Genomic DNA, 55,513 nt, shown 5'->3' with positions numbered 1-55,513 from the left:
GCGCAGCCCCTCGGCGGCGCTGACGGTCACGCAGTCAATCACCTGCGGCAGGGTCATGCCGATAGCGAGGAATTTCGACATCACCAGCGCCAGCGAACGTACCGGGCCGTCGATGCGGTTGCGGCAGTAAATATCCGAGCTGATGGTGTGCGGCAGAATGCCCAGCGCAATCGCCCGGCGCGCCACTTCAAAGCTGAAGCTGGCGGTACCGTGGCCGACGTCAAGGCGCACGCCGCGGTGCAGGGCGCGGGTAATCGAACTGCGCAGTTCGCCGGCAGGATTCAGAATGCGGTTCGGCTTGCCGTTATAGCAGTGGGTAATGATGTCGCCGCGACTCAACAGCTCGGCAATTTCATCGAGGTTCGGCGGATTATTGCCGATGTGTACCATCAGCGGCAGATCGCCGTTTTCCTGCTGCATAGTCTTGGCGCGCGCCAGCGGCGTAATGCCGTTTTCGCCCACCACGCTGCTGCTCATCCGCGCCTTCAGGCCGACGATAAAGTCGGGATGGCGCTGCACCGCCTGCTTCACCGCCTCGGCGTCGATATTGGCCAAATTGGCCAGTTCGTTCTGGGCAATCAGCCCGACGCGGGAGATATTGAGCAGGGCATAGACTTCCGTCACCGCTTTGCGGGTTAACTGGTAGAAGTCGTCCACATCGTCGGCGCCGGTGCTGCCAGCATCAATCACGGTGGTGACGCCGGTGGCGATGCCAACGCTGTCCGGCTCATCGTGATATATCGGCGAATTTGGGTAGCAGTGAACGTGGGAGTCAATCCAGCCGGCGCTGACGTAGCTGTTGCCCTGCAGATCGATGGTTTTACGGGAGGGCGCGCTAATCTCGCCCAGCGCCGCGATTTTCCCGTCCTGAATGGCGATATCAGTCAGGGTATCGTCGACGAGGCGCGCGCGGCGCAGGAGTAAATCAAACATAGCTATCTCCTGATGAAAGAGTGAATCTGTTGCCGGATGGCGGCGTACCGCCTTATCCGGCCTACACATCGCGCTGACCTGTAGGCCCGATAAGCGCAGCGCCATCGGGCGATTAGCTAATCGCCACCGGGAAGATCGAGCCAAGGATCATCGCGCCGAGGATGGCGCCACCGGTGATCGGTTTCTGCCAGATGTAGAACAGCAGTGCGCCAACCAGCGAGCCGATCCCGATAGGAATCGAGGCGGTCATTGCGCTGAGGATAATCAACGGCCCCAGGAAGCGGCCGGAGGCGTTACCTGCGCCCATCATCACGTCGGCGCCGTAGGTGGAGTCGCTCTGGTTGATGGTGAACTTACGCGCCAGAATGATGATGTAGCCCACCGCCAGGCCGAGGATCAGGCCGGTTGCCAGCGAGGCGGCGAAGTTCGCCACCGGGAAGACAAAGCCCGCGCCGAGCAGCAGCGCCGGGACGCCAAGACCGATCCCGGTCTGAATAGCGCCGCCGATATCGAGGATCCCCACCAGCGACCCTTCGATGATGCGGGCGAACAGGAAGCTGGCGCCAAACGCCGCCACCGCGCCGTAAACGCCGGTATCAATCCCCGACTTCAGCATCGCCACGAAGGCGACTTCGTTAAAGGCGCCGATGCCGTACAGGTAGTACATGTGGGTCCCGGCGAAGACGCCGGAGGAGAGCAGGCCAACGAAGATCGGGAACGACCAGTCGGCATACCAAAAACCTTTATTCTGTTCCATTATCAGGCTCCCGTTATTTGCCGCTGAGTGAGTTGTGGATCATGTCCAGCCAGTTCGGCACGGTCAGATGGAAGGATTCGATCATCTTCATGTCGAAGCCGCGGAAGAAGCCGCTGAGGACGAACAGGGCGACAATGGCCACCATCATCACTTTGGTGACCCGGTTCCAGCCGCTCTCTTCAACGCCTTTGCCGATCAGAATACCCAGCACCAGCCCCGGTACGGCGTTGCCCATAATCAGCTGCGCCGCGCCGCCGAAGATGGTCGCCCAGAAGCCTGATTTTTTACCGGCGTCGATCGCCGCCAGCCAGAAGATCACCGGCATCACGGTGTTCACCAGCAGGTTTGCCGCCGGCACCAGTACCTTAACCGCGGTCACCTGCAGCGCTTCCGGTACGGACGAGGCGGTAAGGTTGAGGAAGGCGACGACAATCATGCCGATGATGCCGCAGGAGATGGCCATTTTTTTCGGATCGTGCAGCGTTTCGCCGACGTTACGATTTTTCAGCATCAGCGCCGCCGCGCCCCAGTTGGGGATAATGCGGTGGTCAACATCCTGGGTGAAGGAGCCTGCTGCAACGGAAGAGGCCCAGGCGTTAAAGAAGAAACCGAGGCCAAAGGAGAAGTGGGAAGCCGGATCGCCCTCACAGGAGTTTAGCTCGCCCAGGGTTCGAAACGCCCCCATCCCCTGGGTGGTAGGGGCATGAAACATGCGTGCCGCTCCGGCGCCCACGCCGACGCCGACCAGGCCGCCGATGATAAGCGATTTTATTAAAATTATCAGGAACATAGTCAGACCCTTTGCTAACAATCAGGTTTGCGTGACGAAATCCACTTTATCGAGATCGATGGCGGTCACGTTGACGGTGACGTCCAGCTCCACGCTGTAGGTCCGTCGTTCACGGCGCAAAAAGAAAAACAGGAAGGCCTCTTTTCGTACCGCTTCGCGCGCATGAACAACCGTCACGTCCTGTGGCTCAATACGCAGCAGAATGTGCGATGAGGTTTTCATCACCGCAGCCTGCACATGGTTCAGGGCATCGGCGAAGGCCCGTGATTTGCTTTCGCCTTTGCCGGCAACCCTCACCGTGGTGGTGAATTGCTCTTTCATACTTATGCGCCGTATTTCTTTTTCCAGGCTTCTACCAGGCGCTCACCCAGCTCTTCTTTATCCATAAAGCCGAAGCCCAGCACGTTGCAGCCTTCGTTGATGGCGGTGACGCCCTCTTCAACAGAACGCATGCCGTATTTCGCTTTGTAGCCGTATTTGGTCTGGGCGGTGATGGCGCCGGCGCCGCCGCTGCCGCAGAAAGAGATGCCGAAGGTGGCGTTTTCCGCTTTCATCATGTCGCCAAGCTTCATGTCGGCAGCAACGCCAGGGACGACCACTGCGCGTGCGCCGGCTTTCTCTGCGCCTGCGGCGACCTTTTGGCCTTTACCCAGACGGTCGCCAATAACTACGGTGATTTGTTCCATGTTTTGCTCCTTACAGGTTTTCTTTTGCGACTTCGAAGTGGACGGAGAGCAGCCAGGCCTCTTCATCAGGCAGGTTGCCGAACTGCGCGACCACTTCGCGGGCCAACGTCATTGAATCTGGTGAAATCTCTTCGAACAGGCTGGCATCCACTTCCGGCAGCGGTTCGCCGCTGATTGACCGGTGGGCCATCGCCCGCACGTGGGAAGTCAGCATTTGCTCCTGAACGTCGTTAGGGACGATGCCGTGACGGCTTAACAGGGCAAAAACCTGCTGCAGCATCTTGTCAGCCAGGCGTTCGGTCTGCGCTGCCTGCTCCCCTACGTCGTGTATTACCGCTCCGTTATTCACTTCTGATACCCCGCTGATGTCTCTGGGAATCAAAGTAGCGCCGGGGGGTGGGAGTTTGTAGCGAGTTGTTTTCCACTTCGAAGTGGAAAGGGAGACGGCAGGCGTGATCGACACCACATATTCACTGGAAAAATGAAAAAACAGCAATTATGGCGTGAGACGTATCACAACAATGCGCGCGAATGAGCCGCCCGCGGCTGCGGAAAGGGCGGAAAAAGAAAAGGGAAAAATGTGATACAGGTAGGTTTTCAGGCGGGAGACATCGGCTGATGCCTCCCGAAAAGAACAGTTAGCGGTACTTCTTATGGTAGGTGTTGCGGGTGGTTTTAAACTCCTCCGCGGCGGCCTGCGCCTCTTTCACCTTGCCTTCATTCGCCAGCTTCAGCGCGCCGTCGATCTGGCCGATCAGAATATCCAGACCGTGACGGTAATCTTTCATCTCAGCGCTGTCGGCCGCTTTGCCTTCCAGCTTCGGCGGGGTCTCTTTCTGGGCATCAACCGCGGCGGTACGCATCTTATTCAGCGCCGCTTTCAGCTCGCCGGCGTCAGAGGTTTTCTGTACCACTTGCAGGTTTTCTGCCAGAGTGTCCATGTCTTCGCCCAGGTCGGCGAAGGCCGACGCTGAACCGAGCGCAAAAGCAGAGACAGCCAGCATCGCTAACAGTTTTTTACGCATTGCTCACTTCCTTTTTATTATTTAAGCAAACAGGTGTTATTGTCCGGCGATTTTCATCTCCGGCAGCAGCACAGAACCACACTGAATGTTGCTGCGCGTTTCAATATCATCGCCAATGGTCACGATATTACGCCACATTTCTTTCAGATTTCCTGCAATGGTGATCTCACTGACAGGATATTGAATTTCGCCATTTTCTACCCAGAAGCCGGATGCGCCGCGTGAGTAGTCGCCGGTGACGCCACTAACACCCTGCCCCATCAGTTCGGTAACCACAAGACCGGTGCCCATCTCTTTAAGCATCTTTGCAAAACTCAGGCCGCGGCCGTTAATGCGCCAGTTATGGATGCCCCCGGCGTGGCCGGTGCTTTTCATCCCCAGCTTGCGGGCGGAGTAGTTGGTCAGCAGCCACTGGGTCAGTACGCCATCTTTGACGATATCGCGACGCTCGGTGCGCACGCCTTCGCTGTCGAACGGCGTGGAGGCCAGCCCTTTCAGCAGGTGCGGATGCTCTTCAATGGTCAGCCACTCCGGCAAAATTTGTTTGCCCAGCGAATCGAGCAGGAAGGTGGATTTGCGGTATACCGAACCACCGGCAATCGCTCCGACCAGGTGGCCAAACAGCCCGGTCGCCACTTCGTTGGCGAAAATCACCGGCGCCTTCATGGTCGACAGCTTACGCGGCGCCAGGCGCGACAGGGTGCGGCGGGCGCACTCTTCCCCGACCCATTCCGGGGATTGCAGATCCTCGATTGCCCGGCCAATGGTGTAGGCGTAGTCGCGTTCCATATCGCCGTCATCTTCCGCAATGACGCAGCTGGAGAGCGAATGGCGAGTCGAGCAGTAGCTTTGCAGCATGCCATGGCTGTTGCCGAACACTTTGATGCCATAGTGGCTGTTAAAGCTGCCGCCTTCGGTGTTGGTGATGCGTTTATCGGCCTTCAGCGCCGCTTGCTCCGCGCGGGCGGCCAGTTCAATGGCGTCGTCCGGGGAGACCTCCGCCGGGTGGAACAGGTCCAGATCCGGAGCGTCAAAGGCCAGCAGCTCTTTATCGGCCACACCGGCAAACGGGTCCGGGGAGGTATAGCGTGCGATATCCAACGCCGCCTGCACGGTACGGGCGATGGCGTCCGGGCTGAGATCGGTGGAAGAGGCGCTGCCCTTGCGGTTCTGGTGGTAAACCGTGATGCCTAACGCCCCATCGCTATTGAATTCTACATTCTCCACTTCGCCATAGCGGGTGCTGACGCCGATGCCTGTCGTTTTGCTGACGGAGACTTCTGCGCCATCGGATTTACCTGCCGCCAGTTCCAGCGCCGTGGTCACGGCCTCTTCCAGCGTCTTACGTTGCTGGGCAACTTGAGAGATCACTTTCATTGCTAATGCCATAATGTAAGAAGGAGTTAACTGAAGTCTAACAGAGAACCGTTTTTCAGTGCGCGCCTTAACTGGTAACATTAGCCTCTTTTTTTAAGGAGCCTGAGATGACAAAGCAGCCCGAAGACTGGCTCGACGACGTTCCCGGTGATGATATCGAGGATGAAGACGATGAAATTATCTGGGTCAGTAAGAGTGAAATTAAGCGCGACGCTGAAGAACTGAAGCGTCTTGGCGCTGAACTCGTTGACCTGGGGAAAAACGCGCTGGATAAAATTCCGCTGGATACTGACCTGCGCGACGCCATCGAACTCGCCCAGCGAATCAAAAAAGAGGGTCGCCGCCGCCAGCTGCAGCTTATCGGTAAGATGCTGCGCAATCGCGATGTCGATCCGATTCGTCAGGCGCTGGATAAGCTAAAAAACCGCCACAACCAGCAGGTTGCGCTGTTCCACAAGCTGGAGCAGATTCGTGACCGACTGATTGACGACGGGGATGACGCCGTAGCTGAAGTGCTGAACCTGTGGCCAGATGCTGACCGTCAGCAGCTGCGTTCCCTGATCCGCAATGCGAAGAAAGAGAAAGAAGGCAACAAACCGCCGAAATCCGCGCGCCTGATCTTCCAGTATCTGCGCGAACTGGCGGAAAACGAAGGCTAATCCCCGCCGCTTTTGCCGCACAAGTCACCCGGATGGCGGCGCGCTGCGCCTTATCCGGGCTACTCCGCTGTTTCCGGCGTTGTGCCGGATGGCGGCTACGCCTTATCCGGCCTACGAAAGGCTGCTTAACCTGATTTATCAAACGCTTGCTCAACACCGTAGGCCCGCGCAAGCGCAGCGCCGCCGGGCAAACTGTATCCGGCGCCGTTTCCGGCGTTGTACCGGATGGCGGCTACGCCTTATCCGGCCTACCTTCCCCAGCTACAACGCCAACATCGCGCCAGCAGGGGGTTCCCGCTGCATCTCCTGAGTCCCCCTAATCCGCACAACGATACTTTTGTTTATTGCCTCACCACCGCTGAATCGTTAAAGCTAAAAGCAATGCAGATCACATCTTGTGGTGATAATTAATCATGCCTTAGCACAATAATACGACACTTATCGCATTTAACATCTTCAAAACGGCCACTTTCTCACCAGGTGAGGCGCTTCACATTTTAATCACCCCCATGCCGGTAGATTTCACACGTCAATGACACAATCGATTCAGCAAAAGGGAATAAAAATGAAAAAGACATTGGTTCTGACGGCTATCGCTCTGCTGGTTTCTGGCTCCGCCGCGGCAAAAACATGGGTGCTGACGAGTGCTGAAGAGGGCATGGATAAAGGAAACTGGCAGATCAGCAGCGATCAGCTGAAGGTGAAAGACCATACGTTCAGCATTGAGCAAAAAGTCCTGCACGGCGGCAAGCAGGAAGGCAGCAAAATCCTCACCATTCGCAGTAAAGACGGCCTGACCATCACCCTCAGCCCGACGCGGGGCATGAACTTGCTGCGAGTGGAAGGCTTCGGCAGCCGGATGGGCTGGGATTCGCCGGTCAAAGAGGTTGTTAACCCGGCGTTTATCAACCTGGAGAGCCGCAACGGACTCGGCTGGCTGGAAGGGTTCAACGAGATGATGGTCCGCTGCGGCTATGAGTGGACCGGCCATCCGGTCACCGCGGACGGGCAAATTTATACCCTGCACGGCAAGGCCGGCAACACGCCGGCCTCCCTGGTGGAGGTTGAGGTGGCCGACAGCGCGCCGTATGAAATTCGCGTCCGCGGGCTGGTGAAAGAGAGCACCTTCAAAAAAGCCGATCTGCAGACCATGACCGAGCTGCGCTATATCCCGGGCAGCAACAGCTTCAGCCTGCACGATGTCTTAACCAATCACGCCGACTATCCGCATGATTATCAGATCATCTACCACAGCAACTTCGGTACCCCGATCCTCGAAGAAGGCGCACGTTTCCTCGCCCCGATGTCCAGCATCAGCCCGTTCAATGATTACGCCAAGAGCGGGTTAAAAACCTGGCAAACCTATCAGGGACCGACCAAAGACTTTGACGAGATGGTATTTAATATTCAGCCGCTGGCCGATGAAAATCACCAGACGCTGGCCGCCGTGGTCAACAAGGCTGGCGATAAAGGCGCCTCTATTCAGTTCGACACCCGCCAGCTGCCGGTCCTGACGCTGTGGAAAAACACCGACACCGTCAAACAGGGTTACGTCACCGGTATCGAGCCAGGGACCAGCTACGCCTATCCGGTGACCATTGAACGCGAGCAAAAACGCGTGAAGCAGCTGCAGCCGGGCGCCAGCGCGCAGTTTGATCTGACCTACACCTTGCTGCACGACAGCGCCCAGGTGGCCGCCGTCGAGCAGAAGATCGCGCAGATTCAGGGCGACAATAAAGTGGTGGAGAACGAAACGCCGATCGCCAAAGAGTAAAAATACCCCCAGCCGAACGCCCGGAGCGGTACGCCGCGCCGGGCTACTCCCGCCCCATCACCTCGTGCCCGAGATCCCGGGCAAACTGCTGGTACTGTCGCTCATCGATCGGCTGCGGATAGCTCAGCACCAGCAGCTCATGATCCGCGATGCCCTGATGATAGGTGGGATGACGATGCGCCCAGGGGTTAGCGTGAAATCCCATCGACTGATAAAAGCGCAGTCGTTTATGGGCGATCTCGCTGGTGAGCGGATCGATTTCCAGAATAGTCAGCGGGGCGCGCGTCAGGATCTGCGCCAGCAGCTGTTTACCATAGCCACGGGAGCGCAGCGTATCGTCGATCGCCAGATGTTCGACATAACCGTAGCCGGCAAACAGCCAGCAGCCGCTGAGGCCGATAAATACGTTCTCATCGAACCACGCCTCCAGCGCGTAGTGCGGGTGGCTCAGCGCCTGAAGTTTGGCCTCGCTTTCGCGCTGCTCGTGCCACGGAAAGGCGCGTGCGTAGAGCGCGTCCAGCATGGCGAAATGGGGCGAGTCGGTAGTTAGTACGCTTTCGCAGGTCAGCATCACACCCTCCCTGTTGGTAAAAACAAAACTGCCCTCACGCGGAGGGCAGTGACCGGAGGCGCTCGGGCTTACTCTGCCGCGGCCGCTTTTTGCGCCAGCTTATCCAGCAGCTTTTGATGAATGCCGCCGAAGCCGCCGTTGCTCATCACCAGGATATGGTCGCCAGGATGGGCGGTTTTGACCACCATCTCCGCCAGGGTATCGACGTCGGCGCTCCAGTGGGCCGGCTGGACGCAGGCTTCCGCCACTTCCGCTACCTGCCATGGAATATGCTGCGGCTGCAGGAGGAACACTTCATCGGCGCGGCCAAGGGACGGCGCCAGATCGTCCTTGCAGACGCCCATTTTCATGGTATTAGAGCGCGGCTCCAGCACGGCGAGAATGCGCGCGGTGCCGCCCACTTTGCCGCGCAGCGCCTGCAGCGTGGCGAGGATCGCCGTCGGATGATGAGCGAAATCGTCATACACGGTGACGCCGTTGGCTTCGCCGCGCAGCTCCAGACGACGGCGGGCGTTGATAAAGCTGCCCAGCGCGTTCGCGGCATCCGCCGGCAGTACCCCGACGTGACGCGCCGCGGCAATGGCCATCAGGCCGTTATGCATATTATGTTCGCCGACCAGCGCCCACTTCACCTCGCCGACCTTTTCGCCGTCAAACAGCACTTCCCACTGCGAGGCGTCGGCGTTCAGCTTCTTCGCCTGCCAGTGGCCCTGCTCGCCCACCAGCTCCTGCTCGCTCCAGCAGCCCATCGCCATCACCTGCTTCAGGTTGATGTCGTTCTCCGGCAGGATAATTTTGCCTTTGCCTGGCACGATGCGCACCAGATGGTGGAACTGCTTCTGAATCGCCTTCAGGTCGTCAAAGATATCCGCGTGGTCGAACTCAAGGTTGTTGAGGATCAGCGTCCGCGGGCAGTAGTGAACAAATTTGGAGCGCTTGTCGAAGAAGGCGCAGTCGTATTCATCCGCTTCAATGACGAAGAACGGGCTGTCGCCCAGGCGCGCAGAGACGTCGAAATTGCCCGGAACGCCGCCAATAACGAAGCCCGGCTGGTAACCGCAGGCTTCAAGGATCCAGGTCGCCATGCCGGCGGTGGTGGTTTTGCCATGGGTCCCGGCGACGGCCAGCACCCAGCGATCGCGCAGCACGAAGTCGTGCAGCCACTGCGGGCCGGACATATAGGGAATATTGTTTTCCAGCACCGCTTCAACGCACGGGTTGCCGCGAGTCATGGCGTTACCGATGATCACCAGATCCGGCCGGGGCTCCAGCTGGCTGGGGTCATAGCCCTGAATTAAATCAATCCCCTGGTTTTCCAGCAGGGTGCTCATCGGCGGATAGACGTTAGCATCCGACCCCGTTACCTCATGACCGAGGGAGCGCGCCAGCATGGCCAGGCCCCCCATAAACGTGCCACAGATTCCTAAAATATGAATGCGCATTCGTCATTTCCTTCTCTTATCCGGGGCACATTTTACCCATATCCCGGGCCCTGGCGAAATGCATTTCAGGCGAATCTGTATTTTGCTGGCGCGATTCACCAGTGCGCACTTTTTTGATTCTTTGTTAAGATTGTTGCGTTCGTTTTACTCAACATAAAAATGCAGGGAACGAGTTATGAAAACGTTAGGTGAGTTTATTGTTGAAAAGCAGCACGAGTTCTCCCACGCCACCGGTGAGCTGACTGCTTTGTTGTCAGCAATAAAGCTGGGCGCCAAGATCATCCACCGCGATATCAACAAGGCCGGTCTGGTCGATATCCTGGGTGCCAGCGGTGCTGAAAACGTTCAGGGCGAGGTTCAGCAAAAACTCGATCTGTTCGCTAATGAAAAATTAAAAGCCGCACTGCGAGCACGCGATATTGTTGCCGGGATCGCCTCTGAAGAAGAAGATGAGATTGTCGTCTTCGAAGGGTGTGAACACGCCAAATACGTGGTGCTGATGGACCCTCTGGATGGCTCCTCTAACATCGACGTTAACGTCTCTGTCGGTACGATCTTCTCTATCTATCGCCGTGTGACGCCTGTTGGCACGCCGGTGACAGAAGAAGATTTCCTGCAGCCGGGAAACAAGCAGGTGGCAGCGGGCTATGTGGTCTATGGCTCTTCGACAATGCTGGTGTATACCACCGGCTGCGGCGTCCACGCCTTCACCTATGACCCGTCCCTCGGCGTCTTCTGTCTGTGCCAGGAGCGCATGCGCTTCCCGGAGAAGGGCAATACCTACTCCATTAACGAAGGCAACTACATCAAATTCCCGCAGGGCGTGAAGAAGTACATTAAGTACTGCCAGGAAGAGGACAAAGCGACTCAGCGTCCTTATACCTCACGCTATATCGGCTCTCTGGTGGCGGACTTCCACCGCAACCTGCTGAAAGGCGGCATCTACCTCTATCCAAGCACCGCCAGCCACCCGGATGGTAAGCTGCGCCTGCTGTATGAATGCAACCCGATGGCCTTCCTTGCCGAACAGGCGGGCGGTAAGGCCAGCGATGGTAAAGAGCGTATTCTGGATATTGTTCCGGAAAGCCTGCACCAGCGCCGCTCCTTCTTCGTCGGCAACAACCACATGGTGGAAGACGTCGAGAACTTTATTAAGTCGTTCCCGGACGCCTAAACGCCCTGCCCGCTCCTCCCGCGCCTGCGGGAGGAGCCTCTCGCTTAGCGACTCCCCGCCCCGCTCACCCGCGTCACCGCCGCATTCTGCCGGTTTTCCCACAGCACGGTCAGCCCACGCTGCAGCGCGATAAAGATAAACAGCAAAATGCCGATGGCGATTTTCGTCCACCATGAGCTGAGGGTGCCGTCGAAGTTGATGTAGGTCTGAATCAGCCCCTGGATCGCCACCCCGAACAGGGTTCCCAGCACGGTGCCAACGCCGCCGCTGAGCAGCGTGCCGCCGATCACCACCGAGGCAATGGCGTCCAGCTCCACGCCGACGCCCGCCAGCGCATAGCCCGCCTGGGTATAAATGGAAAAGACGATCCCGGCCAGCGTCGCCAGCCCGGTGGAGAGCATATAGATACGGATTGTGGCGCTGCGGGTGGAAATCCCCATCAGATTCGCCGACGTCGCGTTGCCGCCGATGGCATACACCTGATTGCCGAAGCGGGTGCGGTGGGCGACAAAAATACCGGCCACCACCACCAGCAGCATCAGCAGCCCCATGGCGCTGAGGCGTCCGCCGCCGGGAATGGTCCATGCCAGCCCGGACAGGGTGTCATACACCGGGTGGTTAATCGGAATCGACTCCTCTGACACCAGATAGCTCACGCCGCGCAGGAAGAACATGCCGGCGAGGGTGATGATAAAGGCCGGGATCTTCAGGGCGTCAATCAGCAGCCCCATAAACGCGCCGAAGGCGCAGCCCATCACCAGCACCAGCGGAAACGCCACCAGCGGTGATATTCCCCAAAAGCCAATCGCTTTGGCGAGAAAGACGCCGGTAAAGGCGATCACCGACCCGACAGACAGATCGATCCCGCCGGAGAGGATCACGAAGGTCATGCCCACGGCGATGATCCCGAGGAAGGCGTTATCCGTCAGGATATTGCAGATCACCCGCGTCGAGGCAAAGCCGGGGAATTGCGTCAGGCAGTAGAGATAGCCCAGCACAAACACCGCGAGGGTGATCATCAACGGTAAATTACGTTTTATCATGGCCGCGTACCCCTTTCAGTAAACCGATAAAGCGCGGCGACTGGACAATCAGTACGCACAGCACCACCACCGCTTTCACCACCTGGTTGAGCTCCGGCGGGAAGCCGGAGAGCAAAATCCCGGTGTTCATGCCCTGGATAATCAGCGCCCCCACCACCGACAGCAGCAGGTTGAATCGCCCGCCCATCAGCGAAGCGCCGCCGATGACCACCGCCAGAATGGCGTCCAGCTCCAGCCATAGCCCGGCGTTATTGGCATCCGCGCCGCGAATGTCCGCCGCCACGATGATCCCGGCGATCGCCGCGCAGACGCCGCTCAGGACATAGGCCAGCATCACCACGATGCGGGTATTAACGCCGGCGTTTTTCGCCGCGCGGATATTGATCCCCACCGCTTCGATAAACATGCCCAGCGCCGTTTTACGGGTAAACAGCCAGAACAGCAGCAGCGTAGCAGCGGCGACGATCACTGGCGTCGGAAACAGCAGAAACGATCCGCTGCCAAGCCACGCCAGCGCAGGGGAATCAAAGGTGACGATCTGCCCGGCGGTGATCAACTGCGCTACCCCGCGTCCGGCCACCATCAGGATCAACGTCGCCACAAAGGGCTGGATCTTAAGGACCGCCACGAGGATGCCGTTCCACAGCCCGGCCAGCGCGCCCGCCGCCAGCGAGGCCAGCAGCACCACCGCCAGGCTGTGTCCGGCGACGGTCATCGAGGCGGCCGTCGCGCCGGCAATCGCCATCACCGCCCCCACCGACAGGTCGATTCCGCCGGTGGCGATCACCAGCGTCATGCCGATGGCCAGCAGCGCCACCGGAGCGGCGCGGTTGAGAATATCGATTGGGCTGCCAAACAGGCGGCCATCCTGGAGCACCACCTGATAAAAATGGGGCGCCACCAGGCTGTCGACCAGCAGAACCAGCAGCAGAGCAATGATCTGCGGGGTGCCCTTCGGCCAGGTGAAGCGTCGCTTCTCCGGGCCGGTTTGCGAAAGAGATCGAGGCATCATGAGTTACTCCTTATGCCGCAATAGCGTTCATGATCGCCGGTACAGAGAGCTCGGCGAGCGGGATCTCGGCCACCTGCCGGCGATCGCGCATGATAATGACCCGATCGGCGTAACCCACCAGCTCCTCCAGTTCAGAGGAGATGACCAGCAGCGCCAGACCATCGGCGCAGAGGGTTTCAATCAGGCGAATAATTTCCGCGTGGGCGCCGACGTCAATGCCGCGGGTCGGTTCATCGAGGATCAGGAACTGCGGTTTGGTCAGCAGCCAGCGAGAAAGTAATACCTTCTGCTGGTTGCCGCCGGAGAGAAACTCGATCGGCTGCTCCGCGCTGGGGGTACGGATCCCCAGCTGGCGAATAAAGCGCTCGGCGATCTCGTTCTGTTCACGCCGGGGTATCGGCCGCAGCCAGCCGCGCTGCGCCTGCAGGGCGAGGACGATATTTTCCCGCACCGAAGCGGCGGCGATAATGCCGTCGGTTTTGCGATCCTCCGGACAGAAGCCGATCCCGAGGCAGGAGGCCTGATGCGGAGAGCGCAGGGTTTGCGGTTTGCCTTTGATCCATGCCTTCCCGCTGTCCGCCGTTTTAATGCCGAAGATCACCTCGGCGGTTTCAGTGCGTCCGGAACCCAACAGGCCGGCGAGGCCGACAATTTCGCCCGGACGGACCTGCAGGTCGAACGGGGCGATGGTGCCTTTCTTGCCGTAGCCTTCGAACGCCGCCACCGGCTTATCGCTCAGCAGGGTTCGGCCCGCCCGCTGCAGGGCGTTGTGGTCCAGTTCGCGGCCCAGCATCATTTTCACCAGCTCAATCTGCGGCAGCTCGCGGGTTTCGCGGCAGCCGACGAAGCTGCCGTTGCGCAGCACGGTAATGCGGTCGCTGACCGCATAGACCTGGTCGAGAAAATGGGTGACGAAGATCAGGCTGACGCCGTTATCCCTGAGCTGGCGCATCAGGGTAAACAGCATCTCCACCTCCTGGGTATCGAGGCTGGCGGTGGGCTCGTCGAGGATCAATACCTTGGCCGACAGGTCGATAGCCCGACAGATAGCGACGATCTGCTGCATCGCCACTGAAAAGCGGTTCAGCGGCTCGCGCACATCGAGGGAAAAGCCGTAGGAGGCCATCAGCGCCGTCGCCCTGGCCTCCATCTCTTTACGTCGCAGCAGGCCAAACCGCCGCGGCTCACGGCCGATAAACAGGTTGTCCGCCACCGACATATTCGGCAGCAGGTTCACTTCCTGATAAACGGTGCCGATCCCCAGCTGCTGGGCATGGGCGGTATTTTTCGGGGAAATGGCCTGGCCTTCCAGCCAGATGGTGCCGCGATCGGCATGGTAAACGCCGGTAAGCGCTTTGATCAGCGTCGATTTTCCGGCGCCGTTTTCGCCCAACAGGGCCATGATTTCGCCGCGCCGCAGGCTAAAGTTGACGTTATCCAGCGCCTTAACGCCGGGGAAGAATTTACTGAGTCCTTCGGTGCGAAGGATCTCCTGGTGTGCCTCGGCGCTCATAATCGATATCACCTTCAAATGATGTCAGGTTGCCCCGGTTCGCGCTCTGCTTGCCGGGGTTACTGGAACGCTGCCTGTTACCCTCTCCGCTTGCGGAGAGGGCCGGGATGAGGGGCTAGCCACTCAGTAGCCCATATTTTTCTTCTTCTCTAACTCTTCTTTCGCCGTATCCGGCAGATACAGCGTCGATTTGGTAATGGTCAGCTTCTCCGGCAGGGTGCCGTCTTTTTTGTATTTCTCCAGCGCATCAAACGCCGGGCCGGCCATATTCGGCGTCAGCTCGACGCTGGCGTTGGCTTCGCCGGCGATCATCGCTTTATAGATATCCGGCACGCCGTCGATGGAGCCGGTGAGAATATCTTTGCCCGGCTTCAGACCGGCTTCTTTAATGGCCTGGATGGCGCCGATGGCCATATCGTCGTTATGAGCGAATACCATGCAGATGTTTTTGCCGTTATTCTCCGCCTTGATAAAGCTCTCCATGACCTCTTTCCCTTTGCTGCGGGTGAAGTCGCCGGACTGAGAGCGGATAATTTTGATATTCGACGCTTTGGCGATAGCGTCGGCGAAGCCTTTCTTACGGTCGATGGCCACGCTGGCCCCGACGGTGCCCTGCAGTTCAACGACGTTACACGGCTTACCGTCGACGGTTTTCACCAGCCAGTCGCCAATCAGCTGGCCTTCCAGCACGTTGTTGGCGGTCACGGTGGTCATGTAGAGATCTTTATCTTTCACATCAATGGAACGGTCGAGGAGGAAGACCGGTATCTTGGCCTCTTTCGCCTCTTTCAGCACCGGCTCCCAGCCGGTGGCCACCACCGGCGCAATGAAGATCGCGTCAACCCCCTGGGCGATAAAGGAGCGCACCGCTTTGATCTGGTTTTCCTGTTTTTGCTGACCATCAGCGATCTTCAGCGTAATACCGCGCTTGGCGGCTTCCTCTTTCGCGACGCTGGTTTCCGCCGCACGCCAGCCGGATTCAGAACCGACCTGCGAAAAACCTACGGTTAGCGGGGCAGCTATCGCCATAGACGACATAGCTGCGGAAACTGCTGTGACAAGAAGTAAGCGCTTCCACATAAGGGTATCCTCGTAGGGTTATTGTTGGTTAAAGTCTCACCTGCGGACAAACTATAGACAATCGGTGATGTAACTGAATGCGTTACATCACACTTCAAAAAAGTAAATGAGATGTTAATGACAGCCCAATAGCCCAGCGGAGAGCGGATAAGGCTTCGCGGGGAGCGCGGCAGCGGCGGTTTGTGACGTTTTTTTAAGCAGTTTGATAAATCAATCACATGCAATGAAAACGGTTACATAAATTTATTCATGATGTGGCTATGTTTATGGATTTTCATGTCATTATGGCGTGCAAAATTCAGAGCACTCCGCGGCGAGATCGGGAAAAAGAAGCGAAGACATTCGATGTGAGTTGGCTATAATACCGAGCACTTGTTTGCCATACATTTTAAAGGAAACAGACATGAGCTTACTCAACGTACCTGCGGGCAAAGATCTGCCGGAAGACATCTACGTCGTGATCGAGATCCCGGCGAACGCAGATCCTATCAAATACGAAGTCGACAAAGAGAGCGGTGCACTGTTCGTTGACCGTTTCATGTCCACAGCGATGTTCTATCCGTGCAACTACGGCTACATCAACCACACCCTGTCCCTGGACGGCGACCCGGTTGACGTGCTGGTCCCGACCCCGTACCCGCTGCAGCCGGGCTCTGTGATCCGCTGCCGTCCGGTTGGCGTTCTGAAGATGACCGACGAATCCGGTGAAGACGCGAAACTGGTTGCCGTACCGCACACCAAGCTGAGCAAAGAATACGATCACATCAATGATGTGAACGACCTGCCGGAACTGCTGAAAGCACAGATCACTCACTTTTTTGAGCACTACAAAGATCTGGAAAAAGGCAAGTGGGTTAAAGTCGACGGTTGGGACAACGCGGAAGCGGCGAAAGCCGAAATCGTTGCCTCTTTCGAGCGCGCTAAGCAGAAGTAATTCTGTCTCAGGCAGGGTCATCCCCTGCCTGATTGCGGCACGGATTGCCGCGATAACACCATGGAGGGTGTCCCGTGAAAAGCGTTCGCTATTTCACTCTTAACTTTTCTGGCTTCACGACCGCCGCCTCTGAAAAACAGGGGTATCTGCGCCTTATCGCCGGCGAGCATGTCTTTTATACCGATAAACGCTATTTTAACGACCCCTCGCTTTTTGACCGTCTGAAGATCAATCAGCCCCTGCATCTTGGCGCCCGCCGCCTGGACAACGGCAGTTACTGGATCCACTGGCTCAGCGATGGCGAAACGCTCCTTGAGCCCAGTCAATACGTAAAGCGCTGGGCCCGGCCACTGCTGTTTATCAGCCTGCTGACGCTCATCATCACCCTTATCCCGCTCATGGTGAGCGCCTCAGAATGGGGAAAGTTCGGCTGCGGCATTATCGCGATACTGGCCTTCATCGCGCTGTTAACCGGGCTCTACGAGCTTCTGTTCCACCCGGCGCTAAAACGGCACCCCGCCATGCGCGATCTGCTGGCGAAGATGGCGCTGGCCCGCCGACGCGACGTCTCCTTTTGCCAGTCGCTACCCGCCACGACGCAAGCCCTCCGCCAGTCGGCAATGCCTTTTACGCAAGCCCTGCCGGAACGCTATGCCGCTCAGGCAGACATCATCATCGACGCCCACTTTAAGAAGTGGTATGCAGGCAATCCAACCCGCGAATATCACGGCCTCGGGATACAATGCGGTTCCCTGCCGCTGGCCTTCTGGTGGCAGGCAGGCTGCGCTAATTTCGCGCTGCATCCGGTGTTTTACCGTTGTCAGCCGCCGTTTCTTGCCACCGGCGATCGCATCCTCGCCGTATACGAGCGCGACAGCCGGGCGATCCATGCGCTATACAATGCCAGCGACGGCGCGGCTTATATAAAAAACCATCCGCTCTATCCTGGACGCCGACAGCTGTCGCTGCTCTATTACCTGTTTTACGGCCTCGCGCTGGTGATGTATCTGTTATTTCTCGGAGTAGAACTCGTCAGCGCCCTTCAGTCAGGCCGGCGCGTCTGGTGGCAGGTTCAGGATTCGCTGGACATGCTGTCCTTATTGTTACTCTGTTTTGGTGGGGTACTGGCGGTGCTGGAGCTGATAGGCCCAACGGCCTGGTTATTGTCACGCCGGGTGGCTGACTGGCTGAAGCTGCGATCGGCGATGCGGCGTTACCTGCGGGGGGCTGCCCCTCCTACCACGCTCGAGGAGGTCATGTAATGTTTAGCACCCCAACACGACGATTATTATTCCTCGCGCTGACGACGCTGGCTTCCACAGCGTGGCTGGCGAAGGATTATCTTCCGCTCTGGTAAGAGGTAGGCGCAGAAAAAAACAACGCCACCCGAAGGTGGCGCTGTCATGGTTAATACTGGTCGCGATCCAACCAGTTGCCGTTCGCTATCAACGTACAACCCTCAACGGAACGTTGATAGACATACATCCATGCGCTGCCGTAAGGCGTCTGAATCAGGTGGCGCGCATACTCGCCCCCCTTGGTGCGCAGCGCATCCAGTTCGGCCAGCGTCGATGCATCAATACGATAAACTTCACCATGTACTGTGCCTTCGCCGGGCACCGCGCCTGGATAGTGGCCCAGGCTGTACAGCTGATAATCGTCGACACTATGAGCGCCCAGCCACTGGGCGTTGGTCATCCAGTGGCTGTTGCCTTGTTTGCGTCGTAAACTGCCGTAAACAAATATTCGCATTGCTAAAACTCAAACTGATAGAGCAAATCGAGCGCCTGGTCGATGCCAGACACCGCTTCCACATATAGCTTAGGCATCAGGCGATAACGTAAAGTCAGCGTCGCCAGGGAATCGAAGATACCGACCCCGTATTTTACCTGCAGACCCGGCAGTACATAGCCGCTGACCACCACCTGGGAAGAGTCGCCTACCCCTTCGGTGTCCAACGCCAAATTGCTTACGCCAAACGTCTCGCCGATTTTACCCACAACCTGACCACTTTGTGCAACCCCCATACCAATAAGCATTGAGGTCATCGCGGCGCTATCGCTCTGTCCGCTGCTCAAACCCTGGCCGCGCAGCAGATAAGACAGCGCTTCCTGCTGGGACATAACCGGGTCAGAGAAGATCTCCGCTTTCGGCTGATCGGCGGAGCCGGTGACGCGAACGCCGGCGATCACGTCGTCTTCGGTGGCATCCGGGTTACGAATTGCTTCGATATTCAGCAATGGCTGATCCGGCGGACCGGAGAACAGCAGTTCCCCTTTGCGCACAATCAAATCCTGGCCATAGGCGTGGAAGCGGCCGTCCGGAATATTGATCTGCCCGTTGAGTCCCAGCCCCTGCTTGTCCTGCGCCACTTTCAGATCGCCGGTCAGACGCGCTTTCAGACCGAAGGCTTCCAGACGAACGTTGTTGCCGACGTGGATCGTCAGGTTGCTGTTGATCGGGATCCCGGCGCTCTGCTGATTAATCGGCTTGAGGTTTTTGTCGAGCATCACTTCATCAGAAGACACGCCAACCGCGCTCTCCGGCACCTCGTTGACCACGATCCGCGCCCAGGGCACATCCACCTTGCCATCGAGGTTGAACAGGCTTGGCGTGGCGGTAAACACCACGTCCGGCGATACATCGAGACGGACCATCGGCGGCACCGTGATCCGCACCCGGCTGCCTTTCGCCGCAATTTGCGCCCGCCAGTTATCGATCTGCGTCCAGTCGGCGTTGCCGCTGAGGGCGATTTGCCCCTGACGGGTGTTCACCGTCCCCTGCAGGGTCGAGCGCGTGCCGTTGAAGTTCATCGCCAGCTGGCTCGGCTGCATATCAAACGGCATAAAGTTGCCGTCGATATCCACCCCGCTTAACTGCATCTGGCCGAACAGCTGCGGACTCTTCACGTTGCCGCCCAGGCGCAGACGGGCGTTGAGCCTTCCCTCCGCCTTTTCACCGCGGGCGAAAATCGGGTTGATCATCGCCAGCGAGAAGTTGCTGATATTGACGTTGCCGCCGAGGTTACGCCGCCCCTGCGGGTCGGTGACCTGCACCTGCCCATCCAGCTGGCCATTGTTGGTCAGGCGGATAAGCCAGCCCAGCTCCGCGCGATTGTTATGCAGGTCGGCGCTGAGGTTCAGCGTATCGAATGCCACCGGCAGCGGGGCGTCATTGACCACCTGGGTCACTTTGACGTTGCGCCCGCTGAGGGTCACTTTACCCTGCGGCAGCCCCTCTTTGGTGGTGTCCCAGCTGACATCGGCATTACCGGTAAAGACGCCGCTGGCCTGGGTCGCCTCCGGCATAAACGGCTTGAGCATCGCCAGGTCGAAGCGGTTGAGATTCACCCGCGCCCTCCCGCTGGCGCCTGCGTCAATGGTCTCAGGCACGCAGAGCTCGGCGTTCGGGTTGGTCCAGCAGTGTGGCCCGATGCTGATTTTCTGCTCCTGGTTGCGATAGTCCAGCGCGATACTGCGCGTCAGCGCCACCGGCCCCACCGGCGTCTGGAAGCGGGTATCGCTTAGCGCGCCTCTCCAGCGCTCGGCCTGACGATCGAAGCTGCCCGCCAGCGCCAGCTGGCCGGAAACCGGATCGCCTTGCACCCGCAGCCGCAGCTCATGCTGCTTCTCAGTGCCTTTGGCATTGAGCTGCACCAGGCTGATATTCACCCCCGACTGGCTGATGCGATCCACCCGTACGTCCAGGTTGCCGCCAATCTGATCGGTGGATTTCACATCCCCTTTGACGTTGACCTGGGCGATGGTCAGCTCCTGCCAGCGCAGCGCCCGGGCGGTGATGTCCGCCAGCAGCTGCGGCGCATCGACAGTGCCGCGCACTTTCACCAGCCCCTTCGCCGTCCCGCCGAGCCCCGGCAGCGCATTATCCAGGTGCGGCGCATCGATGGTGGCGTCGAGATTCAGATCCTTCACCCCCAGCTCGCCTTTGATATCGGCGCTGTTCGGGCCTAACGCCAGATGCAGCCCCGGGATTTTCCACTGCAGATAGCTGTTGCCCTGCAGCGAGCCCGAAACATCCACCTTGTTCTGTTTCACGTTGCCGGTAATTTTCAGCTCCGGCACCGACATCTGCCAGCTGCCGCCGTACAGGCTGCCCTGGGTCTTGATCCTGCCATTGAGCTTCGATGGCCAGTCCGGCACCTCTTTGGCGGTGTTGATGCCGTCGAGGGTCAGCTCGCCGCGCCAGCTGATCGCCTGCTGCCAGTCGAGGAGCGCTTTCAGCTCGGTTTTCCCTTCCTGGGCATTGACCGTCAGCTTGTCGAGATTGATCTGCCGCTCATTGCCTTTGGCGTTGAGGGCGATTTTCGCCGGCGGCAGCGACTGGCCTTTCACCGCGGTGGAGAAGGCCAGCGCGTAGTCGGTCATTTTGCCGCTGAACTTCAGCTGGACGTCGTCGGCCTGGAACTGCTTCTCGCCGCTGAACGGCCAGGCGAGCTGCTTACTCTTCAGCTCCATATTGAGCGGCAGCCCGGCCTCCGCCAGCTGCGCGTCCGCCCGCAGCGTGGCCGCGACCGGCCCGCTTAAGTCCACTCCGACCTTAAGCGTTTTACGTATCTCGCCGCCCACCTTCAGCTGCACCTTCTCCCCTTTCATCGGGTCGACGTTCAGCGTTCCGGCGAGGGTGATGTCTACCGGCCAGTTATCCTGTAGCTGGGCGCTGCCCGAAGCGCTGACCTTGCCCTGATCGGAGTCGATGTCGAGGGCGTCGAGCTTCATCTGCCCGTCGATACTGCTGACTTTCAGCAGCAGGTTGTACACGGTGATATCGGTATCGCCGGTCAGGCGCAGCTGCTCGCCGCGGAACGCCTGAATATTGAGGTTAAGCGGCAGATGGACATCGGTCATCGCCGGCAGCACCGGCTGCGAGAAGAGGTCGGTCATCGTCTCGCCGAGCGGTTTCTCCTGCGGCCGCGGGTTGTCGATTTTCGGCTCGACCACCTGCTCCTGCGCCACTTTCGCCACCTTCGGCAGAGCGATCAGCAGCCCCTGCAGCGAGGTCGGCGTCAGGGTCAGGTTTTTCTCCTGCCAGTTCAGGCCGGTGGAAAAATCGCGCACGGAGACCGCGGTATCGTCGATTTTGACGTTGATGTTATGCAGCGCGACGCGGCTGAGGGCGATCGGATAAGGGGTGGAGAGATTCAGCGGCCCGCTCTCCTCTTCCTCGACCGGCGCAGAGGGCGGCATCTTCTTCGTATCGACGGCGACGTAAATATCGCGCAGCGAGATGTCGTTTACGCACAGACTGCTGTCCCACAGACAGCGCAGCCTGACGCTGAGATGAAACTGGCCGGCGGTCACCGCCACGCCGGGCTGCTCATAGCGGACATTATCGAGGGTTAAATCACGCCAGCCGCCGGTCACTTTGCCGATTTCCAGCCCCGGCACCCAGCGATCCGCCGCTTTGAACACCAGATGCAAGCCGGTGGTGGTGCCCACCAGGAACCCGACGGTGCCCAGCAGGAGAACCAACACGATTAAGACGCCGAGGCTTATCTTCTTCCATAAACTCATAATTCAGGCCCCAGACCGATGTAAAACTGTAAACCATGCTCTTCTTTGTCGCCGATTGGCCGGGCGATATCCAGCTTGATCGGCCCCACCGGCGACTGCCAGCGCACGCCTACCCCGGCGCCGGTTTTGAAATCACTCTCGCGAATATCGCTGACCGCTTCGCCGCTATCGACAAACACGGCGCCCCACCACTTGCCACTGACGTTGTACTGATATTCCAGCGAGCCGGTGGCCAGCTTCGAGGCCCCGATCAGCTTGCCGTTATCGTCCTTCGGCGAGATGGATTTGTATTTATAGCCGCGAATACTGCGATCGCCCCCGGCGAAAAAACGCAGGTCCGGCGGCACCTTGTCAAAGTTGTCCGCTTCGATCCAACCCAGGTTGCCGCGCACCACAAAGCGGTGGCGGTCATAGAGGGTACGGATCCAGACGTCCTGAGCCTGCATCACGATAAAGTTGATGTCCGAGCCCCACATGGTGTTGGAGTAGTCCACCGAGTAGCGCTGCGAATCGCCCCAGGTAGGCATCAGGCCGCCGCGGGAGCGAGTGCGGTTCACCGAGACCCCCGGGTAAATCAGCATGGTGGTGTTGGTGACGTTCGCCTGGGTAAAGTGGTCCAGGCTCCAGCGCAGGTTAATCGCCCGCTGCCAGCCGCTCGACATCTCCCAGAAACGCGACAACCCCAAGGTGGTGGAGTCGGCCTGGGTGTCATTGAGATCGGTACGCTTAAAGCCGCCCTGCATCAGATAGTACTGCTCGAGCGGGCTCTTGAGCAGCGGGACTTTATAGGTGAAGTCAAACTGCTGCTCCGGGGCGGAGAGGCTGACGCTGGAGGTCAGGCTGTGGCCATAGGAGTTCATCCACGGTTTTTTCCACGTGGCTTTCACCCGCGGACCGACGTCTGTGGAGAACCCTACCCCGGTTTCCACGGTGTTCTCTTTGCGTGGCGAGACAACGCCCTGCAGAGGCAGCACCTTGGTTTTCCGTGACTTAGCAAAATCAGGCGCCACCACCACCGAACTGAACCACCCGGTCGCCGCCAGGCGGCGGTTTAACTCGGCCAGGTCCTGCGAGGTGTAGTAGTCGCCCTCTTTAAACGGCACGAGGTTTTGCAGGTATTCATCGCGAATTTGCGATCCGGAGAAGGTGACGTGGCCAAAGCGATAGCGTTCGCCGCTGTCGTAATCGATATCCCAGAACGCCTGATGACGGTCGAGGGAGACCCCAAGCTGGCTTTTATTGAACTCGCTGTCAAAGTAGCCTTTGCGCAGGGCGACGCGGGTCAATGAGCTCTTGAAACCGTCGTAATCGCCGTGGTTGAGCACCGTCCCGATGGCCGGGCGGGTTTTCAACAGCGCCAGATAGTCGCTGTCGGTGCGGGCGCCGCCGCGCAGAATCACCTCGGTTCCGCCAATGCGCACCGGCTCACCCGGGGTCACTTTGGCGATCAGCACCTGACGGCCCCTTTTCGGCGGCGGACGCAGATCAAATTCAATCGTCGGCTCGTAATATCCCAGCGCTTTCAGACCTTCCCGAATGGCGTCATCGACGCGCGCGCGAAAGCGACGATCCGGCGTGACCTCATCACTCTGGATGGTGGAAAGCTGGGCGCGAACGTTTTTCTCCAGCTCTCCGGATAATCCCTCAACCTGCAAACGCACATTCGCTGCGCTGGCGACCCCGCTGACCAGCAAAAGGCTGGTGACACATAACTGGCGGATTTTTAGCACATTTTCTCCTGAATATCCCTGTTTCCCCCTACAGGAAACACTGGCGCCGCTCCACGGCTTAACAAAACCCTAACAACTTAGGGTTGAAAAAGTGGCAATAACCCAAATAATTCTTATGTATTAATCTAGACGTATTACGCGTATTTATTGTGTTAAAAGACACGCTTCGTTACAACCTTAACGACGATTTCTGTATTGAGAGGCCCACCGTGAGTCTATTTGATAAAACGCATCTTGTCGCCCAGGCGGATGCGCTGCCTGGACGCAATACCCCGATGCCAGTGGCGACGCTCCACGCAGTTAACGGCCACTCGATGACCAACGTCCCGGCGGGGATGGAAGTGGCACTGTTCGCCATGGGCTGCTTCTGGGGAGTTGAACGTCTGTTCTGGCAATTGCCGGGGGTTTACAGCACCGCCGCCGGCTACACTGGCGGCTATACGCCCAATCCGACCTATCGCGAAGTGTGCAGCGGCCAGACCGGTCACGCGGAAGCGGTGCGCGTGGTCTACGATCCACAGGTCATCAGCTATGAGCAGTTATTGCAGGTGTTCTGGGAAAATCACGACCCCGCGCAGGGCATGCGACAGGGTAACGACCTCGGCACCCAGTACCGTTCGGCGATCTATCCGTTGACGCCGGAACAGACGGCAGCGGCAAAGGCCAGCCTCGCGCGCTTCCAGGCGGCGATGAACGACGCGCACGATACCCGTCACATCACCACCGAGATCGCCACCGCCAAACCGTTCTACTATGCCGAGGACGATCACCAGCAGTATCTGTATAAGAACCCGCACGGCTATTGTGGCATTGGCGGCATTGGCGTCTGCCTGCCGCCTCAGGCGTAATTCTGATTTCCGCCTCAACAGCGAGGCGGTTAATGAACGCTCTGGCGGCTTTACATTCCCTTACGCTATACTACCCAGTGTGACAGCCGGTCCAGCGCCTTCGGACCGGTTTTTTATGTATTCCACATTTAAGTTATCAACTTCCCTTCCGAGGATCTGACCTCAACGGTCAGAAAAGATATGTTAAACAGTATTTTAGTAATACTCTGTCTGATAGCCGTCAGTGCGTTTTTTTCGATATCGGAAATCTCACTGGCCGCCTCACGTAAAATCAAACTGAAACTGCTGGCCGATGAAGGCAACGTCAACGCACAGCGGGTGCTGAAGATGCAGGAGAACCCGGGCACCTTCTTTACCGTCGTGCAGATTGGCCTCAACGCCGTCGCCATTCTTGGCGGTATCGTGGGCGACGCGGCCTTCTCCCCGGCGTTTCATAGCCTGCTCAGCGGGTATTTGTCACCGGAGCTCTCCGAGCAACTGAGCTTCATCATCTCTTTTACCCTGGTCACCAGCTTGTTCATCCTGTTTGCTGACCTGACTCCGAAACGCATCGGTATGATTGCGCCCGAAACTGTGGCCCTGCGCATCATCAACCCGATGCGCTTCTGCCTGTTAGTCTTCCGCCCGCTGGTGTGGTTGTTTAACGGCATGGCCAACATGATCTTCCGCATCTTCAAACTGCCGATGGTGCGCAAAGACGATATCACCTCCGACGATATCTATGCCGTGGTCGAAGCCGGCGCGCTGGCCGGGGTGCTGCGCAAGCAGGAGCATGAGCTGATTGAGAACGTCTTTGAGCTGGAGTCCCGCACCGTTCCTTCCTCCATGACCCCGCGTGAAAGCGTCATTTGGTTTGATTTGCATGAAGACGAGCAGAGCCTGAAGAATAAAGTGGCCGAACACCCGCACTCGAAGTTCCTCGTCTGTAATGAAGATATCGACCACATTATCGGCTACGTCGATTCAAAAGATCTGCTGAACCGCGTGCTGGCGAACCAGAGCCTGGTGCTGACCGGCGGCGTGCAGATCCGCAACACGTTGATCGTCCCGGATACCCTGACCCTGTCCGAAGCGCTGGAAAGCTTCAAAACCGCCGGGGAAGACTTTGCGGTGATCATGAATGAATATGCGCTGGTGGTCGGGATCATCACCCTTAACGACGTGATGACAACTCTGATGGGCGACCTCGTCGGCCAGGGGCTGGAAGAGCAGATCGTCGCCCGCGATGAAAACTCGTGGCTAATCGATGGCGGTACGCCGATTGATGACGTGATGCGCGTGCTGGATATCGACGAGTTTCCGCAGTCCGGGAACTACGAGACCATCGGCGGCTTTATGATGTTTATGCTGCGTAAAATCCCCAAACGCACCGACGCGGTGAAGTTCTCCGGCTATAAGTTCGAGGTCGTGGATATCGATAACTACCGTATCGACCAGTTGCTGGTGACCCGCATCGATAACAAGCCCACGGTGCTGGTGCCCAAGCAGGCGGAAGCGGCGGAAAGCCAGAACGCCTGAGCGTAATCCTTTCTCTCTCTTAAGGGCGGATGATCATCCGCCCTTTTTATTGCCCGAATGTGAAGCGGCTCACGCCCCACTGCCGATAGCAGATTATTACTGCTCGATAGCGAAACGTTTATGACTCCCCCGTGCGCAAAAAGGTAACGTTGCTCGCGTCTACACGATCATATTCCTGAATAAAGGAAGCGAGGGTTACCATGATAACGTCGAATAAAAATTACTTTATCAGCTGTCTGTTTTTCCTGTTTTTCTTTATAGGCTGGGGATGCTGCTACCCCTATTTATCACTGTGGTTAACGGAAACCATCGGTATTAACTACACGGACGTCGGTCTGGTTTATTCTTTCACTGCCATTGTGGCCGTCTGCGTTCAGCCATTATTCGGTTTTATATCGGATAAGCTGGTGTATCGTAAGAATCTGATGTGGATGCTGGCGATCATTATCACCTTATTCGCTCCATACTGGATCTATGTCTTCGCGCCTCTGTTAAAAATAAATGTGTTCCTCGGCGCGCTGGCTGGCGGCCTCTATATTGGCATGGCCTACGGCGCAGGCTGCGGGATTTGCGAAGCCTACATCGATAAGGTCAGCCGCGCCTCCGGCTTCGAATTTGGTCGGGCGCGGATGTTCGGCGGCATCGGCGCCGCGATCGGCACCTTTGCGGCAGGAAAGCTCTACGGCATCGATCAGAACATGATTTTCTGGCTGGCCAGCGCAGCAGGCGTCTGCCTGCTGGTGATTGTCTGGAAAATGCAGATCAGCACCCATCAAAAGCAGGGGCTGCTGTCCGGCAAAACGTCGCCGGTTACCCTCCGCGATGCCGTCTCGTTGTTAAAAATTAAAAAATTCTGGTTCTTCGCCCTCTATGTCATTGGCGTCGGGGCGGTCTATGAAACCTATGACCAGCAGTTCGCTATCTACTACAGCCATTTCTTTGAGAGTAAAGCCCGGGGTGCAGAAGTCTTCGGTTATTTAACCACGGGTCAGATTTTCCTTGATGCTATCGTGATGTTCTTTGCACCATGGTTTGTGAATAAAATCGGCCCGAAAAATGCGCTGTTATACTGCGGGCTGATTATGAGCTTGCGCATTATCGGTTCCGCGTGGGCTATTGGCCCGGTATCCATCAGCCTGATTAAACTACTCCATGGATTTGAAAGCTCGGTGTTACTCGTCGCGGCGCTTAAATACATTACCGCTAACTTTAACCCCCTGCTTTCCGCGACGGTTTACTTAATTGGCTTCCAGTTTTCAAAAAGCTTTAGCTCTATTTTTCTCTCCACCGGCATCGGCCATATGTACCAGAGCATGGGCTTTACCAGCAGCTATATCGTGCTCGGTAGTATCGCCCTGTGCTTCACGCTCATTTCGTTTATCACGCTGGATAAAGCACGCGTGTTCTCTTCACAACCTGTGCCCGCGAATTAATGTCAGGAGGTAGTCTGCATGTCTCAGTTATTTTATGGCGTGGCGTATTACGATGAATATATGCCGGAAGATCGGCTGGCCAGCGATATCGCCTTAATGCGCGAAACCGGCATTAACGTGGTGCGTATCGCCGAGTCCACATGGAGTACACTGGAGCCCGAAGAGGGCCAGTACAATTTCTACCATATCGACCGGGTGCTCGAGGCGATGCATGAGGCCGGCATTGCGGTCATCGTCGGGACGCCCACCTACGCGGTCCCGGCCTGGCTGGCGGCGAAACATCCCGATATTCTGGTCACCACCGTCGCGGGGCAGCAAAAATATGGTCCGCGGCAGATCATGGATATCGTCAACCCGACCTTTCGCCGCTATGCCGAAAAAATTATCCGCACGCTGATGGCCCATGTGCAACACCATCCGGCGATTATCGGCTGGCAACTGGATAACGAAACCAAGCATTACGACAATATTGGCCGCTATATGCAGGAGGGCTTCGTGCGCAGCCTGCAGGAGAAATATCCAGACCTCCGACAACTGAATCACGATTTCGGTCTGGATTACTGGAGCAACCGCATTGACCGCTGGCAGGATTTTCCGCCGGTGGAAAACACCATCAACGCCAGCCTCGCCTGCGCCTTCTCCCGCTATCAGCGCCAGCAGGTCACCGAGTATCTGGCCTGGCAGGCGGAGATTGTGCGCGAGTACGCCCAACCGCACCAGTTCGTCACCCACAACTTCGATTTTGAATGGCGCGGTTACTCTTACGGCGTGCAGCCGCGGGTCGACCATTTTGCGGCGGCGCAGGCGCTGGATATCGCCGGCGTCGATATCTATCACCCGAGCCAGGCACACCTGACCGGGCGGGAAATCGCCTTTGGCGGCGCCATCACCCGCTCGCTTAAGCCGGGCCAGAACTACTTCGTGCTGGAAACCCAGGCGCAGGGCTTCGCCCAGTGGACTCCCTACCCGGGCCAGCTGCGCCTGCAGGCGTTCAGCCATATCGCCTCCGGCGCCGCCATGGTCTCCTACTGGCACTGGCATTCGATTCATAACGCCTTCGAAACCTACTGGAAGGGGCTGCTCAGCCACGACTTCTCGCGTAACCCGACCTGGCAGGAGGCCACCACTATCGGGGCTGACTTTGCCCGCCTGTCGCCGCAGCTGGCGGAGCTGAAGGCCGAAAACGACGTTGCGCTGCTGATAAGCAATGAGGCAATGGACGCCCTCAATCACTTCCGTCCTGGCGATGCCGAGGGCAACATTTATAACGATATCTTTCGCCGCTTCCACGATGCGCTGTATGACCACAATATCAGCCTCGACATCATCCACGATGTAAACGAGGAAACCTCGCGCTACCGAGTGCTGATCGTTCCCGGCCTGTACGCTGCCGATGATGGCCTGCTGGCGCGTATCAATCACTATATCGCCGAGGGCGGCAGAGCGCTTATCGGCTTTAAATCGGGCTTTAGCGATGAAAACGTCAAGGTACGCCGCAGCGCGCAGCCTGGGATCCTGCGGCAGAGCTGCGGCGTCAGCTACAGCCAGTTCACCCTGCCGGAAGGGACGACGGTAAGCTCTTGCTGTGCAGAGATTGATTGCCGCAATGACAATCAGGCTGAGCTGTGGATGGAATTGCTGACGCCCGATGATGGGACCCGCACCTTGCTGCGCTATCAGCATCCGGCATGGGGCGAATACGCCGCCGCCACCGAAGCGGATTATGGCCGGGGACGAGCGATGTATGTTGGCTTCCTGCCGCAGAAGGGATTGATTAGCCAGCTATTTGATGTACTAACCGCCGATATCGCATTGCGCTCGCGCACTTCCGCCTATCGCTTCCCATTAGTGGTCAAAAAAATGCGTAATCGCGCCGGGAAAACCATCCACTTCCTGTTCAATTACTCCGGCGAGACGCTGGAATTTGTCAGCGAGACCGCGGGTAGCGCGCTGCTGAGCGGGGAGACAATATACGTCGGCCAGCCGTTGCGCCTCAGGGCCTGGGAATTTACTATCATCGAAAGCTAACGACGCGGCGGCGCTCAGGTGGGAGAGAGAATGGAACTGGATATCAATGAGCTACTCAATTTCTCGCCATTGATGAAGACCTTTACCTTCAATGCCTGGGTCGTCGCAGGCTTCACGCCGATTACCCGCGGCTCCACGCTGGACTACTACATTAACCGCCCGCAGGGGATGAAAGGTTACATCATTAATCTGACCCTGCGCGGCCAGGCGCGGGCGAAGGCGGGCGATGGCTTCCTTCTGTGCCGGGAAAACGATCTGCTGCTGTTTCCTCCCGGGGTGCCCCATCACTACGGCAGGGACGAGCACAGCGAGTATTGGGACCATCTGTGGATCTACTTTATCCCCCGCCCCTACTGGATAGACTGGCTAAAGTGGGACCAAACTACTCACGGTATCGGCAAAACAACCATTAACGATCCCGAACAGCTCCAGCAGCTGCGCGATCTGTTCTACGAAGTGATACGCCATCACTCGGCATCCGCGCCGCTGTCGGAAGCGCTGGCGATGAACGCCCTGGAAAGATTGATCCTTCACTGTTTTCAGCGACAGCCCATCAGCAACCGTCACGCCCACGACCCACGGATTAACGCCGTCTGCGACTACCTCAACGCCCATATTGCGCAGGAGGTAAAAATCGAGACCCTGGCGGCGATGGTATTTATCTCCCCTTCACGTCTGGCGCACCTTTTCAAAAATGAACTGGGGCAAACGGTTTATGCATGGCGGGAAACGCAACGCATCAACCGCGCCAGGTGGCTTATTCAGAGCACCTCGCTCCCGCTTAACAAAATTGCTTTATCGGTAGGCTACAGCGATCCGGTCTATTTCACCCGCTTGTTTCGTAAACATAACGGTATTCCACCGGGCGAATATCGCAAACGCTATGCGGAAATGAAGGGCTAAAAACATCAACGGCTCCCATCGGGAGCCGTCTTTTACCTACTACGTACTGCTACGTTTCAGGTTATGCCATCTCAGTTTGCAGACGCAACACCTGACGATTGACTTCGGACATCACTGACAGATGCAGCTTGTCCTTGACCTTCGGGATAAGGATTTTGCCCTTATCAAATTCAAATGCGCCAACGTCCTTGATGTACAACCGTCCACGAAACAGGATCTTCACGTACTTCGCCACTTGCAGCGGATTGTAGCGTTGGAAAATTTTCATTCTTCTCTCCTGCCAGGGTTACGCTCCTGTGGTGCCACAGTTAGCCCACGTATCGGGAGCGCAAATTTTAATGCCCTAAAACTATAGTCCAGAATCTCAGAGGGACCCAGTATGTATAAGTTTATTTACCCTTTGATGACAATAATTCAGAATTTTCGTTTCAGACATACGATGAAGTAAGTATAAGTCGCCGTTTTTCGACTAATTTGTGCGTCAACACGCAAACTGGCATCCTCATTGCGGGTAATCACCACCAATCGCACTTATGATTAAACGAGACCAAGTGGTCGGATCACCTGCACAAAAAATGATTAAGGAAACCGTATGACCCTACGTAGCATACTGGCCGCCTCGTTACTCCTCGTGCCGCTGCTGGCCTCAGCGCATAACTTTGTCGATGGCCAGCGCGTGGCGCCGGTCGGCGTCGCGGATCGGGGCGAATTAATTCTGGATAATGATAAGTTTAGCTATAAAAACTGGAATAGCTCGCAGCTGGCGGGAAAAGTGCGCGTCGTCCAGCACATCGCCGGACGCTCGTCAGCAAAAGAGAAAAATGCCAATCTGATCGAGGCGATTAAAGCGGCGGGCTTCCCGCACGATCGCTATCAGACCACCACCATCGTCAATACCGACGATGCCATCCCGGGCACCGGTATGTTTGTGCGCAACAGTATCGAAAGCAATAAAAAGCTCTTCCCATGGTCGCAATTTATCGTCGACAGCAATGGATTGGTGCGAAAAGCCTGGCAGCTGGACGAGAAGAGCTCGGCGATTGTGGTGCTGGATAAGAGCGGGCGCATCCAGTGGGCCAAAGACGGCGCGCTCACTCAGCAAGAGGTGCAGCAGGTGATCGACCTGCTGCATAAATTGCTTAATAAATAGAGACCCGGAAGCCGGGATTGAGGAAGGATTCACGCGGCGTGTAGTCGAGGGTTTTGCCCTGCCAGTCGTGAACATGCGCCCCGGCGGCGACCGCGACGGCATGGCCGGCGGCGGTGTCCCAGGTGCTGGTCGGCCCGAAGCGCGGATAGAGCTGGGCCTGGCCTTCCGCCACCAGGCAGAACTTCAGCGAGGAGCCGATGGAAGTGGTCTGGTGCTCGCCCAGCTGCTCAAGGTACTCCTGCAGCTCCGGATCGTTGCCATGGGAGCGGCTGATCACCACCAGCGGTGGACGGGCATCGCGGACCTGGATCTGCTTGCGCACGCCGCACTCTTCTTTCCAGGCTTTGCCTTTTTCCGCGCTGTACATCACCTTCATCACCGGCGCATAGACCACGCCCAGCGTCGGCTTGCCGTTTTCAATCAGCGCGATATTAACGGTGAACTCGCCGTTACGCTTAATAAATTCTTTGGTGCCGTCCAGCGGGTCGACCAGCCAGTAGCGCTGCCAGTGCTGGCGCACTTCCCAGGCCGGCGGGTCCTCTTCCGACAGAATGGGAATGGTGGCATCCAGCGCCTGCAGGCCGCTGACAATGACTTTATGCGCCGCGATATCCGCCGCCGTGACCGGAGAATCATCTTTCTTGCTGGCGACGTTGATCGGCTGGTTTCCATCGTAAACTTCCATGATGGCATCGCCCGCGTTCCGTGCAAGCTGACATACTTGTTCTAACATTCTCCACCTCGTCTGGTTACAGTGGCGTTAACTTGTTGTTTTATTTATATCGCATCACCGCAAGTTCCGCTATCTGTGATAACGATGGCGGTTTCTCTGCCCGCTTTTCTGGCAAGATTCACATTTCTGTAAGCAACAGAATATAAATACATTTTCTTCTGTGCTATCGCTCATAAAAAAGGACGCCTCTGATGATTAAGTTTAGCGCAACGCTCCTGGCCACGCTGATCGCCGCCAGCGTCAACGCCGCAACGGTCGACCTGCGGATCATGGAAACCACCGATCTGCACAGCAATATGATGGACTTTGACTATTACAAAGATGCCGCCACGGAGAAATTCGGCCTGGTGCGTACCGCCACCCTGATTGAACAGGCGCGGGCAGAAGCGAAAAACAGCGTACTGGTGGATAACGGGGATGTCATCCAGGGGAGCCCGCTGGGCGACTACATGGCCGCCAAGGGACTGAAAGAGGGCGATGTTCATCCGGTGTATAAGGCGATGAATACCCTGAATTATGCCGTCGGCAACCTGGGCAACCATGAATTCAACTATGGCCTCGACTTCCTGCACAAGGCGCTAGCCGGGGCGAAATTCCCCTACGTGAACGCCAATATCATCGATGCCAAAACCGGCAAACCGCTGTTCACCCCGTACCTGATCAAGGATACCCCGGTTCAGGACAGCGCAGGTCAATCCCACACCCTGCGCATCGGCTATATCGGCTTTGTGCCGCCGCAGATCATGACCTGGGATAAAGCCAATCTTAGCGGCAAAGTGACGGTCAACGACATTACCGAAACCGCGCGCAAATATATCCCGGAGATGCGGGCGAAAGGGGCTGATGTGGTGGTAGTGGTCGCTCACTCCGGCCTCTCCGCCGACCCGTATCAGGCGATGGCCGAGAACTCAGTCTACTACTTAAGCCAGGTGCCCGGCGTTGACGCCATCATGTTCGGCCACGCCCACGCGGTATTCCCAGGCAAAGACTTCGCCACCATTAAAGGCGCGGATATCGCCAGAGGGACGCTGAACGGCGTACCGGCGGTGATGCCGGGAATGTGGGGCGATCATCTCGGGGTGGTCGATCTGGTGCTGAACAACGACAGCGGCAAATGGCAGGTGACTCAGAGTAAAGCGGAAGCACGGCCAATCTACGACGCGGTGGCGAAGAAATCGCTGGCGGACGAAGACGGTAAGCTGGTGGCGGTGCTGAAAGCCGATCACGACGCTACTCGCGAGTTCGTCAGTAAGCCGATCGGCAAGTCCGCCGACAACATGTACAGCTATCTGGCGCTGGTGCAGGACGACCCGACGGTGCAGGTAGTCAACATGGCGCAGAAAGCCTACGTTGAACACTACATTCAGGGCGACCCGGATCTGGCGAAACTACCGGTACTCTCCGCTGCCGCGCCGTTTAAAGTCGGCGGGCGTAAAAACGATCCGGCGAGCTTCGTGGAAGTGGAAAAAGGCCAGCTTACCTTCCGCAACGCCGCCGACCTCTATCTCTACCCGAACACCCTGGTGGTGATGAAGGTCAGCGGGAAGGAGGTCAAGGAGTGGCTGGAGTGCTCCGCCGGGCAGTTTAACCAGATTGACCCGACCAGCAGCAAGCCGCAGTCGCTGATCAACTGGGACGGCTTCCGCACCTATAATTTCGACGTGATTGACGGGGTGAACTACCAGATCGACGTCACTCAGCCGGCCCGCTACGACGGCGAATGTCAGATGATCCATCCGCAGGCAGAGCGTATTAAGCACCTGACCTTCAACGGCAAACCGGTCGATCCGCAGGCCACTTTCCTGGTCGCCACCAATAACTATCGCGCGTACGGCGGTAAATTCGCTGGCACCGGCGAAAGCCATATCGCCTTCGCCTCACCGGATGAAAACCGTTCAGTGCTGGCGGCATGGATTGGCGCGCAATCGAAGAAGGATAGCGCGATCCATCCGGCGGCGGATAACAACTGGCGTCTGGCGCCGATCCACAGTAAGACGCCGCTGGATATTCGTTTTGAGACCTCGCCTGGCGACAAAGCCGCGGCGTTTATCAAAGAGAAAGCCCAATATCCGATGCGCCAGGTGACCACCGATGATATCGGCTTCGCCATTTATCAGCTGGATTTGAGTCAGTAATCCCTGTTCCCCGGTGGCGCTGCGCTTACCGGGGCTACAAACCGGAGCTGACGGGTAGCCCGGATAAGGCGCCAGCCGCTATCCGGGAACATCTCCCCGGTGGCGCTGCGCTTACCGGGGCTACAAACCGGAGCTGAAGGATAGCCTGGATAAGGCGCCAGTCGCTATCCGGGAACATCTCCCCGGTGGCGCTGCGCTTACCGGGGCTACAGGGAGTAATACATTTTCACTCCTCGTGGCTAGCCAGCACCGCCGGCAGATTAACCTCGATCCAGTCCGCCAGGGCCGCCACCTTCTCGCTCACCTGCAGGCCGAGCGGCGTCAGGCTATATTCAACGTGCGGCGGCACCACCGGATAAGAGACGCGGTCGATAAAACCATCCTGCTCCAGGGCCTGCAGCGACTGCGCCAGCATCTTTTCGCTGACTCCGCCCATTTTGCGCCGCAGATCGCTGAAGCGATGAGTTCCTTCGCGCAGCGCCACCAGAATCAACACGCCCCAGCGGCTGGTGACATGTTTAAGCACATCGCGCGACGGGCACTGTTCCGCAAACAAATTGCCATTGCGCAGTTTCTCGCTCAGCGTCGGTTCGGCCATTTTCACACTTACCTTTTTGTACGTACTTACTAAAAGTTAGTTAAGGTGTTAGCTTACCACAACTGCCACTAAACACGAAGGAGAAGACTAATGATCGCTCTTACCGGTGCCACCGGCCAGCTTGGCCACTACGTTCTGCAAGACCTGCTTAAAACCGTCCCTGCCGGCCAGATTGTGGCGATTGTCCGCAACCCGGCCAAAGCCCAGACTCTCAGCCAGCAGGGCGTTGTCGTCCGCCAGGCCGACTATAGCGACGAAGCGGCGCTGACCGCCGCGCTGCAGGGCGTGGATAAACTGCTGTTAATCTCCTCCAGCGAAGTCGGCCAGCGCGCCGTACAGCACCGCAACGTCATCAACGCCGCCAAAGCCGCTGGGGTGAAGTTCATCGCCTACACCAGCCTGCTGCACGCCGACACTTCGCCGCTGGGCCTGGCCGCAGAGCATATTGCAACTGAGCAGATGCTGGCCGACTCGGGTATCGCTTACGCCCTGCTGCGTAACGGCTGGTATACTGAAAACTATCTGGCCAGCGCGCCGCCGGCGCTGGAGCACGGCGTGTTTATCGGCGCCGCCGGCGAAGGTAAAATTGCCTCCGCTACCCGCGCAGATTATGCCGCCGCGGCCGCCCGCGTTATCGCCGGTGAAGGCCATGCAGGGAAAGTTTATGAACTGGCGGGTGATAACGCCTGGACGCTGAGCGACCTGGCTGCTGAGCTGAGCAAGCAAAGCGGTAAAAACGTGGTCTACCAAAATCTCAGCGAAGCCGACTTCGTCGCCGCGCTGAAAAGCGTCGGCCTGCCGGCGGGTCTGGCCGATATGCTGGCAGACTCCGACGTCGGCGCCTCGAAAGGCGGGCTGTTTGACGACAGCCGCACCCTGAGTACGTTGATCGGCCGTCCGACCACCTCCCTTGCCGAAAGCGTGAAAGGCATTCTGTAACCGCCCCTCTCAGCTTTTGCGGTTGCGTCCCGGCGGTTCCTCTCTCATATTGAAGAGATTAATCGTCGGGAGGCAGGCATGCAGGGCGTACCACCCCAATTTAGTGATGAAAAAGATCGCGCGCGCTTTCGCCATCTCGAACAGCTGCCCGGGGTAGAGCTTTACCACGCCCATATCTCCCGCTACGCCTTTGAACCCCATACCCACGAAGCTTTCGGCATTGGCGTGATTGAGCAGGGCGCCGAGCGCTTTCGCTACCGCGGCAGTCAGCACATCGCCGCCGCCAATGCCATTGTCACCATGAATCCCGACGAGCTGCACACCGGCGAAGCGGAAACCGCCGACGGCTGGCGCTACCGGATGATTTATCTGGAGCCCGACCGTCTGGAAGCCATCACCGGGGTGCGCGACTGGTGGTTCAGCGAGGTGGTCCGCGAGGATCCCCTGCGGTCCCGGCGGATTGGCCAGCTGATTTACGGTCTGTGGCACAGCGAAGATGCGCTGGCCCAGCAGGGAATGCTGCTCGACCTCATCGACACCTTCCGCCCTCTGGCCCACCATGCCTCGGCGCAGGGTGAGGCCGGGCATCGCTTCGACCGCGTGCGCGACTACCTGCATGATAACTATATGCGCCCCATCACCCTCGACGAGCTGGCGCAGGTGGCGGCGCTGAGCCCGTACCACTTTCAGCGCCAGTTTAAAGCCCACTATCACGTAACGCCCCATCAGATGCTGATGGCCATCCGCCTGTGGCGCGCCAAAGCGTTTCTCACCCACGGCATGCCCGCCGCCGAAGTGGCGATAGCCGTCGGCCTCACCGACCAGTCTCACCTGACCCGCACCTTCACCCAGCGTTACGGCATTACGCCGGTACGCTATCAGAAGCAGGTCGCCAGGCGCTGATGCGCAATCTCATACAATATTCCCGCCCGGCCTCCTTCTACACTGCAGACAACAGTGATGACAATGGATGCAATGATGATTAGTGGTGTGTTGTACGCCCTGCTGGCGGGGCTGATGTGGGGTTTAATTTTCGTCGGGCCTTTGCTGGTGCCAGAGTATCCGGCGATGCTGCAGTCGATGGGACGCTATCTGGCGCTGGGTCTGATCGCCCTGCCGCTGGCATGGCTCGGGCGCGCGCGTTTGCGCCAGCTGAGCCGGAACGACTGGTGGACCGCGCTGGGTCTGACGATGATGGGAAATCTTATCTATTACGTCTGCCTGGCCAGCGCCATTCAGCGTACCGGGGCGCCGGTCTCCACCATGATTATCGGCACGCTGCCGGTGGTATTGCCGGTCTTCGCCAATCTGCTCTACAGCCAGCGCGACGGAAAGCTGCCATGGCGGCGCCTGTTTCCGGCGCTGGTCTGCATCGCCGTCGGCCTGATCTGCGTTAACGTCGCGGAACTGCGCCAGGGGCTGCCTGATTTTAGCCCGTGGCGCTACGGCTCCGGCATTGCGCTGGCGCTGGGGTCGGTGGTCTGCTGGGCCTGGTATGCCCTGCGCAACGCCCGCTGGCTTCGGGAGAACCCGCATCAACCGCCGATGATGTGGGCTACCGCTCAGGCGCTGGTGACGCTTCCGGTTTCGCTGGCCGGCTATCTCGCCGCCTGCGCCTGGCTGCACGGTCAGCAGGCCGGGTTCCCCCTGCCCTTCGGCCCGCGCCCGGCGGTGTTTATTACGCTGATGCTGGCCATCGCGGTGCTCTGCTCATGGGTCGGCGCGCTGTGCTGGAATATTGCCAGTCAACGATTACCGACGGTGATCCTCGGGCCGCTTATCGTTTTCGAAACCCTGGCCGGGCTTCTGTATACCTTTCTGTTGCGGCAAAGTTTACCGCCGCTGCTGACCCTGAGCGGTATCCTGCTGCTGGTGCTCGGCGTGGTCTCCGCCGTCCGCGCCAGGCCGGAAAAACCGACGTTGCAACCGCTGACGAACGAAAAAAAGTAGCCGGGCCCTATTAAGGGGTATTCCCTCGCCAAAAAGATGCATTTAAAATACATCTTATATTCCTGATGACGAGGTAACTGCTATGGCTTTCCGTGACCAACCTTTAGGCGAGCTGGCGCTGACCATCCCGCGCGCCTCCGCCCTGTTCCGTCAATACGATATGGATTACTGCTGCGGCGGCAAACAGACGCTGGCGCGCGCCGCATCGCGCAAAGCGCTGGATGTCGCGGTGATTGAAGCCGAGCTGGAGAAACTGGCCGGGGAGCCTATCACCCGCGACTGGCGCGCGGCGCCTCTGGCGGAGATCATCGACCATATCATCGTTCGCTATCATGACCGGCACCGCGAACAGCTGCCGGAGCTGATCCTGCAGGCCACCAAGGTTGAACGGGTCCACGCCGATAAACCGAATGTGCCGAAAGGTCTGACGAAGTACCTGACCATGCTGCAGCAGGAGCTCTCCAGCCACATGATGAAAGAGGAGCAGATCCTGTTTCCGATGATCAAACAGGGGATGGGCGCCCAGGCCGGGGGCCCGATCGGCGTAATGGAAAGCGAGCATGATGAAGCGGGCGAACTGCTGGAGGTAATCAAACATATCACCCATAACGTGACGCCGCCGCCGGAAGCCTGCACCACCTGGAAGGCAATGTATAACGGTATCAACGAGATGATCGACGATCTGATGGAGCACATCAGTCTGGAAAATAACGTGCTGTTCCCGCGTGCCCTCGCCGGTCAGTAAAGAAAAAGGCGCCCGCAGGCGCCCTCGACATTGTCCGTCTTATTTGGCCACTTTGAGTGGCCTTTTTTATGACGATCCGTTGCAAGCAACGTTAAAATTTTCGTTTATTTCGCCAGACGTTTTTTGCCGGCAAACAGCCAGCCCGCACCCAGCAGAACAAACCACAGCGGGGTGACCATCAGCGCTTCACGGGTATCATCTTCGAGGGTCAACAGCACCAGTACGAAGACGAAGAAGGCCATGCACACCCAGCACATTAATTTGCCCAGCGGCATCTTATACTTGGACTTCTCGTGCAGCTGCGGACGCTTTTTACGATAGACCAGGTAAGAGCAAAGGATAATCGTCCAGACGAACATGAACAGGATCGCCGACACCGTGGTGATCATGGTGAACGCGGCGATCACGCTCGGGTTGACCATCAGCATCACCACACCGCCCAGCAGGCACATGCAGGAGAAGGTTAAGCCCTTCGCCGGCACCGCACGCTTCGACAGTTTGGCGAACATCTTCGGCGCCTGACCATCCTGCGCCAGACCGAACAGCATACGGCTGGTGGAGAAGACGCCGCTGTTGGCTGAGGAGGCTGCGGAAGTCAGCACCACGAAGTTAATCAGGCTCGCCGCCGCCGGCAGACCGACCAGCACGAACAGCTCAACGAACGGGCTCTTGCTCGGCACCACGGAGCTCCACGGCGTCACCGACATAATCACAATCAATGCGAAGACGTAGAACATAATGATACGCAGCGGGATGGAGTTAATCGCCCGCGGCAGGGATTTTTCCGGGTCTTTGGTCTCAGCCGCAGTGGTACCGACCAGCTCAATCCCCACGAAGGCGAATACCGCAATCTGGAAGCCGGCGAAGAAGCCGCTCAGCCCTTTAGGGAACCAGCCGCCGTCATTCCACAGATGCGCGAAAGAGGCTTCGACGCCGGTCGGCGATTTAAAATGCATCATGACCATCACCAGGCCGACCACGATCAGCGCCACGATGGCGACGATTTTGATCATCGCGAACCAGAACTCCATTTCGCCAAACATTTTGACGGTGGCAAGGTTCAGGCCCAGCAGCAGCAGGATCACCGCCAGCGACGCGACCCAGTCGGAGAGTCCGGGAAACCAGAACTGCGCGTAGGCGGTGATCGCCACCACGTCCGCCATCCCCGTCACCACCCAGCAGAACCAATAGGTCCAGCCGGTAAAGTAGCCCGCCCAGGGGCCCAGCAGATCGGCCGCGAAGTCGCTGAAGGATTTATATTCGAGGTTCGACAGCAGTAATTCGCCCATGGCTCGCATAACGAAAAACAGCATAAAACCGATAATCATATAAACAAAAATAATGGATGGCCCGGCAAGGCTGATGGTTTTGCCAGAACCCATAAATAATCCAGTGCCGATCGCCCCGCCAATTGCAATCAGCTGAATATGTCGGTTTGTGAGATTTCGCCGTAGCGATTGTTCAGTCGGCTCCTGCTCGATAGCAGCGACTTTAACCTGATCTACCATGTGATTTCTTCCTGTTGTACCTGTCTGTGTTGTTCAGGCTCTGATGGCCTGTCGTCTGTCATTAACCCCAGCAAGGGCTAGTCGATATTAGGTAAGAATCGGAGGGATGAATACTATGATTTAGATATAATGTTAATTTTATGTTTAAAGTGAGTGTTATATCACTCATCTAACGCGAAATAGCTCACAAAAATACACCCATATGCGATGAATGCAAAACATAATTCCAATTAATTTTTAACTTAAGGATTTTACGCTATTTTTGTGGCTTCCCCCGCCGCTGGGGAAGAGGAAGCCTCTGCTGTTTAGATAATATCCAGCAGTTCAACTTCGAAGATCAGGGTGCTGAACGGAGGGATCGACGCGCCAGCGCCGCGCTCGCCGTAGGCCAGGTTGTGCGGGATGGTCAGTTCCCATTTGGAACCTACCGGCATCAGGGTCAGCGCTTCAATCCAGCCGCCGATTACGCCGGTCACCGGGAACTCTGCCGGTTCGCCGCGGGCGACGGAGCTGTCGAAGACGGTGCCGTCGATCAGTTTGCCGGTGTAGTGCACGCGTACGCGGTCGGTACGGGCCGGGATCGGGCCTTCGCCTTGGGTCAGCACGCGGAACTGCAGGCCGGACTCGGTGCTGTTCACACCCTCTTTCTCGCGGTTTTCATCAAGGTACTTCTGGCCGTCAGCGGCCATCGCCTGGAAACGCTCGCGACGCACGGCGTCGGCGCGCTCGTGGATTTCACGCAGCGCACGGTGGACGGCTTCTACCGGCACCTGCGGCTGGTTACCTTCCAGCGCATCGGCGATACCCGCCACCAACGCTTCCGGCAGCAGCCCCTGCAGGCCGGATTCGCTCAGCTGTTGTCCAACCTGCAAGCCGATACCGTAACTTGCCTGCGCTTCGATAGTGTCAAAAGTTGGGGTTGCCATCTTTGTTCCTTTTTTGGGTGATAAACATCAAGAGAAAAGCGTCCGGAAGCATAACAGCCATAGCGAAATGGGTAAAACTTTGTCGGCGGATGATGACAAATCTCAGCGAAAAAGAAACAATAGGCGGCATCAGGTTAACTTCACTTTGTTCCGGTCATCAGGACGTTAGCCATCTATACTCATATGCAGGATAAAAATATGCGGAGCAGGAGGAAAGCCATGCCCGGGCGCTTTGAACTGACATCTACCCTGGCGAAAATCTGGCACGCCCCGGATCATTTTCGCCTCCTGGACCCACTGCCCCCGATGCACCGCCGGGGAATTATCGCTGGCTTCCTGTTGGTTATCATCGGCATTCTGCTTCCCTCTGACGATAGCCAAAACCCGGCGACCACCAGCCGTGAAGCAAACCTGAATCTGCAGTCGCAGTCCCAGCCGCAAGCTGGCGGCAATCAGGCTGTTCCCCTGCCGCCGATCACCAATACGCCTACCGTGAGCGATGCCGACCAGATGGCACCGGTCGCCCCGGAGCCGATTCAGGATGAGCAACCGGACCAGGCGCAAACGCAGCAGCCCACTGCCTCCCAGCCCTATCAATCCTCATCGCAGCAGTCCGCGCCGGGCATTGAGCAACAGTGGCGAACCTATCGCATCGAGTCAGGCAAAACCCTGGCCCAGCTGTTCCGCGATCATGGGCTGCCGGCCACCGACGTCTACGCCATGGCGCAGGTTGAAGGCGCAGGTAAACCATTAAGCACGTTGCAGAGCGGACAGACGGTGCAGATTCGGCAGAACGCCAACGGCGTGGTCACCGGGCTCACTATTGATACCGGCAACGGTCAGCAGGTGCTGTTTACCCGCCAGTCGAATGGCAGTTTTGTGCGTGCGCGCTAGCAGAGAAGACGACAGCGAGCGTTACGCCGCCGCAAAATGAAGGGCTCTGGAAAGCAAAACGCCGGCACAAGGCCGGCGGTTTGTTGTTACCAGAACGTCAGATGCCGATTACTCAGCAACCACGTTGATGATAACTTTAGCGAATACTTCGCTGTGAACCTGGAAGTCCACTTCGTGCTCGCCAACGTTACGCAGAACGCCGTTCGGCAGGCGAACTTCGCTCTTAGCAACTTTAACGCCTGCTGCAGTGACAGCGTCAGCGATGTCGCGAGTACCGATGGAACCGAACAGTTTACCTTCGTCGCCAGCTTTAGACGCGATGGTTACGGATTCCAGGGCGTTGATCTGCGCAGCACGAGCTTCAGCAGCTGCCAGAACGTCAGCCAGTTTGGCTTCCAGTTCAGCGCGACGCGCTTCGAAGAATTCAACGTTTTTCTTGGTAGCAGGAACAGCTTTACCCTGCGGGACCAGGAAGTTACGAGCATAGCCCGCTTTAACGTTAACCTGATCACCCAGGCTACCCAGGTTTGCTACTTTATCAAGCAGAATAACTTGCATTACCTTATCCTCTCAAAGTCGTATTAATGGACCGTGACCGATTACTGATGACGATCAGTGTACGGCAGCAGGGACAGGTAGCGAGCGCGTTTGATAGCGCGTGCCAGCTGACGCTGATATTTTGCACGGGTACCGGTGATACGGCTCGGGACAATCTTACCGCTTTCGGTGATGTAGTTTTTCAGCGTAGCGATATCTTTATAGTCGATCTCTTGAACGCCTTCCGCGGTGAAACGGCAGAACTTGCGACGACGGAAATAACGTGCCATATGGCTAGTCTCCAGAATCTATCAATTCAATCTGCTCGGCATGCAGAACCATTTTGCTCAAGCCGTTCTTTGCCTTATGGCAAGAGATGAACCCTCGAACGGTTACTGCGCTACCGACCGTTATACTGTGAGTAATGGCCTGGTTCTCGTGACCGCTAATAATAACGGGCATCTGACACCATGCCTGCCGGTGAAAACCGGCTTCCTCCTGCACTGAACGATGCTCAAGCACGAACTGGCAGTGAGGAATTCCTGACGGGCTGACCTTACGAAGTGGAGTCCTGCAAATAATGCCGGACAGCTCCAGACGGTTGGTCATCAGGATTACTCTTCAGAATCCCCAGCTTCAGAATCATCTGCGGTTTCGTTGGCGAAATCTTCGCGACGCTCACGGCGCTCGTCTTTCGCTTTAACCATCGGAGATGCTTCGGTAACAGCGTGCTTAGTACGCATTACCATGCTGCGGATAACGGCGTCGTTGAAGCGGAAGTTAGTTTCCAGCTCATCGATCGCTTCCTGCGGCGCTTCAACGTTCATCAGAACGTAGTGAGCTTTGTGCAGTTTGTTGATCGGATAAGCCAGCTGACGGCGGCCCCAGTCTTCCAGACGGTGGATCGTACCTGCTGCTGCAGTGATTGCACCAGTGTAACGTTCGATCATGCCCGGAACCTGTTCGCTCTGGTCAGGATGGACCATAAAAACGATTTCGTAATGACGCATCGAATTGCTCCTTACGGATTATTCAGCCTCCTGTCTGGGTCAGCCGCGGCCCATGGAGGCAAGGAACGTGTTAAAGGGCGGCTGAAAAATTGACGCGTCATTCTAATGGCGGCCCCCCAGGAACACAAGCGCATTTGCACAAATAATTCGCACTATGCGTCAAGTTGCGCTAAGTGGGTGATTTAAAATTAACCAGCAAAGGAAGCGGCATTTTTTTGAACAACTGCATCAGAAAAGGTCGCCATGCGACGAACGCGCAGCGATTACACTTATATCAAAGCCCAACGACCACAGGAGAGCCCCCGAGTCAGCGTCAGGACTGTCAGTCAGGAGCGTAGTATATGAAACTGAAAATCATCGCCATGATGGCTGCGCTTTTCTTCAGCGCCAACGCGCTGGCAGCTATCCAAATCACCGAACGACAGGCCCGCAACATGGACGACGTGCAGAGCCTCGGCGTTATCTATATCAATCATAATATGGCCACTGAGCACGAGGCTGAACAGGCCCTTAGCCAGCTGAGCGATGCGCAGGGGGCGAAATACTTCCAGCCCATCCTGATGCATGAACCAGAAACCAACGGCCCGCTTCGCGCCAGCGCGGTGATATACCGCTAACGCCGGGCCCATTCTTCGCCTCTCCTCGCGAGGGGCGAAGCGAAACCTTCACCTAAACGCAATTGAGAATTATTTTATAAACCGACTTATCAGCGTCATTGCAACCTGATTTAATCATCAGTCTGTTTTTTGATAATCAGGAGTAATGGATGGTTCCGCGTTTCGCCACCTTAGGCCGCATCCCCAAAGGCGTTTGGGTGCTCGGCGGCGTCAGCCTGCTGATGGATGTGTCGTCCGAGATGATCCACAGTCTCTTACCGCTGTTTATGGCCACCACCCTCGGCGCCAGCGTGATCATTATCGGTCTTATCGAGGGGCTGGCGGAAGCCACCGCCCTGATCCTGAAAGTCTTCTCCGGCGCGATCAGCGACTACGTCGGCAAGCGCAAAGGGCTGGCGCTGCTGGGCTACGGCCTGGGCGCGCTCAGCAAGCCGCTGTTTGCCATCGCCCCGACCGCCGGCGTGGTGTTTAGCGCCCGCATGATAGACCGCGTAGGCAAAGGCATTCGCGGCGCGCCGCGAGACGCGCTGGTCGCCGACGTCACCCCACCGGAGATCCGCGGCGCCGCCTACGGGCTGCGTCAGGCGCTGGATACCATTGGCGCCTTTCTCGGCCCGCTGCTGGCTGTGCTGCTGATGTTTATCTGGGCCAACGATTTTCACGCCATATTCTGGGTGGCGGTTATTCCCGCCGTGCTCTCCATTCTCCTGCTGGGTTTTGGTCTGCAGGAGCCAAAATCCGCCATCGGTCATAAACGCAGTAATCCGCTGAAGCGCGAAAATCTGCAAAAGCTCTCCGCCGCCTACTGGTGGGTGGTCGCCATCGGTAGCATCTTCACCCTTGCCCGCTTCAGCGAAGCCTTTCTGGTGCTGCGCGCCCAGCAGATGGAGATCCCGCTGTTTACTATTCCGCTGGTGATGGTGGCGATGAACCTCGTCTACAGCGTTACGGCCTACCCGTTCGGCAAGCTCTCTGACAGCATGAGCCACAGCAAACTGCTGCAGTGGGGACTGCTGGTGCTGATCCTCGCCGATATCGTGCTGGCCCTCAGCGGCCACTGGAGCACGCTGCTGGTCGGGGTCGCGCTATGGGGAATTCACATGGGGATGACTCAGGGACTGCTGGCGGCGATGGTCGCCCATACGGCGCCGCCGGAGCTACGCGGCACGGCGTTCGGTATGTTCAACCTGATGAGCGGCCTGGCGCTGTTGCTGGCCAGTACCTGCGCCGGAGTGCTGTGGGAAACCTTCGGCGCCGCTTCGACGTTTTACGCTGGCGCGATAATTTGCGTGGTCACGCTCATCGGCATGCGCGCTATGCCCTCAGCTTATCGTCAGGGCTAAAAAACGGCTCCGGGGTCAGACCAGTTGTTTCACCGTGACGGTGAAAGCCCCGGAGCGCGTCGTTTACTTCTGCCCGTAGTAGGCGTTCGGCCCGTGTTTACGCAGAAAATGTTTTTCCATCAGCCAGCTGTCAATCGGCTGCAGCCGCGGATTAATGCCGCGGGCAATCCACGCCATGCGCGCCACCTCTTCCATCACCACCGCATTGTGCACCGCCTCGTGGGCGTCTTTCCCCCAGGAGAACGGCCCGTGCTGATAGACGACGATCCCCGGCGTATGCAACGGGTTTGCCTCGCCCAGCGTTTCGATAATCACCTTCCCGGTGTTCAGCTCGTAGCCCTCATCCACCTCCTGCGCGCTAAGCGCCCGGGTGCAAGGGATATCGCCGAAGAAATAGTCCGCATGAGTGGTGCCGAGCGCCGGGATCGCCAGCCCCGCCTGCGCCCAGGCGGTAGCGTGCGTCGAGTGGGTATGCACCACCCCGCCAAGGCCGGGATAACGGCGATAGAGCGCCAGATGGGTAGCGGTATCAGAGGAGGGACGCCAGCGTCCTTCCACCACGTTGCCCTGCAGATCGACCACCGTCATGTCATCGACGGTCATGGCGTCGTAGGCCACGCCGCTGGGTTTGATCGCCACCAGCCCGCGCTGCCGGTCAATCGCGCTGACATTGCCCCAGGTGAAGGTCACCAGGCCGTAGCGCGGCAGATCCATATTGGCCTCGAACACCTGCTGTTTCAGTTGTTGCATTACGCCGCCTCCATCAGCCCGGCGCGGGCCATCCGCGCTTTCACCCAGTCGCGCGCCTTCGCCACTTCCGCTAGCGGATCCGCGCTGCTTTCACTCCACATCTCAATCAGATACGGGCCGCAGTAGCCGGTCTGTTTGAGGGTTGCGAAGCAGCGTTCAAAATCGACGACCCCTTCGCCGAACGGCACGTTTTTAAAGACGCCGGGCCGGGTATCTTTGACGTGCACCGCCACGATGTGCCCCATGCCGGCCTGCAGCTCCATCTGGACGTCGTTATCCCACGCCGACAGATTGCCGATATCGGGATAAAGCTGGAACCACGGATTATTCAGGTAATGGGCGTAGCCCAGCGCTTTGCTGATCGAGTTCATCAACGGGTAGTCCATAATCTCCATCGCCAGGGTTACCTGGGCCCGGCTGGCCATCTCGACGCTCTCTTTCAGGCCATCGCGAAAGCGGCGCCGCGTCTCATCGTTCGCCTGCTGGTAATAGACGTCGTAACCTGCCAGCTGGATCACCCGGATCCCGACATCCTGCGCCAGCTGGATGGCTTTGCGCATGATTTCCAGCCCCTGAAGACGCACCGCGTCATCTTCGCTGCCCAGTGGAAAACGGCGATGGGCGCTCAGGCACATCGATGGCACCCGGACGCCGGTTTCGGCCACCGCCTTGACCAGCGCCAGACGCTGCTCCGGGCTCCAGTCCAGCCGCGCAAGGCGAGCGTCCGTTTCATCGAGGGACATTTCCACAAAATCAAAGCCCAGCGCTTTCGCCAGCTTTAGCCGCTCCAGCCAGCACTCCCCGGCGGGGAGCGCTTTTTCATAGATGCCGAGCGGAATTTGTTTCGCCAACATAGCCGCTCCTTAACCCCACAGCTGGGCGATAGAGCGTTTAAACTGGCGCGCCGCTTCCACCGGCGAAGCGGCATCGCGGATGCTGCGCCCGGCAATAAAGACGTGGATGGGGATGCCAGCGAACAGCGGCAGGTCCTCCAGCGCCAGGCCGCCGGTGACGGTCACTTTGAAGCCCATATCGGACAGACGCTTAATTGCGCTGATATCCGCCTCGCTCCACGCCACGCCCGCCGCCTGCGCGTCGCGGCTGCGGTGATAGACCACCTGCTGGATGCCCGCCTCGCACCATGCCTGCGCCTGCTCCCAGGTCCAGAAGCCGGTTAGCTCGATCTGAACGTCGCCGTTGAACTCTTTGGCGACATCCAGCGCCCCTTTGGCGGTATTGATATCGGCGCAGCAGATCACCGTGACCCAGTCGGCGTTGGCTTCAAAGCACATCCGCGACAGAATCTTGCCGGCGTCGGCGATTTTGGCGTCCGCCAGCACAATTTTATGCGGGTACAGCGCTTTCAGATCGCGCACCGCACGCACCCCTTCCCCGACGCAAAGGATGGTGCCGACTTCAATGATATCCACCTCTTCGGCGATCAGGCGGGTGGTCTCGTAGGCGCTGGCCAGCGTTTGGTTGTCCAGTGCGACCTGTAACATAGGTAATGACATGATAGTGTTCCTTTTAAACAGCCGCCGCGGTGGCGTTTTTAATTAAATCCAGCACTTCCTGCTCGCTGCGACAGGCGCGTAAACGGTCGAAATTGGCTTCATCATCAAACAGGTTAACGATCTGCATGATGCCCACTTCCTGGTGGGTGGTGGCGTCAACCGCCGCCATGGTGATCAGGATGTCGACCGGGTCGTTATCTTCGTGGTTGAAAATTAGCGGTTTCTTTAGCGTGACCAGCGCAAAGCCGGTTTTTTTGACGCCCTCTTCCGGCCGCCCGTGCGGCATGGCTAATCCCGGAGCGATCACAAAATAGGGGCCGTGCTGCGCGACGCCGTCGAGGATTGCCTGGTAGTAGCGCGGTTCCACGACGTCGGCGGCCACCAGCAGATCGACGCCGATTTTTACCGCCTCCTGCCAGGTTTCCGCTTCCGCCTGCAGGCGGATGGAGTGGTTCTGCGCCAGCGATTCATGAAGTTTCATGGCCGCTCCTTATTTCACGTCCTGCGGGAAGTGAGCTTTAATCACCTCCAGCAGCTTGGGACCGAAATCCGCTGGCGAAAGCATGTTACGCACGCCCACCACATGTTTATTACCGGAGACGGTAATCTCCCCCGCGATATGGGTTGAAGCGATGATGATATCCGCGCCGTTCAGCTCGCTTTTGTATTCACCTACCGCGCAGCTGTTTACCGTGTGGTCGATGTTGGATTGCGTCAGAAACTGGTCCACCTTCATTTTCATGATCATGGAACTGCCTTGCCCGTTACCACACACAGCCAGAATACGTACGGTCATAATCAGAACTCCTTATTGGGCAGAGGCCTCTGCCAGTTTTTTTTCCGCGTCCTCCTCGGCGCGCAGCGCGCGGCCGGCGAAGAACATATAAGCCAGTGCAATCAGGATGATGACGGCCATAAACGCCAGCCCGACGGAGGCGAAGCCCTGCATCATCGGCGGCGCCAGAATCGACCAGTCCGCCATCCCCATCCAGGCGCTCATGCCGGTGAGTTTCACCGCCCATACGCAACCGAATATTTCAATCATGCCCATCACCAGGCAGATTTTGAGCGCCGCGCGCCAGCCGCCAAAGTGGTTGGCAAAAACGCCAATCGTCGCGTTGGAGAAGAACATAGGGATAAAACCTGGAATAATCAGAATCGGGGAGCCGACGCCGACCAGAATGCCGACGGCAATCAGCTGACCGATGGTGCCCCACATAAAGCCCCAGACCACCGCATTCGGCGCGAAGCTATAGATAGCGGCGCAGTCGATCGCCAGCACCGCCCCGGGGATCAGACGCAGCGAGATACCGTTGAAGGCTTCGGACAGCTCGGCGACGAACATCCGCACGCCCTGAGTGATGATGAAAATCGCCACCGCGAAGGAGAAACCGGTCTGCAGGATATAGACCGTCCAGTGGGTTTTACCCGCCATCGCCTGCACCACGTCAATGCCGAAAGAGAGCAGGATCGCACCGAAGAAGATAGTCATCACAATCGCGGTGGAAACAATGTTGTCGTGGAAGATGTTCAGCCAGCCGGGCAGCTTGAGGTCTTCGACGCTTTCCTCTTTTTTCCCCAGCCAGGGCGCCACTTTGTAGGCAATCCACGAGGCGAACTGCTGCTGGTGCCCGATAGAAAAACCGCAGCCGTCGGTGACCAGCTGAGTAGGCTTGTACATCATATTGGAGGTAATGCCCCAGTAGAGTGACACCAACACCGCGGTGCAGATGATGGTGGTCCACATGGAGTAGCCGAAAATAAAGAACGAGACCGCGATCAGCCCCGCCTGCTGAAACATGATATGGCCCGTCAGCATGATGGTGCGGATGCCGGTAATCCGGCGCAGCAGGACGTAACAGATATTCAGCGCCAGCGCCAGCAGCACCGCGTAGCCCACCCAGCTATACGCCTCGCCCATCCGGTCGATGGTCGCCATCATCGAGGCATAGGTGTCAGAGATGGCGCCGTTAATGCCGTACACCTCTGACATTTTCGCCACCACCGGTTTAAAGGTACTGGTGAGGATACCGGAGCCGGCTTGTAACAGCATGAAACCGATAATGGTTTTGATGGTGCCTTTGATAATCACGCTGACGCTTTTACGCAGCAGGATATAGCCCAGGCAGGTCACAATACCCAGCAGCAGCGGGGCATTAGTCATCACCTGATTAAAGAAAACGGTAAAGATGTTGTAGAGGATTGCCATAACACACTCCCGATGGTGAAGGCGCTGAACGCGCCTTACGCTCAGCATTTCTCGCTGCTCACTCTAATAATCAAAAGTAATCACAACAAGATTAAATTTGATTAAATGTGACGCACACCGCAATAATCCTTTCCTTCACTCAGGTTATTTCCATTCATTTATAATTAAACATAAATAAACATTTTAAATCATATAGATAAAACAAAAACCAAGGCACGTAAGCTGTGAAAAAGACGGGAGATCATACGTATCAGATCGCAAAAGGGATGGAAAACATGATTGCAATCTTGGAAGCACAGTGACAACATAAATCAAAACCAATCAAATAATGATTACTTTTGAAAATACACGAGGAAGACCGCGATGAGTAAAGTACAGACCATCACCCGTGAATCATGGATCCTGAACACCTTTCCGGAATGGGGTAGCTGGCTGAATGAAGAGATTGAGCAGGAGCAGGTTGCGCCCGGCACCTTCGCCATGTGGTGGCTGGGCTGTACCGGCATCTGGTTGAAATCCGAAGGCGGCGCCAACGTCTGCGTCGATTTCTGGTGCGGCACCGGCAAGCAGAGCCACGGCAATCCATTGATGAAAACCGGCCATCAGATGCAGCGGATGGCAGGGGTGAAGAAACTGCAGCCGAACCTGCGCACCACGCCGTTCGTGCTCGATCCGTTCGCCATTCGCCAGATTGACGCCGTACTGGCGACCCATGATCATAACGATCATATTGACGTCAACGTCGCCGCCGCCGTCATGCAGAACTGCCCGGCCGATGTGCCGTTTATCGGCCCGAAAACCTGCGTCGATATGTGGATCGGCTGGGGCGTGCCGAAAGCGCGCTGTATCGTCATGAAGCCCGGCGATGTCGTGAAGATTAAGGACATTGAGATCCACGCGCTCGACGCGTTCGACCGTACCGCGCTGATCACCCTCCCGGCGGATCAAAAAGCCGCCGGCGTGCTGCCGGACGGGATGGACCAGCGCGCGGTCAACTATCTGTTTAAAACACCGGGCGGCAACCTGTACCACAGCGGCGATTCCCACTACTCCAACTATTACGCGAAGCATGGCAACGAGCATCAGATTGACGTCGCCCTCGGCTCGTATGGCGAGAACCCGCGGGGGATCACCGACAAAATGACCAGCGCCGATATCCTGCGCATGGCAGAGTCGCTCAACGCGAAGGTGGTGATCCCGTTCCACCATGATATCTGGTCGAACTTTCAGGCCGATCCGCAGGAGATCCGCATCCTGTGGGAGATGAAAAAAGATCGTCTGAAGTACGGCTTCAAGCCGTTTATCTGGCAGGTCGGCGGCAAATTTACCTGGCCGCTGGATAAAGACAATTTCGAATATCACTACCCGCGCGGCTTCGACGACTGCTTCACCATCGAGCCGGATCTGCCGTTCAAATCCTTCCTGTAAACCGCCTCCGGCAGGCCCTGCCTGCCGGAAATACCCCGCCTGAGGGTTAGTATTTTCACATGATTTCAAATATCATCTTTGCCGTTCACTTTTAATCGGATTCGCTCATGACGGAAGCGCAAAGGCACCAAATTCTGCTGGATCTGCTCGCCCAAACGGGGTTTGTTACCGTAGAGCAGGTGATGTCGCGGCTCGGGATCTCACCCGCAACGGCCCGACGTGATATCAACAAGCTGGATGAAAGCGGCAAACTGAAAAAGGTACGCAATGGCGCGGAAGCCATTAGCGAGCAGCGCCCCCGCTGGACGCCGATGAATATCCACCAGGCGCAGAATCTGGATGAAAAAGTGCGTATTGCGCGCGCCGCTTCGCAACTGATCGCGCCGGGTGAGAGCATCGTCATCAACTGCGGCTCCACCGCCTTTCTGCTGGGGCGTGAACTGTGCGGCAAACCGGTGCAGATCATCACTAACTATCTGCCGCTGGCCAACTACCTGATCGACCAGGAACACGACAGCGTGATTATCATGGGCGGGCAGTACAACCGCAGCCACGCCATCACCCTCAGCCCCCACGGCAGTGAAAACAGCCTCTATGCCGGGCACTGGATGTTCACCAGCGGCAAAGGGTTAACCGCCGAGGGGTTATACAAAACAGATATGTTGACCGCCATGGCCGAGCAGAAAATGCTCAGCGTGGTCGGCAAGCTGGCGGTGCTGGTCGACAGCAGCAAGATCGGCGAGCGCGCCGGAATGCTATTCAGCCAGGCCGGGCAAATTGACGTGGTGATCACCGGCAAACAGGCCGATGCCGCGATCCTCAAGCAGCTTGAGGACCAGGGCGTCAGCGTGATCCGCGTTTAAAGATGCTGCTGAAAAAAGGCGACCGTCGTGGCCAGCGCCTCCGGGGTGATGCGATGGCGGACGCCTTTCTGCCAGACGCAGGTCAGCCTGGCTGCAAGGTCGCTCTGCCTGAGCGCTTGCTCAAGACGGAAGGTCTCTTCCGGCGGCACCACGTCGTCGGCATCGCCATGCCAGAGCAACAGCGGCCGCCGGGCGAGCGACGCCAGCTGATGGCTGACATCCCATTCGCTGAGGCTGTCGCCATCAAAGCCAGGCGAGGGAAACAGGGTTTGCGACAGCGAACGAAAATAGCCTGATCCCATCAGGCAGGCGACGCTGTTCAGCTCGGGATGGTGCGTCATGATACCCAGGGCCGTCATTCCCCCCATCGACGCCCCCGCCACCGCCAGTCGCTCTCCTTCCAGCCAGCCTTCGGCGATAATCGCCTCGCGCAGCGCGGGAAACTCGCTGAAATTCTGCTGCAGGATCGGCCAGAAGCGCTGCATCCGCCCGGTCTCATCACCGTGATAGCGCGCGCCATGCTCCGGCGCGTCCGGCATAATCACCCGGAAACCCGCCTGGGCCAGCGCCACCGCAAAGTAGCTGTAAACCAGTTTCGACGAGGTAAAGCCATGATAAAAGACGATACAGGGCAGTGGTTTGTCCAGACTCTCCTGCGGGCAGGCATGCAAAATTTCGCCACCGCCGAGGTTGCGCATTTCTAGTGCAATCATTTATCGTCTCCCTTCTCTATTGTGGTTAGGCGGCATGGGAAAATGCATTCACCAGGCAACCCAGTTTGCTACGATTCATAATGTTGAGAACCCGGTTACGCTTTCACAACATTTTCATTCGAAAATCGCGTCAGAGATAACAGTTCGGGAACATTCCCCGGAAATCCTGTTAAGGCTACCACTACACTATCACTATCAGGAAACGAGATATGGTTATGCGCAGGTTGTCTCCGTGGTTACTGGCTATCGTCCTCAGCGGGTGTAGTGCTTTGCAGGGAACGCCGGAAGCCCCGCCGCCCGCCACCGACCATCCGCAGGAAATCCAGCGCAACCAGACGGCTGGCCTGCAGAAAATGGCTACGGTGAGCGTACTGATGTACGGTTCGCCGATGGATGTCGAAGCGGCGCTGAAGGCCAAAGCAGAAGCGGCCAAAGCCGATTACTACGTCATCATCATGATCGATGACACCATGGTACCCGGCCAGTGGTATTCGCAGGCGATCCTCTATCGTCGATGACGAGGCGGCGTCTTTAAATCTGCTTTACACAGCTTTGCGTCCATTCACGTTCTCCTGTGCATAATAACGTTCGGCCAGCCACCTGGCAGGACGTTAGCAACGGACTGCCCTTGGGACTACGTGAAATGGAGCTGACGATGAAACGATCTTTTACCCTATCCAGCCTGCTGTTAACCACTGCGACGGCCAACACGTCCGCGCAGTCAGCCGAATTCGCCAGCGCGGATTGCGTTACCGGCCTGAATGAAATCGGTCTGATCTCCGTCGCTAATCTTTCCGGCAGCCAACAGGATGTGGAGCACGCCATTGCCCGCAAAGCGGACGAGCAAGGCGCCTCCTGGTATCGCATTATTCAGATGTACGAGGAGCAACAGCCGGACAGCTGGCGCGTGCAGGCCATTCTCTACGCCTGAGGCGCCTGGCGCCCCCGCCCCATGGCCCGCAGCAGCAGGTCGTCGAGGGTCGGCGCGTCAAGACGTATGCCGCCGCGCGTGTCGAGCATCATCCGGCACCAGGCTTCGGCCAGCGGCGGCGAAGCGAAACGCAGCATCTGCGACCCCGCCCCCAGACGATAGACCAGCCGGGCAATCTCTCTGCCCTGCTCTTCGGCGGGTCGTTTCAGCAATTGCTGCAGCTGACGCCATGCGCGGTCGAGATGGCGGTTCTGTCCTTTCACCTCCGCACACTCCGCGGCCAGCAGCTCCATCGCCGCCGGCTGCTTGCTCAGTACCCGCATCACATCGAGGCACATAATATTGCCGGAGCCTTCCCAGATGCTATTGACCGGCATCTCGCGATACAACCGCGGCAACTCACTCTCCTCGCAATAGCCGATCCCTCCCAGGACTTCCATCGCCTCAGCGACAAACGGGATACCGGCCTTGCAGATGGCAAACTTGGCCGCAGGCGTAAACAGACGCGCCCAGGCACTTTCCCGGGCATCATCCCGACGGTCCCAGGCTCGCGCCAGACGAAACAGAAACGCGGTCTGTCCTTCAAGACGGAGCGCCATTTGCCCCAGCAGCTGGCGCATCATCGGCTGATCGACCAGATTTTTACCGAACGCCTGACGCTGTAGCGCATGATACAGCGCTACCGAGAAGGCCCGGCGCATCAGGGCATGGCTGCCCAGCGCGCAGTCAAAGCGGGTGAGACCGCCCATCCTGAGGATCTGCCGCACGCCGTCGCCCTCGTCGCCCACCAGCCAGCCGCAGGCGTCATAAAACTCCACTTCGCTACTGGCGTTGGAGCGGTTGCCGAGCTTCTCTTTTAAGCGCTCCAGACGCACCCCGTTGCGCTGCCCGTCGGGCAGCAGGCGCGGCACAAAGAAGCACGACAGACCCGCAGGCGCCTGGGCCAGCACCAGGTGCGCATCGCTCTGCGGCACCGAGAAAAACCATTTGTGTCCCACCAGCCGGTAAAACCCTTCCGCTGTTTTCTCCGCGCGGGTGGTATTGCTCAGCACATCGGAGCCCCCTTGCTTCTCGGTCATCCCCATGCCAATCAGCAGACCGCGCTTCTGGTCGCCCGGCGCAAGGTGGGGATCGTAACGGTCGCTCAGCAGCGGCGACAGCCAGTCGCCAAAAGGCGCGGGCAGGGCGTGCTGCAGCAGGGGCGTCGCGGCGAAAGTCATGGTAATCGGACACAGCGTTCCGGCCTCTACCTGGGCGTG

The 55,513-nt window shown here is 57.8% G+C and carries 57 protein-coding genes (2 of these 57 cut by a window edge); 23 read left to right on the top strand and 34 right to left on the bottom strand.

The genetic code is table 11. From position 1 onward, the window contains the following. From CE636_RS17610 to pmbA, 8 genes are all read right to left on the bottom strand, one after another. Nucleotides 1–933, bottom strand: partial view of an amidohydrolase/deacetylase family metallohydrolase gene (locus CE636_RS17610; RefSeq protein WP_004206505.1) — the 5' portion only. The gene continues 201 nt to the left of window position 1, outside the view; the window shows 933 of its 1,134 coding nt (coding positions 1–933); the start codon lies at nucleotides 931–933; the stop codon falls past the left edge of the window. Nucleotides 934–1,045: 112 nt separating this feature from the next. Continuing rightward, entirely contained in the window at nucleotides 1,046–1,690 is a 645-nt protein-coding gene (locus tag CE636_RS17605; protein ID WP_004206504.1) for a DUF4310 family protein, read from the bottom strand. A gap of 13 nt (nucleotides 1,691–1,703) precedes the next feature. Beyond that, on the bottom strand, nucleotides 1,704–2,480 hold the full coding sequence (locus CE636_RS17600; protein WP_002886897.1) for a DUF4311 domain-containing protein: 777 nt from the start codon (nucleotides 2,478–2,480) through the stop codon (nucleotides 1,704–1,706). A 21-nt stretch (nucleotides 2,481–2,501) separates the two neighbouring features. Next, complete coding sequence (locus CE636_RS17595) at nucleotides 2,502–2,801, bottom strand: DUF4312 family protein (RefSeq protein WP_004206503.1); 300 nt, start codon at nucleotides 2,799–2,801, stop codon at nucleotides 2,502–2,504. Between the two features lie 2 nt (nucleotides 2,802–2,803). After that, entirely contained in the window at nucleotides 2,804–3,166 is a 363-nt protein-coding gene (locus CE636_RS17590; protein WP_004206501.1) for an SFCGS family glycine-rich protein, read from the bottom strand. A gap of 10 nt (nucleotides 3,167–3,176) precedes the next feature. Continuing rightward, on the bottom strand, nucleotides 3,177–3,515 hold the full coding sequence (locus tag CE636_RS17585) for a PRD domain-containing protein (RefSeq protein WP_004206500.1): 339 nt from the start codon (nucleotides 3,513–3,515) through the stop codon (nucleotides 3,177–3,179). A 289-nt stretch (nucleotides 3,516–3,804) separates the two neighbouring features. Then, nucleotides 3,805–4,191, bottom strand: a complete 387-nt coding sequence (cybC, locus tag CE636_RS17580) for a cytochrome b562 (protein ID WP_002886893.1) — start codon at nucleotides 4,189–4,191, stop codon at nucleotides 3,805–3,807. A 36-nt stretch (nucleotides 4,192–4,227) separates the two neighbouring features. Beyond that, entirely contained in the window at nucleotides 4,228–5,580 is a 1,353-nt protein-coding gene (gene pmbA, locus CE636_RS17575; protein WP_017900576.1) for a metalloprotease PmbA, read from the bottom strand. Nucleotides 5,581–5,675: 95 nt separating this feature from the next. Between pmbA and yjgA the strand changes: the two genes are divergently transcribed. After that, entirely contained in the window at nucleotides 5,676–6,227 is a 552-nt protein-coding gene (gene yjgA / locus CE636_RS17570; protein WP_004206498.1) for a ribosome biogenesis factor YjgA, read from the top strand. A gap of 565 nt (nucleotides 6,228–6,792) precedes the next feature. Next, nucleotides 6,793–8,001 carry an aldose 1-epimerase family protein gene (locus tag CE636_RS17565; protein WP_017900577.1) on the top strand — a complete coding sequence of 403 codons (1,209 nt, stop codon included), beginning with the start codon at nucleotides 6,793–6,795 and terminating at the stop codon, nucleotides 7,999–8,001. A gap of 43 nt (nucleotides 8,002–8,044) precedes the next feature. Here the strand turns inward: CE636_RS17565 and CE636_RS17560 are convergent, their stop codons facing one another. Continuing rightward, complete coding sequence (locus tag CE636_RS17560; protein ID WP_017900578.1) at nucleotides 8,045–8,572, bottom strand: GNAT family N-acetyltransferase; 528 nt, start codon at nucleotides 8,570–8,572, stop codon at nucleotides 8,045–8,047. Nucleotides 8,573–8,640: 68 nt separating this feature from the next. After that, nucleotides 8,641–10,014, bottom strand: a complete 1,374-nt coding sequence (gene mpl, locus CE636_RS17555) for a UDP-N-acetylmuramate:L-alanyl-gamma-D-glutamyl-meso-diaminopimelate ligase (protein ID WP_004206494.1) — start codon at nucleotides 10,012–10,014, stop codon at nucleotides 8,641–8,643. A gap of 175 nt (nucleotides 10,015–10,189) precedes the next feature. Between mpl and fbp the strand changes: the two genes are divergently transcribed. Next, complete coding sequence (gene fbp / locus CE636_RS17550) at nucleotides 10,190–11,188, top strand: class 1 fructose-bisphosphatase (protein ID WP_004206493.1); 999 nt, start codon at nucleotides 10,190–10,192, stop codon at nucleotides 11,186–11,188. Between the two features lie 44 nt (nucleotides 11,189–11,232). Here fbp and yjfF read toward each other — a convergent pair whose 3' ends face one another. The 4 genes from yjfF to ytfQ form a co-directional block, all read right to left on the bottom strand. Beyond that, nucleotides 11,233–12,231: a galactofuranose ABC transporter, permease protein YjfF gene (gene yjfF / locus CE636_RS17545; RefSeq protein WP_002886825.1), complete on the bottom strand. Its 999-nt coding sequence runs from the start codon at nucleotides 12,229–12,231 to the stop codon at nucleotides 11,233–11,235. Beyond that, nucleotides 12,218–13,243, bottom strand: a complete 1,026-nt coding sequence (gene ytfT / locus CE636_RS17540; RefSeq protein ID WP_004206491.1) for a galactofuranose ABC transporter, ATP-binding protein YtfT — start codon at nucleotides 13,241–13,243, stop codon at nucleotides 12,218–12,220. The genes yjfF and ytfT overlap by 14 nt, the downstream gene beginning before the upstream one ends. A 10-nt stretch (nucleotides 13,244–13,253) precedes the next feature. Further along, nucleotides 13,254–14,756: a galactofuranose ABC transporter, ATP-binding protein YtfR gene (ytfR, locus tag CE636_RS17535; RefSeq protein WP_008807146.1), complete on the bottom strand. Its 1,503-nt coding sequence runs from the start codon at nucleotides 14,754–14,756 to the stop codon at nucleotides 13,254–13,256. Nucleotides 14,757–14,879: 123 nt separating this feature from the next. Next, on the bottom strand, nucleotides 14,880–15,836 hold the full coding sequence (gene ytfQ / locus CE636_RS17530) for a galactofuranose ABC transporter, galactofuranose-binding protein YtfQ (RefSeq protein ID WP_002886769.1): 957 nt from the start codon (nucleotides 15,834–15,836) through the stop codon (nucleotides 14,880–14,882). 403 nt (nucleotides 15,837–16,239) lie between these two features. Here ytfQ and ppa point away from each other — a divergent pair, with 403 nt between their 5' ends. Further along, entirely contained in the window at nucleotides 16,240–16,770 is a 531-nt protein-coding gene (ppa, locus tag CE636_RS17525; RefSeq protein WP_002886766.1) for an inorganic diphosphatase, read from the top strand. A gap of 74 nt (nucleotides 16,771–16,844) precedes the next feature. Further along, complete coding sequence (locus tag CE636_RS17520; protein WP_017900579.1) at nucleotides 16,845–18,032, top strand: hypothetical protein; 1,188 nt, start codon at nucleotides 16,845–16,847, stop codon at nucleotides 18,030–18,032. 145 nt (nucleotides 18,033–18,177) lie between these two features. Here CE636_RS17520 and CE636_RS17515 read toward each other — a convergent pair whose 3' ends face one another. The 3 genes from CE636_RS17515 to tamA are packed head-to-tail and all read right to left on the bottom strand — an operon-like array spanning nucleotide 18,178 to nucleotide 24,031. Continuing rightward, nucleotides 18,178–18,522 (bottom strand): gamma-glutamylcyclotransferase family protein, encoded by a 345-nt coding sequence (locus CE636_RS17515; RefSeq protein ID WP_002886724.1) that lies wholly within the window; start codon nucleotides 18,520–18,522, stop codon nucleotides 18,178–18,180. 2 nt (nucleotides 18,523–18,524) lie between these two features. Continuing rightward, nucleotides 18,525–22,301: an autotransporter assembly complex protein TamB gene (gene tamB, locus CE636_RS17510; RefSeq protein ID WP_017900581.1), complete on the bottom strand. Its 3,777-nt coding sequence runs from the start codon at nucleotides 22,299–22,301 to the stop codon at nucleotides 18,525–18,527. Further along, entirely contained in the window at nucleotides 22,298–24,031 is a 1,734-nt protein-coding gene (gene tamA, locus CE636_RS17505) for an autotransporter assembly complex protein TamA (protein WP_017900582.1), read from the bottom strand. Before tamA ends, tamB begins: the two co-directional genes overlap by 4 nt. 209 nt (nucleotides 24,032–24,240) lie before the next feature. Between tamA and msrA the strand changes: the two genes are divergently transcribed. From msrA to araC, 5 genes are all read left to right on the top strand, one after another. Continuing rightward, on the top strand, nucleotides 24,241–24,879 hold the full coding sequence (gene msrA / locus CE636_RS17500) for a peptide-methionine (S)-S-oxide reductase MsrA (RefSeq protein ID WP_004206486.1): 639 nt from the start codon (nucleotides 24,241–24,243) through the stop codon (nucleotides 24,877–24,879). 180 nt (nucleotides 24,880–25,059) lie between these two features. Beyond that, nucleotides 25,060–26,397: a hemolysin family protein gene (locus CE636_RS17495; protein WP_004206485.1), complete on the top strand. Its 1,338-nt coding sequence runs from the start codon at nucleotides 25,060–25,062 to the stop codon at nucleotides 26,395–26,397. Nucleotides 26,398–26,597: 200 nt separating this feature from the next. After that, entirely contained in the window at nucleotides 26,598–27,830 is a 1,233-nt protein-coding gene (locus CE636_RS17490) for an oligosaccharide MFS transporter (RefSeq protein ID WP_017900583.1), read from the top strand. Nucleotides 27,831–27,848: 18 nt separating this feature from the next. Then, nucleotides 27,849–29,858: a beta-galactosidase gene (locus CE636_RS17485; protein WP_017900584.1), complete on the top strand. Its 2,010-nt coding sequence runs from the start codon at nucleotides 27,849–27,851 to the stop codon at nucleotides 29,856–29,858. Between the two features lie 30 nt (nucleotides 29,859–29,888). Next, nucleotides 29,889–30,761, top strand: a complete 873-nt coding sequence (gene araC / locus CE636_RS17480) for an arabinose operon transcriptional regulator AraC (RefSeq protein WP_004206480.1) — start codon at nucleotides 29,889–29,891, stop codon at nucleotides 30,759–30,761. Nucleotides 30,762–30,822: 61 nt separating this feature from the next. Here araC and CE636_RS17475 read toward each other — a convergent pair whose 3' ends face one another. Continuing rightward, the gene (locus CE636_RS17475) at nucleotides 30,823–31,029 is read right to left on the bottom strand and encodes a DUF1107 domain-containing protein (RefSeq protein ID WP_002886707.1); all 207 of its coding nucleotides are present in this window, start codon (nucleotides 31,027–31,029) and stop codon (nucleotides 30,823–30,825) included. Nucleotides 31,030–31,353: 324 nt separating this feature from the next. On the opposite strand from CE636_RS17475, the gene CE636_RS17470 reads away from it, so the two are divergent. Further along, on the top strand, nucleotides 31,354–31,911 hold the full coding sequence (locus CE636_RS17470; protein ID WP_004206478.1) for a YtfJ family protein: 558 nt from the start codon (nucleotides 31,354–31,356) through the stop codon (nucleotides 31,909–31,911). Here the strand turns inward: CE636_RS17470 and cysQ are convergent. Beyond that, nucleotides 31,901–32,644 (bottom strand): 3'(2'),5'-bisphosphate nucleotidase CysQ, encoded by a 744-nt coding sequence (gene cysQ / locus CE636_RS17465; RefSeq protein WP_017900585.1) that lies wholly within the window; start codon nucleotides 32,642–32,644, stop codon nucleotides 31,901–31,903. The two genes, CE636_RS17470 and cysQ, sit on opposite strands and share 11 nt — an antisense overlap. Before the next feature lie 191 nt (nucleotides 32,645–32,835). On the opposite strand from cysQ, the gene cpdB reads away from it, so the two are divergent. Then, entirely contained in the window at nucleotides 32,836–34,779 is a 1,944-nt protein-coding gene (gene cpdB / locus CE636_RS17460) for a 2',3'-cyclic-nucleotide 2'-phosphodiesterase (RefSeq protein WP_017900586.1), read from the top strand. Nucleotides 34,780–35,005: 226 nt separating this feature from the next. On the opposite strand, the gene CE636_RS17455 is transcribed toward cpdB, so the two are convergent. Continuing rightward, nucleotides 35,006–35,377: a winged helix-turn-helix transcriptional regulator gene (locus CE636_RS17455; RefSeq protein ID WP_004206475.1), complete on the bottom strand. Its 372-nt coding sequence runs from the start codon at nucleotides 35,375–35,377 to the stop codon at nucleotides 35,006–35,008. A 90-nt stretch (nucleotides 35,378–35,467) separates the two neighbouring features. Here CE636_RS17455 and CE636_RS17450 point away from each other — a divergent pair, with 90 nt between their 5' ends. The 4 genes from CE636_RS17450 (at nucleotide 35,468) to ytfE (ending at nucleotide 39,011) form a co-directional block, all read left to right on the top strand. Then, nucleotides 35,468–36,316: an SDR family oxidoreductase gene (locus tag CE636_RS17450; protein ID WP_017900587.1), complete on the top strand. Its 849-nt coding sequence runs from the start codon at nucleotides 35,468–35,470 to the stop codon at nucleotides 36,314–36,316. A gap of 78 nt (nucleotides 36,317–36,394) precedes the next feature. Then, nucleotides 36,395–37,219, top strand: a complete 825-nt coding sequence (locus CE636_RS17445) for an AraC family transcriptional regulator (protein ID WP_017900588.1) — start codon at nucleotides 36,395–36,397, stop codon at nucleotides 37,217–37,219. 75 nt (nucleotides 37,220–37,294) lie between these two features. Then, nucleotides 37,295–38,266 (top strand): DMT family transporter, encoded by a 972-nt coding sequence (locus CE636_RS17440; protein WP_004206472.1) that lies wholly within the window; start codon nucleotides 37,295–37,297, stop codon nucleotides 38,264–38,266. Between the two features lie 82 nt (nucleotides 38,267–38,348). After that, nucleotides 38,349–39,011, top strand: a complete 663-nt coding sequence (gene ytfE / locus CE636_RS17435; protein WP_004206471.1) for an iron-sulfur cluster repair protein YtfE — start codon at nucleotides 38,349–38,351, stop codon at nucleotides 39,009–39,011. Between the two features lie 104 nt (nucleotides 39,012–39,115). On the opposite strand, the gene cycA is transcribed toward ytfE, so the two are convergent. Together cycA and fklB are read right to left on the bottom strand one after the other, a co-directional pair. Beyond that, nucleotides 39,116–40,519 (bottom strand): D-serine/D-alanine/glycine transporter, encoded by a 1,404-nt coding sequence (gene cycA / locus CE636_RS17430; protein ID WP_004206470.1) that lies wholly within the window; start codon nucleotides 40,517–40,519, stop codon nucleotides 39,116–39,118. Between the two features lie 305 nt (nucleotides 40,520–40,824). Then, nucleotides 40,825–41,445 carry an FKBP-type peptidyl-prolyl cis-trans isomerase gene (fklB, locus tag CE636_RS17425; protein WP_002886687.1) on the bottom strand — a complete coding sequence of 207 codons (621 nt, stop codon included), beginning with the start codon at nucleotides 41,443–41,445 and terminating at the stop codon, nucleotides 40,825–40,827. A 219-nt stretch (nucleotides 41,446–41,664) separates the two neighbouring features. Between fklB and CE636_RS17420 the strand changes: the two genes are divergently transcribed. Beyond that, entirely contained in the window at nucleotides 41,665–42,339 is a 675-nt protein-coding gene (locus tag CE636_RS17420) for a LysM-like peptidoglycan-binding domain-containing protein (protein WP_017900589.1), read from the top strand. 108 nt (nucleotides 42,340–42,447) lie between these two features. Here CE636_RS17420 and rplI read toward each other — a convergent pair whose 3' ends face one another. From rplI to rpsF, 4 genes are read right to left on the bottom strand one after another with little or no spacing between them, the layout of a single operon-like run. After that, on the bottom strand, nucleotides 42,448–42,897 hold the full coding sequence (gene rplI, locus CE636_RS17415; protein WP_004206464.1) for a 50S ribosomal protein L9: 450 nt from the start codon (nucleotides 42,895–42,897) through the stop codon (nucleotides 42,448–42,450). 41 nt (nucleotides 42,898–42,938) lie between these two features. Continuing rightward, entirely contained in the window at nucleotides 42,939–43,166 is a 228-nt protein-coding gene (gene rpsR, locus CE636_RS17410; protein WP_000135199.1) for a 30S ribosomal protein S18, read from the bottom strand. Between the two features lie 4 nt (nucleotides 43,167–43,170). Further along, nucleotides 43,171–43,485: a primosomal replication protein N gene (priB, locus tag CE636_RS17405; RefSeq protein WP_002885722.1), complete on the bottom strand. Its 315-nt coding sequence runs from the start codon at nucleotides 43,483–43,485 to the stop codon at nucleotides 43,171–43,173. 5 nt (nucleotides 43,486–43,490) lie between these two features. Then, nucleotides 43,491–43,886: a 30S ribosomal protein S6 gene (rpsF, locus tag CE636_RS17400; RefSeq protein ID WP_002885691.1), complete on the bottom strand. Its 396-nt coding sequence runs from the start codon at nucleotides 43,884–43,886 to the stop codon at nucleotides 43,491–43,493. Nucleotides 43,887–44,227: 341 nt separating this feature from the next. On the opposite strand from rpsF, the gene CE636_RS17395 reads away from it, so the two are divergent. Together CE636_RS17395 and CE636_RS17390 are read left to right on the top strand one after the other, a co-directional pair. After that, the gene (locus CE636_RS17395) at nucleotides 44,228–44,503 is read left to right on the top strand and encodes a DUF1471 domain-containing protein (RefSeq protein WP_004206463.1); all 276 of its coding nucleotides are present in this window, start codon (nucleotides 44,228–44,230) and stop codon (nucleotides 44,501–44,503) included. Between the two features lie 149 nt (nucleotides 44,504–44,652). Then, a complete protein-coding gene (locus CE636_RS17390; protein WP_004206462.1) occupies nucleotides 44,653–45,846 on the top strand; it encodes an MFS transporter in 1,194 nt (397 codons plus the stop codon). Between the two features lie 63 nt (nucleotides 45,847–45,909). On the opposite strand, the gene CE636_RS17385 is transcribed toward CE636_RS17390, so the two are convergent. Genes CE636_RS17385 through ulaA form a run of 6 tightly spaced genes read right to left on the bottom strand, consistent with a single transcriptional unit; the run spans nucleotide 45,910 to nucleotide 50,319 of the window. Continuing rightward, complete coding sequence (locus tag CE636_RS17385) at nucleotides 45,910–46,596, bottom strand: L-ribulose-5-phosphate 4-epimerase (protein ID WP_017900590.1); 687 nt, start codon at nucleotides 46,594–46,596, stop codon at nucleotides 45,910–45,912. Then, complete coding sequence (locus tag CE636_RS17380) at nucleotides 46,596–47,450, bottom strand: L-ribulose-5-phosphate 3-epimerase (RefSeq protein ID WP_017900591.1); 855 nt, start codon at nucleotides 47,448–47,450, stop codon at nucleotides 46,596–46,598. The genes CE636_RS17385 and CE636_RS17380 overlap by 1 nt, the downstream gene beginning before the upstream one ends. Before the next feature lie 9 nt (nucleotides 47,451–47,459). Then, nucleotides 47,460–48,110: a 3-keto-L-gulonate-6-phosphate decarboxylase UlaD gene (gene ulaD / locus CE636_RS17375; RefSeq protein WP_017900592.1), complete on the bottom strand. Its 651-nt coding sequence runs from the start codon at nucleotides 48,108–48,110 to the stop codon at nucleotides 47,460–47,462. A 13-nt stretch (nucleotides 48,111–48,123) separates the two neighbouring features. Then, on the bottom strand, nucleotides 48,124–48,591 hold the full coding sequence (ulaC, locus tag CE636_RS17370; protein WP_002885683.1) for a PTS ascorbate transporter subunit IIA: 468 nt from the start codon (nucleotides 48,589–48,591) through the stop codon (nucleotides 48,124–48,126). A 9-nt stretch (nucleotides 48,592–48,600) separates the two neighbouring features. Then, the gene (gene ulaB / locus CE636_RS17365) at nucleotides 48,601–48,906 is read right to left on the bottom strand and encodes a PTS ascorbate transporter subunit IIB (RefSeq protein WP_002885682.1); all 306 of its coding nucleotides are present in this window, start codon (nucleotides 48,904–48,906) and stop codon (nucleotides 48,601–48,603) included. Between the two features lie 12 nt (nucleotides 48,907–48,918). After that, nucleotides 48,919–50,319 carry a PTS ascorbate transporter subunit IIC gene (gene ulaA / locus CE636_RS17360; protein ID WP_017900593.1) on the bottom strand — a complete coding sequence of 467 codons (1,401 nt, stop codon included), beginning with the start codon at nucleotides 50,317–50,319 and terminating at the stop codon, nucleotides 48,919–48,921. 363 nt (nucleotides 50,320–50,682) lie between these two features. Between ulaA and ulaG the strand changes: the two genes are divergently transcribed. Both ulaG and ulaR read left to right on the top strand, forming a co-directional pair. After that, nucleotides 50,683–51,747 carry an L-ascorbate 6-phosphate lactonase gene (gene ulaG, locus CE636_RS17355; protein WP_004206454.1) on the top strand — a complete coding sequence of 355 codons (1,065 nt, stop codon included), beginning with the start codon at nucleotides 50,683–50,685 and terminating at the stop codon, nucleotides 51,745–51,747. A 107-nt stretch (nucleotides 51,748–51,854) separates the two neighbouring features. After that, complete coding sequence (gene ulaR, locus CE636_RS17350) at nucleotides 51,855–52,610, top strand: HTH-type transcriptional regulator UlaR (protein ID WP_004206453.1); 756 nt, start codon at nucleotides 51,855–51,857, stop codon at nucleotides 52,608–52,610. Here the strand turns inward: ulaR and yjfP are convergent. After that, on the bottom strand, nucleotides 52,607–53,323 hold the full coding sequence (gene yjfP, locus CE636_RS17345) for an esterase (RefSeq protein WP_004206452.1): 717 nt from the start codon (nucleotides 53,321–53,323) through the stop codon (nucleotides 52,607–52,609). The two genes, ulaR and yjfP, sit on opposite strands and share 4 nt — an antisense overlap. 209 nt (nucleotides 53,324–53,532) lie before the next feature. Between yjfP and bsmA the strand changes: the two genes are divergently transcribed. Then, the gene (gene bsmA / locus CE636_RS17340; protein WP_004206451.1) at nucleotides 53,533–53,841 is read left to right on the top strand and encodes a biofilm peroxide resistance protein BsmA; all 309 of its coding nucleotides are present in this window, start codon (nucleotides 53,533–53,535) and stop codon (nucleotides 53,839–53,841) included. Nucleotides 53,842–53,978: 137 nt separating this feature from the next. Further along, nucleotides 53,979–54,254 (top strand): DUF1471 family protease activator YjfN, encoded by a 276-nt coding sequence (gene yjfN, locus CE636_RS17335; protein WP_004206450.1) that lies wholly within the window; start codon nucleotides 53,979–53,981, stop codon nucleotides 54,252–54,254. On the opposite strand, the gene CE636_RS17330 is transcribed toward yjfN, so the two are convergent. Continuing rightward, nucleotides 54,245–55,513: the 3' portion of an isovaleryl-CoA dehydrogenase gene (locus CE636_RS17330; RefSeq protein WP_025999272.1), read on the bottom strand. Its footprint extends 369 nt past the window's final position; the window shows 1,269 of its 1,638 coding nt (coding positions 370–1,638); its start codon lies off the right edge, out of view; it ends in the stop codon at nucleotides 54,245–54,247. The genes yjfN and CE636_RS17330 overlap by 10 nt on opposite strands.

Origin of the sequence: Klebsiella sp. LY (assembly GCF_004010915.1) — a bacterium.
In the GTDB taxonomy this organism is placed as follows: domain Bacteria; phylum Pseudomonadota; class Gammaproteobacteria; order Enterobacterales; family Enterobacteriaceae; genus Klebsiella; species Klebsiella quasipneumoniae.
This window is presented reverse-complemented; position numbering and strand designations above follow the sequence as displayed.

Bases quoted from the DNA above. Each gene is read 5' to 3' on its own strand.
- CE636_RS17605 (WP_004206504.1), bottom strand. From the start codon at position 1,690: ATGGAACAGAATAAAGGTTTTTGGTATGCCGACTGGTCGTTCCCGATC.
- CE636_RS17600 (WP_002886897.1), bottom strand. From the start codon at position 2,480: ATGTTCCTGATAATTTTAATAAAATCGCTTATCATCGGCGGCCTGGTC.
- CE636_RS17595 (WP_004206503.1), bottom strand. From the start codon at position 2,801: ATGAAAGAGCAATTCACCACCACGGTGAGGGTTGCCGGCAAAGGCGAA.
- CE636_RS17590 (WP_004206501.1), bottom strand. From the start codon at position 3,166: ATGGAACAAATCACCGTAGTTATTGGCGACCGTCTGGGTAAAGGCCAA.
- cybC (WP_002886893.1), bottom strand. From the start codon at position 4,191: ATGCGTAAAAAACTGTTAGCGATGCTGGCTGTCTCTGCTTTTGCGCTC.
- pmbA (WP_017900576.1), bottom strand. From the start codon at position 5,580: ATGGCATTAGCAATGAAAGTGATCTCTCAAGTTGCCCAGCAACGTAAG.
- yjgA (WP_004206498.1), top strand. From the start codon at position 5,676: ATGACAAAGCAGCCCGAAGACTGGCTCGACGACGTTCCCGGTGATGAT.
- CE636_RS17565 (WP_017900577.1), top strand. From the start codon at position 6,793: ATGAAAAAGACATTGGTTCTGACGGCTATCGCTCTGCTGGTTTCTGGC.
- CE636_RS17560 (WP_017900578.1), bottom strand. From the start codon at position 8,572: ATGCTGACCTGCGAAAGCGTACTAACTACCGACTCGCCCCATTTCGCC.
- mpl (WP_004206494.1), bottom strand. From the start codon at position 10,014: ATGCGCATTCATATTTTAGGAATCTGTGGCACGTTTATGGGGGGCCTG.
- fbp (WP_004206493.1), top strand. From the start codon at position 10,190: ATGAAAACGTTAGGTGAGTTTATTGTTGAAAAGCAGCACGAGTTCTCC.
- yjfF (WP_002886825.1), bottom strand. From the start codon at position 12,231: ATGATAAAACGTAATTTACCGTTGATGATCACCCTCGCGGTGTTTGTG.
- ytfT (WP_004206491.1), bottom strand. From the start codon at position 13,243: ATGATGCCTCGATCTCTTTCGCAAACCGGCCCGGAGAAGCGACGCTTC.
- ytfR (WP_008807146.1), bottom strand. From the start codon at position 14,756: ATGAGCGCCGAGGCACACCAGGAGATCCTTCGCACCGAAGGACTCAGT.
- ytfQ (WP_002886769.1), bottom strand. From the start codon at position 15,836: ATGTGGAAGCGCTTACTTCTTGTCACAGCAGTTTCCGCAGCTATGTCG.
- ppa (WP_002886766.1), top strand. From the start codon at position 16,240: ATGAGCTTACTCAACGTACCTGCGGGCAAAGATCTGCCGGAAGACATC.
- CE636_RS17515 (WP_002886724.1), bottom strand. From the start codon at position 18,522: ATGCGAATATTTGTTTACGGCAGTTTACGACGCAAACAAGGCAACAGC.
- tamB (WP_017900581.1), bottom strand. From the start codon at position 22,301: ATGAGTTTATGGAAGAAGATAAGCCTCGGCGTCTTAATCGTGTTGGTT.
- CE636_RS17495 (WP_004206485.1), top strand. From the start codon at position 25,060: ATGTTAAACAGTATTTTAGTAATACTCTGTCTGATAGCCGTCAGTGCG.
- CE636_RS17490 (WP_017900583.1), top strand. From the start codon at position 26,598: ATGATAACGTCGAATAAAAATTACTTTATCAGCTGTCTGTTTTTCCTG.
- CE636_RS17485 (WP_017900584.1), top strand. From the start codon at position 27,849: ATGTCTCAGTTATTTTATGGCGTGGCGTATTACGATGAATATATGCCG.
- araC (WP_004206480.1), top strand. From the start codon at position 29,889: ATGGAACTGGATATCAATGAGCTACTCAATTTCTCGCCATTGATGAAG.
- CE636_RS17475 (WP_002886707.1), bottom strand. From the start codon at position 31,029: ATGAAAATTTTCCAACGCTACAATCCGCTGCAAGTGGCGAAGTACGTG.
- CE636_RS17470 (WP_004206478.1), top strand. From the start codon at position 31,354: ATGACCCTACGTAGCATACTGGCCGCCTCGTTACTCCTCGTGCCGCTG.
- cysQ (WP_017900585.1), bottom strand. From the start codon at position 32,644: ATGTTAGAACAAGTATGTCAGCTTGCACGGAACGCGGGCGATGCCATC.
- cpdB (WP_017900586.1), top strand. From the start codon at position 32,836: ATGATTAAGTTTAGCGCAACGCTCCTGGCCACGCTGATCGCCGCCAGC.
- CE636_RS17455 (WP_004206475.1), bottom strand. From the start codon at position 35,377: ATGGCCGAACCGACGCTGAGCGAGAAACTGCGCAATGGCAATTTGTTT.
- CE636_RS17450 (WP_017900587.1), top strand. From the start codon at position 35,468: ATGATCGCTCTTACCGGTGCCACCGGCCAGCTTGGCCACTACGTTCTG.
- CE636_RS17445 (WP_017900588.1), top strand. From the start codon at position 36,395: ATGCAGGGCGTACCACCCCAATTTAGTGATGAAAAAGATCGCGCGCGC.
- CE636_RS17440 (WP_004206472.1), top strand. From the start codon at position 37,295: ATGATTAGTGGTGTGTTGTACGCCCTGCTGGCGGGGCTGATGTGGGGT.
- ytfE (WP_004206471.1), top strand. From the start codon at position 38,349: ATGGCTTTCCGTGACCAACCTTTAGGCGAGCTGGCGCTGACCATCCCG.
- cycA (WP_004206470.1), bottom strand. From the start codon at position 40,519: ATGGTAGATCAGGTTAAAGTCGCTGCTATCGAGCAGGAGCCGACTGAA.
- fklB (WP_002886687.1), bottom strand. From the start codon at position 41,445: ATGGCAACCCCAACTTTTGACACTATCGAAGCGCAGGCAAGTTACGGT.
- CE636_RS17420 (WP_017900589.1), top strand. From the start codon at position 41,665: ATGCCCGGGCGCTTTGAACTGACATCTACCCTGGCGAAAATCTGGCAC.
- rplI (WP_004206464.1), bottom strand. From the start codon at position 42,897: ATGCAAGTTATTCTGCTTGATAAAGTAGCAAACCTGGGTAGCCTGGGT.
- rpsR (WP_000135199.1), bottom strand. From the start codon at position 43,166: ATGGCACGTTATTTCCGTCGTCGCAAGTTCTGCCGTTTCACCGCGGAA.
- priB (WP_002885722.1), bottom strand. From the start codon at position 43,485: ATGACCAACCGTCTGGAGCTGTCCGGCATTATTTGCAGGACTCCACTT.
- rpsF (WP_002885691.1), bottom strand. From the start codon at position 43,886: ATGCGTCATTACGAAATCGTTTTTATGGTCCATCCTGACCAGAGCGAA.
- CE636_RS17395 (WP_004206463.1), top strand. From the start codon at position 44,228: ATGAAACTGAAAATCATCGCCATGATGGCTGCGCTTTTCTTCAGCGCC.
- CE636_RS17390 (WP_004206462.1), top strand. From the start codon at position 44,653: ATGGTTCCGCGTTTCGCCACCTTAGGCCGCATCCCCAAAGGCGTTTGG.
- CE636_RS17385 (WP_017900590.1), bottom strand. From the start codon at position 46,596: ATGCAACAACTGAAACAGCAGGTGTTCGAGGCCAATATGGATCTGCCG.
- CE636_RS17380 (WP_017900591.1), bottom strand. From the start codon at position 47,450: ATGTTGGCGAAACAAATTCCGCTCGGCATCTATGAAAAAGCGCTCCCC.
- ulaD (WP_017900592.1), bottom strand. From the start codon at position 48,110: ATGTCATTACCTATGTTACAGGTCGCACTGGACAACCAAACGCTGGCC.
- ulaC (WP_002885683.1), bottom strand. From the start codon at position 48,591: ATGAAACTTCATGAATCGCTGGCGCAGAACCACTCCATCCGCCTGCAG.
- ulaB (WP_002885682.1), bottom strand. From the start codon at position 48,906: ATGACCGTACGTATTCTGGCTGTGTGTGGTAACGGGCAAGGCAGTTCC.
- ulaA (WP_017900593.1), bottom strand. From the start codon at position 50,319: ATGGCAATCCTCTACAACATCTTTACCGTTTTCTTTAATCAGGTGATG.
- ulaG (WP_004206454.1), top strand. From the start codon at position 50,683: ATGAGTAAAGTACAGACCATCACCCGTGAATCATGGATCCTGAACACC.
- ulaR (WP_004206453.1), top strand. From the start codon at position 51,855: ATGACGGAAGCGCAAAGGCACCAAATTCTGCTGGATCTGCTCGCCCAA.
- yjfP (WP_004206452.1), bottom strand. From the start codon at position 53,323: ATGATTGCACTAGAAATGCGCAACCTCGGCGGTGGCGAAATTTTGCAT.
- bsmA (WP_004206451.1), top strand. From the start codon at position 53,533: ATGGTTATGCGCAGGTTGTCTCCGTGGTTACTGGCTATCGTCCTCAGC.
- yjfN (WP_004206450.1), top strand. From the start codon at position 53,979: ATGAAACGATCTTTTACCCTATCCAGCCTGCTGTTAACCACTGCGACG.